Origin of the sequence: Amycolatopsis heterodermiae (assembly GCF_034929455.1) — a bacterium.
Classification (GTDB): Bacteria; Actinomycetota; Actinomycetes; order Mycobacteriales; family Pseudonocardiaceae; genus Amycolatopsis; species Amycolatopsis heterodermiae.
In genome coordinates, this window is the sequence record NZ_JAYFSI010000009.1 from 57,029 (window position 1) to 113,577 (window position 56,549).

The window sequence follows — 56,549 nt, forward strand, 5'->3', positions numbered from 1 at the left end:
GGCGCACGGCACGAACGACGCGCAGAAGACGATGGGTGTCATCACGCTGACGCTGATCGCGTCCGGCTCGCTCGCGCCGGGCTCGAACCCGCCGATCTGGGTCATCCTGACCGCGGGCACGGCGATCGCGCTCGGCACCTACCTCGGCGGCTGGCGGATCATCCAGACGATGGGCAAGAAGCTCACCGAAATCCAGACGCCGCAGGGCTTCGCGGCCGAGACGAGCGCCGCGGCGGTCATCCTGACCTCGGCGCACCTCGGCTTCGCGCTCTCCACCACGCACGTCTGCTCGGGCGGCATCATCGGCTCCGGCCTCGGCCGGCGGCTCGCCGAGGTCCGCTGGGGCGTCGCGGGCAAGATGGTGATCGCCTGGGCGCTGACGCTGCCGGCCGCCGCGATCGTCGGCGCGGTCGCCGCCGAGGTCTCGACGCTCGGCACCTGGGGCACGGTCCTGATCGGCCTCGCCGGGGTCGTCGTCGCGGTGGGCATCTACCTCGCGTCGCGGCGGAACCCGATCAGCGCCAACACCATCAACGAGCCCGAGCCGGCCACCCAGCCGGCCAACGCCTGAGGAGCGCCGTGAACATCGATTGGGGTTCCCTCGGTCTCGTCTTCGTCGTCGCGCTCGCCTCGGTGGTCGTGCTGACGAGCCTCTTCTCCTTCGGGGTGGTGGGGCTCTCCCAGCGCGAGTCGGCCCGCGAGGCGGGCGGCTCGGGCACCGGCCCGCTGGCCGGCGCGATCCTCTGCTTCGTCGTCTGTCTGGCGATCGTCGGCTACGGGATCTACTTGATCGTCGCCTGAGCCCGTTCCCGGAGGCCGTCCGGGAGTGCGCCGAGCATCGGGGCCAGCGTGCCCCGGCGCTCGGCGCTCAGGTGGTTCAGCAGGTCCAGCGCCGGGACCCAGAGGTCCTCGTCGGCGCCGGCCGCGGTGATCACGCGGCCCAGCCGGTGGGCCGGGAGCAGGCCGACGACGTGGTCGACGCGGCTCTTGTCGTCGAGCACGAACGCGATCCGCAGCAGGCCGGGATCGTCGATCTCCTCGAGGCAGCGCCGGACCGTCGGGTCCGGGAGGTGCCCGACGAACCGGCCCAGGGTGATCCAGTCCGCGCGCCCGGCCAGCTCGCCCGCGACCGCCAGCACGGTGTCCAGGGGGATGCGCGAGATGATCGCGCTGGCCCGGCGCGGGTCGAGGTCGGCGGCGACCTCGGACAGGAACCGCGGGCTCAGCCGCTTGGCGACGTCGACCCCGCGGGCCACGTCGACCACCCCGGCGATCCGCGCGCACAGCAGCGGCCCGAACACCTTCTCGGCGATCTTCGCCAGCACCCCGCCCGGCAGCAGCCGCGCGGCGAGCGCCATCCGCTGCAGCACGGCGATGTTCGCGTCGAACAGCGTGTCGGTGACGCGCTCGCGGAACGCCTTCAGGTCGTCGGCGTCGACGCGGGCGAGGTACTCGAGCCGTTCGGGTTCGACGCCGAGGACGCGGGCCAGCTTGAGGATCTCGGCTTCGGCTTCGTAGTTCGCCGTCACAGTCCGACCGCCTTCCGGACCGCGCCCCGCAGCAACGCCGGGACGTACCGGAGGCCCTCTTCGCCGGCCTCGGCCAAGGCCTTCGCCTGACGACGGCGCGCGTCGCGCAGCGCGTCGGCGAGGTCCTGCCGCTCGTGCTCTTCGAGGGCCTCGATGCCTTCGGGGAGGTAGCCGCCCAACTGATCGGCGAGGGTGCGCTCGGCCATGGTGGATCATGATGCATCACCCAGGGCGCTACCGTGCGGATATGAGCATCGAGACGTCCACCACCCGTGTCGGCGACCTCTCCGCGTACCTGGCCCGCCCGGACGGCGGCTCCGAGTTCGGCATGCTGCTGCTGCCGATGATCACCGGCATCGGCGAGCAGGTCCGGGCCTGGGCCGACGAGCTCGCCGGCCGGGGCATCACGACGTTGACCTGGGACGTCTTCCACGGCGCGAGCACCGACAACACCTCCCGCGACATCCTCGGCGAGAAGCTCGGCGAGCTGCGTGACGACGTCGCGCTCGCCGAGCAGACGGCGCTGCTCGACCACCTGCTCGGCGAGCTCGGCTGCACGTCGGCCGGGGTCATGGGCTGGTGCCTCGGCGGCCGGTTCGCGCTCCTGTTCGCCGCCCGTGACCAGCGGGTTTCCGGCGTAGTCGCGTACCACCCGACGATCCGCGTCCCGGCGCCGCCCAGCCACGACCTGGACGCTGTCGCTTTGTCGACAGAGATCACCGCGCCGGTGCTCGTCTCCTACCCGGAGGCCGACGTCGTCGTCTCGCACGAGACGTTCGACCGGCTCCAGGCCGCGCTGCAGTCCCGGCCGCGCGGGGCGACGTTCAGCCAGCACTTCCCGGGCGCCGAGCACGGCTTCACCGACTCCTCGCGGCACGGGACGGCGGTCAACGCCGAGGCGTTCGCGCTGTCCTGGCCGCAGACCCTGGCGTTCCTGGACACGCTGAAAGGTTGACTTTCGGCAGTGGTCGCCGCCGGTCACGCCTTGTAGCTTCGATCCTGTGCAGGAGGTGACGAAGCGCAGGTGGCGGGTGGTGCTCGACGTCACCCTCGCCCTGTTCCTGGCGTTCATCGTCGTCTCGGACACGGTGCAGGCCCGGGCGTACGGCGAGATGGCCGGGGGCTTCGCGGTCGTCCTGGTCTCGGTGGCCACGGCCCGGCGCCACCCCGTCGTCTCGCTCGCCGTCGCGCTGGCGGGCACGCTGGCCGTGCCGTTCCCCTACGGCAACCGCGTGCCGGTCTGGATGATCTTCGTGCTGGTCGCGATGAGCTACCAGGCCGGGCTGCGGATGCCGCGGGCCCGGCCGGGCCTGCTGGTCGGCGGTGCCGTCGCGGTGCTCGCCCTGCCGGTCTCGCTGGTCTTCGGCGACGACGCGCTCGGCGACTGGGCCGAGGTCGTCGCGGTCCTGGTCTTCGCCGGGCTGTCGCCGTGGCTGCTCGGGCGTTACGTCCGGCTGCGCGGTGAGCTCGCCCGCACCGGCTGGCGCCGCGCCGAAGAGATGGAGAGCCGCCAGCGCCTGATCGCCGACCAGGCCCGGCTGCGCGAGCGCGCGCGGATCGCCAGCGACATGCACGACTCACTGGGCCACGAGCTGAGCCTCATCGCCGTCCGCGCGGCGGCTCTCGAAGTCGCCGGTGGCCTCGACGACGACCAGCGCGGCGCGGCGGCCCAGCTGCGGACCAGCGCCGCGGCCGCCACCGAGCGGCTGCGCGAGATCATCGGCGTGCTGCGCGAGGACGCCGCGCCCGTCGAGCCGGTGCAGGGTGACCTCGGCGAGCTGATCACGCGGGCGAGGGCGTCCGGCCTGCTCATCGACTCCACAGTGGACAGTGCGCAGGCGCCGCCGATGGTCGCGCTCGCGGCCCACCGGGTAGTCCAGGAAGCCCTGACGAACGTGGCCAAGCACGCGCCGGGCGCCGCCGTGACGGTCCGGGTGACCAGCTCCGGCGCGCAGACCGAGGTGAGCGTCGTCAACGCGCCGCCACCCGCCGGGCCGCTGCCGGGGGCCGCGTCCGGGCACCGCGGGCTGATCGGGCTGCGCGAGCGCGTCCGGCTGGTCGGCGGCACGCTGCGGACCGGGCCGCACGAGGGCGGGTTCGCCGTCACCGCGACGCTGCCGCACGACGCCGCGCCGGTCGAAGAGAGCCCTGAACTGCGGGAGGCCGCCGACGACGCCGTCGGGCAGTCGACGTCCGCCCGCGCGCTGGAACTGGCGCGCCGCGACGTCCGGCGCAGCCTGGTGCAGGCGGTCGCCGTCCCGCTGGGCCTGTTCGCGGTGGTCGTCGGCGTCGCCGGAATCGTGTTCCTGTACCAGTGGACGTCGTCGGAGCTGCCGCCGCGGGTGTACGACGGGCTGCGGGTCGGGCAGCCGCGCGCCGAGGTCGCGCCGCAGCTGCCGGGCAACCAGCGCGTCGCGCGCCCGGTGCGCGGTGAGCCGCCGCTCCCGCCGGTGCCCGGGGCCGCGTGCGAGTACTACGGCACCGGAAGATCGTTGCTGGACAACGACTACGCGGCGTTCCGGCTGTGTTTCGCCGGGGGCAAGCTGGTTTCGAAGGACAGGTTCGCCGAGGGGGATGCGTGATCAGGGTGCTGCTGGCCGACGACGAAGCGCTGATGCGGGCAGGGGTGGCGGCGATCCTAAGTGCGGACGGCGGCATCGAGGTCGTCGCCGAGGCCGGGGACGGCCGTGCGGCGGTCGACCAGGCGCTGGCCACGCACCCGGACGTCGTGCTGCTCGACATCCGGATGCCCGTCCTGGACGGGCTGGGCGCGGCGGCCGAGATCCGGCGGCTGCTGCCCGCGACCGGCGTCATCATGCTGACGACGTTCGGCGAGGACGACTACATCGAACGCGCGCTCGGCCTCGGCGCGGGCGGGTTCCTGCTCAAGTCGGGCGACCCGCGCGAGCTGCTGGCGGGCATCCACGCCGTCGCCGACGGGGCCGCGTTCCTCTCGCCGAAGGTGGCGCAGCGGGTCATCGCGCGGCTGTCCGGCGGGCAGCTCGCGCGCGCGTCGGCGGCCCGCTCGCGCATCGCGTTGCTGACCAACCGCGAGCGGGAAGTGCTGACGTTGCTGGGTTCCGGACTGTCCAATGCGGACATCGCGGCGAGGATGTTCGTCGTGGAGGGCACGGTGAAAGCGCACGTCAGCACGATCCTGACCCGGCTCGGCGCGAAGAACCGGGTGCAGGCGGCGATCACGGCGTACGAGGCGGGGCTGGTCGGGGGAGATCCGGCGGACGCCAGCCACTGACCCCGGCGCCGATCCTGGCCGTCGCCTTGGCGGGGGCCATTCTCAGGAGCGTGTTCCTCACCGTCGTGGCGACGGGGTTGGTCAGCTGCGGGCCGATCTTCCCGGCCTGTACGGAGTCCCTTGCGACCTTTTGACTGCGCTGGCGTCTCTCCCGGTCGTACCTCTCGAGTGCCTTGGGAACGGTGTCCTCTGTGGACACGGAGTGGGCGAGCACGACGGCGTCTTCGAGAGCCTGGCAGCCGCCCTGGCCGAGGAACGGCGGCATCGCGTGGGCCGCGTCACCGAGGAGAGCGATCCGTCCGCGGACGTAGCTGGTCAGCGGTGTGCCCAAGTAGTAGAGGTCGTGGTGGAGGATGTGCTCGGCGGGCGTCGCGTCGATGAGCGCCGGGATCGGGTCGTGCCAGTCGCCGAAGTGCTGCTTCAGGTAGGCCTTGACGTCGGCCGGCCGTTCGCCGGCGCGGACGACGTAGGAGATCCACCAGTAGACGTCGTCGCCGGTCAGCGGCAGCACGCCGATCTCGGCGCCGCGGTCCCAGCTGGTGCTCAACGGCGTCCCGGGTCGGCAGGCCACGCCGCGGAAGGCAGTGCTGCCGCTGTAGACCGGCGGTGGTCCGTTTCTGATCCGGCTGTTGATGCCGTCGGCGGCCACGACGAGGTCGGCCTGGAGTTCTCCGCCGGTGTAGCGCACGAAGCCGTCTTCGCGGACTTCGGTGACTTCGGCGCCGGTCTTCCTGGTCTCTTCGGGCAGCGCTCGTGCGAGCGCGTCGACGAGGTCCCGGCGGTGGATCGCGGTGAGCGGCAGGCCGTGGTGACGTTCGAAGGCGGCCGAGTCCCAGCCGGTGATGCGGCGGCCCTTCTTGTCCCTGAGGCCGCCGTCTCGCTGCTTCTTGAGGGGAGCTTGGACGCCGAGGACGTCCAGGCAGCGCTGGGCGTTCGGCCAGAGGGAGATCCCGGCGCCGGCGCCGGTGATCTCGGGTGCCTTTTCCAGGACGGTCACGTCCCACCCGGCCCGGCGCAACCCGACCGCCGCCGCGAGCCCGCCGATCCCGCCGCCGACCACCACCGCGTCCATGTCTCCTCCTCTACAGCTGTAGAGTACTCGTTCGTGGAGCGTCTTGCGGCCATCGGCGACGCGGCGATCGAGGTGATCGCCGCGGAGGGTATGCGCGGCCTGACCCACCGCGCGGTGGACCGGGCGGCGGGGTTGCCCCCGGGCTCGACGTCGTACTACGCGCGGACCCGGGCGGCGCTGCTGGAGCTGACGATCACGCGGATGGTCGCGCTGGACAACGTCGACCTGGAGCCACCACCGGGCCGGCTGCCGGAGTTCCTGGCGGGTTTCGTCCACGCGGCTATCACTTCCGGCCGGACGCGGATGTTGGCACGGTACGAGTTCGCCTTGGAGGCGACCCGGCGCCCGGAGCTGCGCTCGGCGTACGACAAGGGCGGCTTACTGATCCGCCGCCGTTGCGCTTCGGTCCTGGCGGCCGCGGGTTCCTCCGAACCGGAACGGCACGCGTCGGTGCTGGTGGCCTGGCTGGACGGCGCGATCTTCGACGCCATCGCGGGCACGGGCTCCCTCGCCCCGCCTTCCCGGGCCGCACTGACTCTCGGGGCCCGGGAAGTGCTCACCGGCCTGGGCATCTCCCCAAGTCCGTGAAGGCCACATTGAGGGACTCAGAGTCCCTCAATGTGGCCTTCACGGACTTCAGGCGTCCCGGCGGCGTAGCACCGCGTTGCCCGCCAGCAGCGCCGCCGTCGTCCACGCCGCGCAGATCAGCAGGCCCACCCAGGGCGCGTAAGGGGCGATCTCCATCGTGATCGGGTTCGGGTGGCCCGCCTCGACCATTGCGTTCAACCCGGCGATGCCCGGGAAGTACGGCACCAGGCCCGGCAGCCCCAGCGACGACACGATCAGCGGCAGCGGCACCAGCAGCACGATCACCGTCACCAGCGTGCCCGCCGCGCTTCGCAGGGCCCAGCCCACCCCCGTGCACAGCAGTCCCAGCAGCGCGAAGTAGCCGCCCATACCCACCGACGTCGTGAAGGCGCCCGCGAAGGACGTCGGCAGGCCGTGGCCGTCCTTCAGCAATCCCGCCACGGCCATTCCCGTGCCCGACAGCGCCACGCCGTACCCGAACAGCACCGGCAGCAGCACCGCCGCCTTCGCCAGCACCACCCGCCGCCGCACCGGGGTCCACAGCAGGGTCGAACGGATGCCGCCGCCGGCGTACTCGCTCGTCACGAACAGCGTCGCCAGCGCGATCACCGCGAACTGGGTCAGGTAGAAGCCGCCGCCGAGGGCGATGGTGTTCGCGCCCAGCGGGTCGTCGCTGTCGAAGCGCTGCGAGATCGCCGAAACGACGCTGTAGAACGCCATCAGCGCGGCCCCGGCGATCCCCGTCCACCACGTCGCGCGGACCGACCAGAACTTCGTCCACTCCGAGGACACCACAGCCACCGCCGCCGTCATGCCGACACCCCGTACTCCACCGAAGAAGCGGTCAGTTCCATGTACGCCTGCTCGAGCGACGCCGTCCGCTCGGCGAGACCGTGCACGCGGATCCCGAGTTCGTGCGCCAGGTCGCCGACGCGGGTGACGTCGACGCCGTCGACCACCAGCTCGCCCGCCTCACCGGGGTGCGTGCGCCCGCCTTCGGCCCGCAGCCGCCGGTCCAGCGTGTCGCGGTCGGCGTCGTCCGGGACGCGCACCGAGACCGTGCTGCGGGAGTTGCCCGCGATGAACTCGGCGACCGGCGCGTCCGCGAGGAGCTTGCCCCGGCCGATCACCACGAGGTGGTCGGCGGTCAGCTGCATCTCGCTCATCAGGTGGCTGGAGACGAACACCGTCCGCCCCTCGGCGGCCAGCGAGCGCATCAGCTGCCGCACCCAGCGGACGCCGTCCGGGTCGAGGCCGTTGACCGGCTCGTCGAACAGCAGCACCCCGGGGTCGCCGAGCAGCGCGCCCGCGATGCCCAGCCGCTGTCCCATGCCGAGCGAGAACTGGCCGGCCCGCTTGCCCGCGACGTCCGAAAGCCCGACGGTCGCGAGCACTTCCTCGACGCGCGATGCCGCGATGCCGTTGCTGCGGGCCATCGCGAGGAGGTGTTTCCCGGCGCTGCGGCCGGGGTGCAGGGCCTTGGCGTCGAGCAGCGCTCCGACCTCGCGCAGCGGGTGCTCCAGCTCGGCGTAGCGCCGCCCGCCGACCAGCACTTCGCCTGCCTGTGGGTGGTCGAGCCCGACGGTCATCCGCATGGTCGTCGACTTCCCGGCGCCGTTGGGGCCGAGGAACCCGGTGACCCGCCCGGCGGCGACGTCGCAGGTGAGCGCGTCGACGACGGTCTTTTCGCCGTACCGTTTCGTGAGTCCTCTGAGCGTGATCATGGACCCAGTCTGGGTTTTCCGGAGCGCCGGAACATCGGCCGAGCGTCGCGGGCCGACCCCGACTTTCGTCAGGCCCGGCGGCGGGTGTGCCGGGTCGGGACGGCGGTGGCCGGGTCCTCGGGCCACGGGTGCTTCGGGTAGCGGCCGCGCAGGTCGGCGCGGACGGACGGGTAGCCGCCGGTCCAGAACGACGCCAGGTCCGCGGTGATCGCGGCCGGGCGGCCGGCGGGGGAGAGCAGGTGCAGCACGACCGGGACGCCGGACAGCGACGGCGTTTCCGTCCAGCCGAAGGTCTCCTGCAGCTTCACGGCCAGCACGGGCTGGTCACCGCCGTAGTCGACGCGGACGTGCGACCCGGAGGGTACTTCGAGCCGGTCCGGCGCGAGTTCGTCCATTTTGGACGCCGCGGGCCAGGGGAGCAGCGCCTTCAGTGCGGTGCCCGCGTTGAGGTTCGCGAGGTCCGCGCGGCGGCGGATGCCGGAGAGGTCCAGCCAGCTGTCCACATCGGACAGCAGGCTCTTGTCGTCCACGGCGGGCCAGGGCGCGCCGAGGGTGCGGTGGAGGAACGCCATCCGCTCGCGCAGCCGGGTCCCGTCGGCGGTCCATTTGAGGAGGCCGAGGCCTTCGGCTTTCAGGCCCGCCACCAGGGCGTCGTGGACGTTCGGGTTCTTGAGCGGGCGCGAGGAAAGGGTGATGGCGCCGAGCTTCTTGACGTGCCGGGCGACGACATCGCCGTCGGCCCAGGTGATCTCGTCGGTTTCGGAGGTGGGGGCGGCCCGGGTGGCGAGCTGCTCGTCGGCGGCCGCGGCGAGCCGGATGGTGCCGTGCACCCGCCCGGGATCCCGCGTCGCCTCGGCGACGGCCAGCCACTCGGAGTCGAGACCGCTGCCGGGCGGGAGTTCGGCGGCGGTACCCCCGGCCATGAGGTAGACGGGCTCCCCACCGGGACGCCGCCGCGCAAGCCGCTCGGGATGAGCGAGGGCGACGATGAGGGCGGGATCAGGCCGACCCGAACCGGTGACGAGCTTTGCGAGGCGCTGGACTTCGCGGTTCCACCGTCGGGCCGCGTCATCGTTTGCCCCGCGTAGGCGGCGCAGCTCCGCGTCCACGTCCGTCAGCTTGCCGCCCGTGTCCAGTAGCGCTACCACCTCCGCCGCGTTGCGCGCGCCCACCGCCTCCGCGCCGTCCAGCAGCGCGCGGGCCAAGCGCGGGTGCAAGCCCAGGTCGGCCATGCGGCGGCCGCGTGCGGTCACTGTTCCGTCCGAAGACGTCGCGCCCAGCGTCGCCAGCAATGCCCGGCCCGCGGCCAACGCTCCTTCACCCGGTGGGTCCCACCACGCCAGGCCGGTGCCGTCCGGGGTCGACCAGCACGCCAGCTCCAAAGCCAGCCGAGCCAGTTCCGCCGTCCTGATCTCCGGCTCGGGGTACGCCGGCAGCGTGCCCTGCTCGTGCTCCGCCCAGCAGCGGTACACCCGGCCCGGCGCCTCGCGCCCGGCGCGGCCCGCCCGTTGCGCCGCCACTGCCGCCGAGACCCGGACCGTGGCCAGGCCCGGCAGGCCGCGCCGGTGGTCCACGCGGGGCACTCGCGCCAGTCCCGAGTCGACTACCGCGCGCACGCCCGGGACCGTCAGGCTCGACTCGGCCACCGCTGTCGCCAGCACCACCCGGCGCCGGTCGCGCGGCCGTAGCGCGTCGTCCTGCTGTGTCGCCGTAAGCCGGCCGTGCAGGGGTAGGACGTCCACATTGGACAAATGCAGAAAGCCGGAGGTGCGGGCGATCTCGCCTGCCCCGGGCAGGAACGCAAGGACGTCACCGTCCCCTTCGGACAGTGCCGTCCGGACCGCGCGGGCCACCGCGGCCTCGGCGCGCTCGCCGCGGGCGGGTGGCAGGTACGCCGTCGAAACCGGGTACGTCCTCGCGGACGCCTCGATCACCGGCGCGTCGCCCAGCAAGGACGCGAGCCGGCCGGAGGCCACCGTTGCCGACGTCGCCAGGAGCCGGAGGTCCTCGCGCAGCCCGGCGCGGACGTCCAGGAGCAGTGCCAGCAGCAGGTCCGCGTCCAGGTGCCGCTCGTGGCACTCGTCCAGCAGGATCGTCGACACCCCTGGCAGCTCGGGGTCGCCCTGGACCCGCCGCACCAGCAGGCCCGACGTCACGACCTCGACGCGTGTGCGCGACGACACCTTCCGGTCGCCGCGCACGGCGTACCCGACGGTCTCGCCCACCGGCTCGCCCAGGATCGCCGCCATCCGGCCCGCCGCGGCGCGCGCGGCCAGCCGGCGCGGCTCGGCGACGACGACCCGGCCGTCGCCGGACATCAGCGCGAGCGGGACCAGCGTCGTCTTGCCGGTGCCGGGCGGCGCGACGAGCACCGCGGTGCCGTGCGCGTCCAACGCCGAAAGCACGTCGGGCAGCACGGACCGGACCGGCAGGTCGGGCAGTTTCACTTCTCGGTGACCTCAGGAGGCGGGGGCAGCTGGTAACCGGACGGGCCGATGTTCGTGTTGAGCGAGCGCAGCCACTCGCCCGTGGAGATCATCTTGCGGATCGCGTCGTCGACCGCGGTCACCCCCTGGGTGTCGCCCCGGCGCAGGCCGACGCCGTAGTTCTCCTTCGAGAACGGCTTCCCGACGACCTTCAGCAGCTCCGGGTCGCGCGCGACGTACCCGGCCAGGATGACGCCGTCGGTCGTCACGGCGTCGATCTGCCCGGCGAGCAGCGCCGTCACGCAGTCCGGGTACCGCGGGTACTCGACCAGCTCGACGGCCTGCGCGAACTTGTCCTTGACCTGCTGGGCGGGGGTCGAGCCGGTGACCGAGCACAGCTTGCGCGTGTTGAGCGCCTCCGGGCCGGTGATGTCGGCCGACGTGCGCCGGACCAGCAGGTCCTGGCCGGTGGTGAAGTACGGCCCGGCGAACGACACCACCTGCTTGCGCTTGTCGGTGATCGAATAGGTCGCGACGACCAGGTCGACCGCGCCCGAGGTGAGGTCCGTCTCGCGGGTCGACGGCGTCGTCTCGCGCCACGTGATGTCCTTCGGGGCGACGCCGAGCTCACCGGCGACAAACGTCGCCACGTCGACGTCGAAACCGACGAACCTCCCGTCCACGGTGTGCTCGGAAAGGCCGGGGGCGTCGAACCGGATGCCGATGGTCAGGTGATCCGCCGCACTGGCCCTGGCCACCACCGAGTCGGTCGGCGAGACCTTGCCCGGCCCGCACGCGGTGGCCGTGACCAGCAGCAACGCGGCAGCGAAGAGCGTGCGCCAGCGCATCCGGCCGCTCCCTCCACCGCCGTCGAGCCCTCACGAAGTTCTCAGGTCCTCCCGTTAGCCTAAGTGCGTGGTGCGACTGTCCCAACCCGTGCTGGACGCCGTCGGCACGCTCGCCCGGCTCGGGCTGGCTGCCGTCTGGCTCGTTTCGGGTGCCGTGAAGCTGGCGGATCCGGGGCAGACGTTGATCGCCGTCCAGGCGTACGACGTGCTGCCCGCCGGACTCGTGAACGTGGTGGCCGTCGCGCTGCCGCTCGTCGAACTGGTGCTCGGGCTGTTCCTGCTCGCGGGCCTGCTGACCCGCTGGGTCGCCGGCGCCGCGCTGGTGCTGCTGCTCGTGCTCATCGCCGGCATCGCCCAGTCGTGGGCGCGCGGGCTGAGCATCGACTGCGGGTGCTTCGGCGGCGGCGGCCAGGTGGCGGCGGGGCAGACCGCGTACCCGCAGGAAATCCTCCGCGACTCCGGTTTCGCGCTGCTGGCCGTCTGGCTGCTGGCGCGGCCGCGCACCTGGCTGTCGGTCGACGGCTGGCTGGCGCGAGGTCGCGGGAACAGTGGCGGGAACTCTGTCGAGCCCGAGCCCGACTACTCGGGTATCGCGGAAGGGAACTGATACACAGTGGGTGGAGCTGAGCGGACGGCTCGGAAGCGTCGTCAGGCCGCGCAGAGCGGGGGAGCGCGGGTGGTGGCCCAGGCCAGGGGCGCGTCCGGTGACCGGCGGAAGTGGATCATCGGGATCGCCGCCGTGGTCGTCGTGGCCGCGCTCGTGATCGGCGGCGTGATCTGGACGATCTCCGACAAGAACAAGACCGAGGGCCAGGTCATCAACCCGGGCCAGACCACCAGCTCGCTGGCCGCGGACGTCACGCAGAAGCGCGACGGCGTCGTCGTCACCGTCGGCAAGGCCGGCGCGAAATCCACGATCGACGTCTACGCCGACTTCCTCTGCCCGATCTGCGGTGAGTTCGAGAAGACGTACAAGACGCAGATCGAGCAGGCGGTCAACGACGGCAAGCTGGCGGTGCGCTACCACATGGTGCCGCTGCTCAACGACCGTTCGAGCCCGCCCGGGTACTCGCTCGACTCGGCGAACGCGTCGCTCGCCGCGGCCGACGCCGGCAAGTTCCTCCAGTTCCACGACGCGCTGTACGCGAACCAGCCCGAAGAGGGCAAGCGGGGGTACGACAAGGCGCAGCTGATCGACCTGGGCAAGAACGTCGGCATCACCGATCCGACGTTCGCCCAGACGGTCAACGCGGGCACCTACAACGACCAGATCAACGCCGCGTTCCAGCAGATCGAGAACGACCCGAAGCTGGCGCAGGACTTCGGCGGCGGCCAGCGCGGATTCGGCACGCCGACGGTCGTGTCGAACGGCGCGATCGTCAACTGGCAGAACCAGGGCTGGCTCACCGGGGTGCTCGGCTGAGTCCGGGCAATTCGCCCACCCGGGTACGGAACGTGGTTTAGGCTGGTCCCGCAGGGTGGGGAACCGGGGGTGGCGTGAGCACGTCGCATCCCTGGTGACAGGGAGGGCCAGTGGACGGTTCGCATTCGGGGTTTCACGTCGACGACGGCGCGTACTCGCGGTACGCGCGTGAGGTCGACCCGCTCGGGGAAGACGTCAAGGGCGCCGCGGACAAGCACGTCGGCCCGCACGTCGGTGTCGGTTTTTCCGACATGGGCGCGGAGTCCGGCCTGACCGGCGCCTACACCGGCCGGATGCGGGCGCTGCAGGAGAAGCTGCACCGCGTCGGCGGCGGCTGGAGCGCGATGGGTGACGCCGCCCGCCAGACCGACCGCAACTACGCCGGCGTCGAGGCCGAGCACGGCGACGTCGTCCGTCGGCTCGGGACGGACCTCACGTGACCGAGCACGCCGACCTGCTCGTCCGGCACCACCTGGACACCACGAACCAGTTCGCCGACAAGCTGCGCCACGACCCGGCCGCGATCAGCGGCGCGCGCGACGGTCACGTCGCGCTGCAGGCGTCGATGGGCAAGACCCACGACACGGCCTCCGCGCAGCGCGTCAACCTGACCTCGGACACCTCCGGCTCGACGACCGACCGCGCGACGGCGACGTCGAAGAGCCTGGAGCAGGAGGTCCAGGACCTGCTCGACGAGAGCGCCGAGATCGAGAAGGCCGTCGCCGAGGCCGCCGAGACGCTGAACCTGGGCCAGATCAGGAACGACCAGGTCCGCGACCAGATCATCAAGGAGATCTCGGCGTCGATGAAGGCGCTGGCGGCGGTCAAGAGCATCCAGCCGCCGGAGAGCCGCGGGGCCGCGTCCCGCGACATCCTGATGAAGCTGCAGACCAGGATCAGCCAGCTGACCGGCCAGGCCGCGACGTTCAGCGAGCAGACGATCAACCAGCTCACCGACATCGGCACGCGGCTGGGCGGCCCGGAACAGACGACGTCGGCGAGCAGCGCTTCGCCGACGAAGGTGGCGTCGTCCTTCAACAGCAACAGCGGCTACTCCGGGGGCGGGGACTCCGGCGGGGGCGGCGGTGGCGGTGGGGGAGGCGGCGGTGGTGGCGGCGCCGTGCACAAGCCGCGGCTGCCGGTCGCGGTGCCGCCGCAGCCCGGCACCGGCGTCGGCATCAACCTGCCCGGCGGCAAGCAGGTCATGGCGCCGAACGAGACCGCGGCGAAGGCCGTGCGCGCGGCGTTGTCGCAGCTCGGCGTGCCGTATGTCTGGGGCGGCACCGCGCGCGGGCAGGGCCTCGACTGCAGCGGGCTGACCATGACGTCGTACCAGGACGCCGGCCTGCAGCTGCCGCGCACGGCGAAGATGCAGACGGTGGGGGCCGAGGTGCCCTCGATCGACCAGCTGCTGCCGGGCGACCTGGTCGTCTGGTCCGGGCACGTCGCCATGGTGATCGGTGACGGCCAGATGATCGAGGCCGGCGACCCGGTCCAGATCAGCAAGATCCGCACCACGAACGCGGGGCAGTCGTTCATCGGGTTCTACCGGCCGACGGGGTAACTTCGCATCGTGGCTGAATTCGACATGGACCTGGCCGCCACCCGGATCGCCGAGCAGGCGGACCGGGCGGGCGCCGAGGCGTCCGCGCGTCTCGAGCGTTCGGGTCCGGTGGTGGGCAAGGCATCCTCGGGCGACGGCGCCATCGAGGTCCAGGTCGCGCCGGGCGGGCTGCTCACCGGCCTGACGATCCACCGGTCCGCGCTGCGGCACGGGTCGTCGGTCGTCGCCGACCAGATCCTCGAGCTGGCCCAGCGCGCGACCCGCCGCGCGGGCGACAAGATGTACCACGCGCTGGCCCCGGTCGTGGACGCGTCGCAGCTGGAAGTCCTGGGCTACGAGCCGATCCCGGACGACGACCCGGACGCCGAGTCCGTCTCCTACGGAAGGTGAACGGCGATGCCCACGACGCGTGAGCTGATTTCCCAGGCCCGGGCCCGCGAAGAGGCGATGGCTCGCGTGGACGAGCTGCTGGCGTCCGCGTCCGGCACGGCCCACGACCTCGACGGCCAGGTGGAGGCCACGGTCGACGCCCGCGGCAAGCTGCTGCGGCTGTGGCTCGCGCCGTCGGCGGTCAACCTGGGTGAGCGCCTGGGCCCGCTCGTGGTGGAGATCGCCCAGGCGGCCATGCGCGAGGCGACGCAGGACGGCTACAACAAGGTCGCGCTGCTGCTCGGCGAGGACATGACGTCCATGATCGAGCAGATGACGGGGATGCCCGCCCCGGCCCGCGCGGAGGACGACGACCCGGGCATGACGGTCGAGGAGTTCCAGCGGCTGCGGGAAGAACGGCTCGGTTCCGCGCCTGTGCCTGCGCCTGCGTCTGCTCCTGGTTCGAGTGCCGAGGACGAAGACGAGTACTGGGACACGTTCGACCCGGCTTCCCTGCGGTCGGACCGCTGACCGGAACTGAGCAGCCCCCGTTTTCCAGGCTACCGGCGGCCACCGACAGTTCCGGAGTGCTCGGCGTTGGGTTCAGGGAGCCAGCTGGGCCGTCGAGTTCGCGCCGTCCAGGGATTCGCGGATGATGTCCGCGATCCGGCGTGCGGACCAGAACTGCGGCTCCGGCGGGGACCACGGTGTCATCGGCAGCTGCACCTCGACGTCCAATGAGGGCAACGCGGAGACGTACGCGTCCGTCTACGCCGCGGCGGCCGAGTAGGCCGAAAGCCAGCCGGAAAGCGTTCCACTCATCGCGTACTGTGCTGTGTCCAGCATGCCCTCGGGCAGCGAACCGTCGGCGGATCGCAGGACCTGCAGCCACATCCGTTCGCCCGTCGCGAGGTGGCGGATCAAGCCGCCGAGGGTCAGCTCGCTGGACGTCGTGCGCTTCGCCGCGTCCTCGTCAGTGAGGCCGTTGACCGGGATCAGCAGTCGGCGGCGGACTTCCGCCAGGAGGCCGAGGAGGTCGTGACCGGAAAGCGCAATCCCGCTCAGTGGCAACCGAGTTCGCTCAGAGGTCTGGACCAACGTCGAAAGCCTGTGCCTTAATTCAAGGCGTGAATTTCGGTCTCTCGACGAGGAGGACCCGGATGGGTCTCGGACGCAGACTGGGTATCGGCGCACTGGCCCTCGGGCTCCTGGTGACGTCGGAAACCCCGGCCCTCGCCGGGAACGGCCCGGCCTACAAGGACTCCTGGCGGCCCGTCAAGGTCCGGGTGGCCGATCTGCTCGGCCGGATGTCGCTCGACGACAAGCTCGGCCAGATGATGCAGGCCGAACGCCTCGGCGTGAAGTCGCCGGCCGACGTCACCACCGGGCGCCTCGGCTCGCTGCTCTCCGGCGGCAGCTCGCAGCCGACGCCGAACACGCCCGTCACCTGGGCCGACATGTACGACGGCTTCCAGAAGGCCGCCCTCGCCACGCCGCTCGGCATCCCGCTGATCTACGGCGTCGACGCCGTCCACGGCCACAACGGCGTCTACGGCGCCACCGTCTTCCCGCACAACATCGGCCTCGGCGCGTCGCGCGACCCGAAGCTGGTGCAGAAGATCGGCCGCGCCACCGCGGAGGAGGTCTCCGGCACCGGCATCGACTGGGACTTCGCGCCCTGCCTGTGCGTCGCCCGCAACGACCGCTGGGGCCGCACCTACGAGTCCTTCGGCGAGGTCCCGCAGCTGGCCACGCAGATGTCGTCGATCATCACCGGCCTGCAGGGAAAGAGTCTCGGCCAGCCCGGTTCGATCATGGCCACGGCCAAGCACTACGTCGGTGACGGCGGCACGACCGGCGGCGTCAACGAGGGCAACACCGAGATCAGCGAGCAGGAGTTGCGCGCGATCCACCTGCCGCCGTTCAAGGCCGCCGTCGACCGCGGGGTCGGCTCGGTGATGATCTCCTACAGCAGCTGGAACGGCGTCAAGATGCACGCCGGCTCGTACCTGATCAACGACGTCCTCAAGAAGGAGCTGGGCTTCAAGGGGATCGTCGTCTCGGACTACAACGGCGTCGACAAGATCGACGGGAAGACCGGCTTCACGCCGGAAGAGGTCGAGGCCTCGATCAACGCCGGCATCGACATGGTGATGGTGCCGTATGACTGGCAGAAGTTCATCGACACGCTCCGCACGCTCGTGCAGCAGGGGCGCGTGCCGCTGTCGCGCATCGACGACGCGAACCGCCGCATCCTCACCAAGAAGTTCGAGCTCGGCCTGTTCGAACACCCGCTGACCGACCGGCGGTACCTGAAGACCATCGGCAGCAAGGAGCACCGCGACCTGGCGCGCCAGGCCGTCCGGGAATCCCAGGTGCTGCTGAAGAACGACCACCACGTGCTGCCGCTTTCGAAGCACGAGAAGATCTTCGTGGCGGGCAAGAACGCGGACGACATGGGCAACCAGTCCGGCGGCTGGACGGTCGGCTGGCAGGGCACCAGCGGCCCGGTCATCCCCGGCACCACGATCCTGCAGGGCATCAAGAGCAGCTCGTCGAAGGTGACCTACGCCAAGGACGGCACGGGGATCGACAAGAGCTACGACGTCGCCGTCGCCGTCGTGGGGGAAACGCCTTACGCCGAAACGAAGGGCGACCGTCCACAAGGGATGGGCCTGGACGCGGCGGACCTCGCGACGCTGCAGAAGCTGAAGGACTCCGGCGTGCCGACGGTCGTCGTCCTGGTGTCCGGGCGGCCGCTCGACATCGCGGCGCAGGTGGGGGACTGGGCCGGGCTCGTCGAGTCGTGGCTGCCGGGCAGTGAGGGCAAGGGTGTCTCCGACGTCCTCTTCGGCGACTACGACCCGACCGGGAAGCTGCCGGTGACCTGGATGCGCAGCGCCGACCAGCAGCCGATCAACGTCGGCGACGGCCAGCCCGCGCTGTTCCCCTTCGGCTACGGCCTCCACTACCCACGTCATCGGTGACCCGCCCCCACCCGGAAGGAACACGTATGCCGTCCAGAACCCGCCGCCCGTTGATCCGGATATTGGCGTTCTTCGCCGCGCTGCTGGGGCTCAGCCTCGGCAGCCCGGCGGCCCCCATCGCGCACGCCGCGACGCCGTTCAAGGTGCTCGCCTTCTACAGCGGCACGTACGACGCCGCGCACATCAGCTTCGAAAAGGAGGCCAACGTCTGGTTCCCGCAGCAGGCGGCGGCCAACGGCTTCACCTACACCTCGACGACCAACTGGAACCAGCTGACGACCATCACGCCCGACCAGTACCAGGTCGTGATGTTCCTCGACGACCAGCCGCAGTCGCAGGCGCAGTTCCAGGGCTTCCAGCGGTACATGCAGGCCGGCGGCGGGTTCTACGGCTTCCACGTCACGGCCTACAACGACAGCAGCACGCCGTCGTACGCCAACTGGTTCCACAACGACTTCCTCGGCACCGGCCGGTTCACCTCGAACTCGTGGGGCCCGACGCCGGAGACGCTGAAGATCGAGAACCGCACCCACCCGTCGACGGTGAACCTGCCGGCGACGATCAAGTCCTCGACGTCCGAGTGGTACGCCTGGCAGAACGACCTGCGCCAGAACAGCAACATCACCATCCTGGCGTCGATGGACCAGTCCACGTTCCCGATCGGCACCGACCCGAACCAAACCTGGTACAGCGGGTACTACCCGATCTCGTGGACCAACAAGAACTACAAGATGATCTACTCGAACTTCGGCCACAACGCGATGAACTACGACACGAACACCGCGCTGTCGTCGACGTTCGAGAGCGCCGACCAGAACCGCTTCCTGCTCGACGGGCTCAAGTGGCTCGGTGGCGGCGGCACGACCACCCCGCCGCCGGACGGCTCGATCGACCCGTCGGCCTGGTACGCCGTGTCGAACAAGGCGAACGGCAAGTGCGTCGACGCGCGGGCCGCGGCCAGCGCGAACGGCACCGTGATCCAGCAGTACGCCTGCAACGGCACCACGGCGCAGCAGTTCCAGTTCGCCCCGACCAGCGGCGGGTACGACCGGATCAACAACCGGAACAACCCGGCGCAGGTCATCGACGTCGCGAACGTGGCGACGACCGACAACGCCGGCCTGCAGCTGTGGGCCTACAGCGGCGGCAACAACCAGCAGTGGCAGCCGGTGTCGGAAGGCAGCGGGTACTACCACCTGGTCGTCCGTCACACGGGCAAGTGCCTGACCGTGCCGGGATCGTCCACAGCGGACAGTGTCCAGCTGGTCCAGTCGACGTGCAACGGCAGCGCCGCCCAGTCGTTCAAGGTCGGCTAGCGCGCCGTCGTCCTGATCCGCACGACCAGGACGGCGAGCGTCAGGAGCAGCAGCGCGAAGAGGGCGCCCGCGGAACGCGTGTTTTCGCGGGCGCCCCACGCCGTCCCGGCCGGTAGCACGACCAGCGACGTCGCCAGGTACGCCAGGTGTGTTCCGGGTTCCGCCGGGTGGTCGCCGACCGCGCTCACGATCGCCTGCGCCAGCAGCGCGCATTCGATCAGGACGGCCAGCGGGCGCCAGCGCGGCCAGCGGTAGCGGCCGAGCGCCGCGGTGACCAGAGCGGTGAGGCCGGACAGCAGGCAGACGACCGTCGTCGCGAAGGCCAGTGGCTCGATCACGTCCGGCGCGCTTTGCGGCGACGGCGTTTCGTGCCCAGGCGGAAGAGCCACGTCGAGATGCCGGTGAGCATCAGCGCGAGCGGGGCCAGGCCGAGGACGACCCAGACGAGCCGCCACCAGCCGTCGACGAGCCAGCCGAAGTGCGCGGCCTCGAAGACCTTGCTGTAGAAGCGGTTCGCCGCCGGCTCCGACGCCGCGTCCACAGAGGACACATGGGTGACGTCGTGGCTGTCGACGTACACCGTGCGGTCGCCGCCGAAGAACGCGCGGGCGCCGTACGGCTGGTAGCCGTCGTCGGCGATCGACACCGAGTAGTAGTCCGTGCCTTCGGCGGGCGGGACGAGGTAGCGGACCGTGCCGGGGGACGCGGCCAGCGCGGCCGACGACGCCTGGTCGATGCCGATCACCGGCGTGCCGGGCGCGGCCGGGTTCGCCGTGAAGCTGTACTTCGCCTCGTCCGGAGTGGAACCGCCGGTGATCGCCAGCCACGCGCTTTCCACCGGTGGCAGGTAGAACGCGGCGCCGGTGACGCCCCACATCAGCACGAACGGCACCGACACGAGGCCGATCACGTTGTGCAGGTCGTAGTCGCGGGCGAACCGGCCTTTGCCGAGCCGGACGCGGAAGCCGTGCGAGAACTTCTTGAACCCGGGCCACCAGACGACGATCCCGGTGATCGCCAGCAGGATCATCAGCAGCCCCAGGACGACCAGGATCAGCTCACCCCAGTTCATCTCCGGGACCGGTGTCGGCGCGGCCAGCCACGACACGTACCCCGGGTCGTCCTGGCAGGTGAACGCGCAGTCGTGCAGGTTCGTCAGCCAGCCCATGACGCCGTCGGTGAGCTTCTGCGGCCCGGTGACGTGCCCGCTGCCGGGGTCGACGGCGTAGGCGGTGGTGTAGCCGGAGTCGCCGACGGCGATGATCCCGCCGTCGTTGCTCACCCAGGCCGCGGAGAACTCCGGGTGCGCCTGCTCGACGAGGTCGCGCGCCTGCTGCAGGCCGAGCGGGTGCGCGCTCTCGGTGTGCGCGTAGAAGTCGGCGTGCGTGGCCCGGAAGTACTCGGCGCGGTAGAGCAGGATGACGCCGGCCGTGGTCTCGAGGACCAGGAGCAGGCCGAGCACCAGCGACGTCCACCGGTGCGTGACGACCAGCGCGCGCCGCACGGGCTTGCGCCGGTACCAGCGCCGCACCGCGCGCTTGGGCGGATCGCTCCTGGTCAGGGCAGGTGCTTCGGCAGTCATGACGTCCCCCGGGCTTCGTGAAGATCGAAGTGAGGTTAGCCTTGCTTAACCTTGATTGTCTTCCGTCCTTCGGTGGATGTGCGGCGAGTCACCGCGGCACTAACATGAAGTTCCTTCATGAATGGGGGAGCGATGCGGCGCAGCTCAGTCCTCGTGGTCCTGACGGTGCTCGCGGGGCTCCTCGCGGGGGTGTCCCCGGCGGTGGCCGTCACCCAGCCGTTCTTCTGGGGTGTCGCGACCTCGGGTTACCAAGCGGAGGGTTCCGCGCCCGACAGCAATTGGCGCCGCTACGAGCAGGCGAAGACGTCGTCGATCAAGGAGCCCTACCGCGAGTCCGTCGACTTTCGGCACAACTACGTCGCCGACATCGACCGCGCGAAGCAGCTCGGCGTGAACGTGTTCCGCTTCAGCGTCGAGTGGGCCCGGATCGAACCGCGGCCCGGCCAGGTCGACGAGACCGAGCTGGCGTACTACGACGACGTCGTCCGGCACGTCCTCGACGCCGGCATGCGGCCGATGATCACCCTCGACCACTGGGTCTACCCCGGCTGGGTCGCCGACCAGGGCGGCTGGGACAGCGATCGCACGGTCGACGCCTGGCTGGCCAACGCCCGCCGCGTCGTCGACCGCTACAAGGGCCTCGGCGCGCTGTGGATCACGATCAACGAACCGACCGTCTACCTGCAGAACGAGACGGCCAACGGCGGGCTCGCCGGGTGGAAGCTGCCGTGGGCGCAGGCCCGGCTGGTGCGCGTCCACCGTGCCGCGTACGACCTCATCCACCAGCTGGACCCGGGCGCGCTCGTCTCCAGCAACACCGCCTACGTCCCGGCGGTGCAGGGGGTGCTGGACGCGTCGTTCCTCGACCAGGTGCGCGACAAACTCGACTTCGCCGGCCTCGACTACTACTACGGCGCGAGCCTCGACAACCTCAGTGCGATCCACGCGGCGAGCGGCGAGTTCTGGAAGGTGACACCGCAGCCGGACGGGATCTACTACGCCCTGCGGTACTACGCGCGGAAGTTCCCGGGGCTGCCGCTGTACGTCGTCGAGAACGGCATGCCGACCGACAACGGCAACGCGCGCCCGGACGGCTACACGCGCTCGGACCACCTGCGCGACCACGTCTACTGGGTGCAGCGCGCGAAGGCCGACGGCATGAACGTGATCGGCTACAACTACTGGAGCCTCACCGACAACTACGAGTGGGGCAGCTACCAGCCCCGCTTCGGTCTGTACACAGTGGACGCTGCGACCGATCCGTCGCTGACCCGGCGGCCGACGGACGCGGTCACGGCGTACCGGCAGCTGATCGACGGGCACGGGGTCCCGGCGGGCTACACGCCGGTGCGGCCGCCGGGCTTCTGCTCGGTCGTCGACGGCCTCGGCAGCTGCCTCGACCCGGCACGCTACCCGGGTCCGCTGGCCCCACTGGGCTGAATTTCCTGCCGCCGACCTGCGGGTTCGCGTCTCGCTCTTGATAAATACATGCCGGTCTGTATGTTTGTTGCATGGCGAACAAGGTGTACGTCGTCGGCGTCGGGATGACGAAGTTCGAGAAGCCGGGCCGGCGTGAGAACTGGGACTACCCGCAGATGGCGAAGGAGTCCGGGACCAACGCGCTGGCGGACGCCGGGCTCGGGTACGACGCCGTCGAGCAGGCGTACGTCGGGTACGTCTACGGCGAGTCGACGTCCGGGCAGCGGGCCGTCTACGAGCTGGGCATGACCGGGATCCCGGTCGTGAACGTCAACAACAACTGCTCCACCGGCTCGACCGCGCTGTACCTGGCCGCGGAGGCGATCCGCGGCGCCCGCGCGGACTGCGTGCTGGCGCTGGGCTTCGAGAAGATGAAACCCGGCTCGCTCGGGTCGACGTTCGACGACCGCGAGCAGCCCATGGGCAACCACATGCAGGCGCTCGCCGAGATCTCCGAGGTGCTGTTCCCGCCCGCGCCGTGGATGTTCGGCGCCGCCGGCCGCGAGCACATGAAGGCGTACGGCACGACCGCCGAGCACTTCGCCAAGATCGGCGAGAAGAACCACCGGCACTCGGTGAACAACCCGTACGCGCAGTTCCAGGACGTCTACTCCCTCGACGACATCCTCGCGTCCCGGATGATCTACGACCCGCTGACCAAGCTGCAGTGCTCGCCGACGTCGGACGGTTCGGGCGCGGCCATCCTGGCCAGCGAGGCCTTCGTCGAGACGAACGGGCTGGCCGAGCGGGCGATCGAGATCGTCGGGCAGGCCATGACCACCGACTTCCGCAGCACCTTCGACGGCAGCGCCAAGAACATCGTCGGCTACGACATGACTCGCCAGGCCGCGGTCAAGGTGTACGACCAGGCCGGGCTCGGGCCGGACGACTTCCAGGTGATCGAGCTGCACGACTGCTTCTCCGCCAACGAACTCCTGACGTACGAAGCGCTCGGACTCTGCGACGAGGGTGAAGGTGGAACGCTCGTTGACAACAACGACACCACCTACGGCGGCCGGTGGGTCGTCAACCCGTCCGGCGGGCTGATCTCCAAGGGTCACCCGCTCGGCGCGACCGGGCTCGCCCAGTGCGCCGAACTGACCTGGCAGCTGCGCGGCGACGCGGACCAGCGGCAGGTCCCGGACGTACGGGCCGCGCTGCAGCACAACATCGGACTCGGTGGCGCCGCCGTCGTCACCGCCTACCAGCGAGCTTAGGAGAACCATGGGCCAGATCAGCGCGTCCGTCGAGCTGCCGGCCACGCCGGACAAGGTGTGGGCGGAGTTCTCGAACCCGAACAACTTCGAGAAGTGGCTGACCATCCACACCAAGTGGAAGGGTGACGTCCCGGCCGAGTTCGCGCAGGGCGCCCAGGTCTCCGAGGTCGTCACGATGCTCGGCATGGCGAACACGATCACCTGGACCGTCGACTCCTTCGAGGCGCCGCACCGGCTGGTCATCTCCGGCACCGGGATGGCCGGGGTGAAGATCAAGTTCTCGCTGTCGGTCGCGGCGGCCGGTTCGGGCTCGGCGGCTTCGATCGAGGCCGAGTTCACCGGGCAGATGATCGTCGGGGCGCTCGGCAAGGCCGTCGAGAAGGACGGCAAGAAGAACCTCGACGAGTCCCTCGACAAGTTCAAGGCCCTGGTCGCATGAAGTTCGACGCCACCGGGCTGGACAAGTGGACCGAGCCGGTGTCCTTCGACGTCACGCGCGAGCGGCTCGCCGAGTACGCGGCGGCGACCAACGATCCGATCCCCGCCCACCGCGCGGGTGACGTCGCGAGTCCCGTGTTCGCGATCGTGCCGGTGTTCCAGTCACTGCTGGAACCGGCGCTCGAAGTCGTGCCGACGTCGTTGTTCGGCAAGGTGCTGCACGGCGAGCAGGACTTCCGGTTCCACCGCCCGATCCGGCCCGGCGACGCGCTCGTGTCGCGCGCCAAGATGACCGGGTTCGAGGGCCTGCCGAAGGGCACGCGCGCGACCGTCTACCTGGAATGCACTTCGGGTGGCGAACTGGTCAACGAGCAGTACGTGACGTTCTTCGTCCGCGGCTTCGACACCGGTTCGAAGGAGGGTTCGCTCGGGCCTTCGCACCGGTTCGACGAGTCCTTGCGTTCCTCGGCCCCGGTGGCGAAGGTCAGCCAGCACGTCGACGACGACCAGACGTTCCGCTACGGCCCGGCCGCCGGCGACCCGATGCCGATCCACCTCGACGACGAGGTCGCCCGGGCCGCGGGGTTGCCGGGGATCATCGCGCACGGGCTGTGCACGATGGCGTTCACGTCGTGGGCTCTGCTGACCGAGGTCGCCGGGTCCGATGTGGACCGGCTGCGGCGGCTGGCTGTGCGGTTCGCGTCGCCGGTGCTGCCGGGCCAGGACGTCTCGACGTCGATCTGGGACGCGGGCTCCGGCGTTTTCGCCTTCGAAACCACTGTGGGAGACAAGGTCGTCGTCAAGGACGGCCTCGCCGAGATCGGAGACAGCTGATGGGTGCACTCGACGGGCGCGTCGCGCTCATCACCGGCGCCGGGCGCGGGATCGGGCGGGAGCACGCGCTGCTGTTCGCCCGCGAGGGCGCGCGGGTGGTCGTCAACGACCTCGGCGGTGACAACGACGGCAGCGGCTCGTCCTCCGGGCCGGCGTCCGACGTCGTCGCGGAGATCCGCGCGCTGGGTGGGGAGGCGGTGGCCAACACGTCGAGCGTGACGTCGTGGGCGGGCGCGTCGGAGCTGGTCGACCAGGCGGTCGCGGAGTTCGGGCGGCTGGACGTCGTGGTCAACAACGCGGGCATCCTGCGCGACGCGTTCGTCGCCGGGATCACCGAGCAGCAGTGGGACGACGTCATCGCGGTGCACCTGAAGGGGCACGCGGCGGTGCTGCACCACGCGGCGGCTTATTGGAAATCGGCTTCGAAGGCGGGTTCTGAGGTCGCGGCGTCGGTGGTCAACACGGCGTCGGCGTCCGGCGTGACGCTGCCGAACGCGGGCCAGGTCAACTACGGCGCGGCGAAGGCGGGCATCGCGGCGATGACGCTGGTCGCGGCGGCCGAACTGGAGCGCTACGGCGTGCGCGTCAACGCCATCGCGCCGATCGCCCGGACGCGGCTGACGCTGGCGACCCCGGGCATGGGCGCGATCTTCGCGGCACCGGTGGCCGACGGGGAGTTCGACGCGTTCTCACCGGCCAACATCTCGCCGTTGGTGGCTTATCTGGCGTCCGAGAAGTGCACTCTGACGGGCAAGGTGTTCGCGGTCCAGGGTGGTGCGATCTCGGAGCTGGCCGGCTGGCACGACGTCAAGGTCATCGAAACCGAAGGCCCGTGGGCGATCGACGACATCGCGGCGAGGCTGCCGTGATCGAGTGGTCCGAGACGGACCTGCTGGTCCGCGACTCGCACGACCTTCGGTGCTGATCCCGGCCCGTTGGCCAACGGCGGCTGGTCCGGACGGCCCCCACCCTCCCAGGGGGGCGTCCCACGTCCAGTCTATCGGTCGCACCCGACGAATCCGGCGGTCCGAGGCTCTGGTCGCGACGTTGTCCACATTCGAGAAAGGCTGTGGACAACTCTGCCCGGAGCGCCGGAAGAGCTGGCTGGGGTGAGCCTGGGCATCGTGGCTTCTCTCGGCGTTTCGCTGGGCCTGACCGCGGCGACGATCCTGTCGAAGGGTTCTCAGGAGCAGAAGGAACGCTGGCTGCCGGGCTTGGCGACGTTCGAGAAGGTCGGTGCCTGGGCGATCACGGAACCGGATTCGGGGTCGGACGCGTTCGGCGGCATGCAGACCACGGTCCGTCGTTCCGGTGACGAATATGTGCTGAACGGCCAGAAGACGTTCATCACGAACGGGCCTTTCGCGGATGTCGCGGTGGTCTACGCGAAGCTGGATGACGGGTCGCCGCCGCGGGACCGTCCGGTGCTCGCCTTTGTGCTGGATCGCGGGATGCCGGGGTTCGTGCAGGGCAAGGCGTTCAAGAAGATGGGCATGATGTCGTCCCCGACGGGCGAGCTGTTCTTCTCCGACGTCCGGCTGGGTGCGGACCGCCTGTTGTCCTCGTCGGGTTCGTCGGACGCGCGGGAGAGTTTCGCGGCGGAGCGGGTGGGCGTGGCGGCGTTGTCGCTGGGGATCATCAACGAATGCCAGCGGCTGTGCATCTCGTACGCCAAGTCGCGGACGCTGTGGGGCCAGGAGATCGGGCGGTTCCAGCTGATCCAGCTGAAGCTGGCGAAGATGGAGGTGGCCCGGATCAACGTCCAGAACATGGTGTTCCAGACGGTGGCCAAGCTACGGGCGGGGATGCGTCCTTCGCTGGCCGAGGCGTCGGCGATGAAGCTGTACTCGTCGGAGGCCGCGACCGAGGTGGCGATGGAAGCGGTGCAGCTGTTCGGCGGCAACGGGTACATGGCGGAGTACCGGGTGGAACAGCTGGCCCGGGACGCCAAGTCGCTGATGATCTACGCCGGAAGCAACGAGATCCAGGTGACCCACATCGCCAAAGCCCTGCTGGCCTGACCGGGTCGTGAGTGAGAAACAGTGTTAGAACACTGTTTCTCACTCACGACCGTCAGTCGCGCTCGATGAGGTGGCCCACCACGTCCGGGCCGGGGTGGGCGTGACCCGAGCCGTCGCGGCGGACGTCCACCTCCGGCAGTTCCACCGGGTCTCCGTTGCGGGCCGAACCCGCCGGACGCGGGCCGATCCAGGCGACCCTGAGCGCTGTTTCGCCCTTCAGGAAACGCTGTGCTCGCACCCCGCCCGTCGCCCGGCCCTTGGCCGGGTACTCGCTGAACGGGGTCACCTTCACGCTCACGCCCGTTGCCGTGATCACCATCGGCTCGCCGTGCTCGTCGTCGTCCGTGCGGACCGCTCCGAAGAAGACCGCCGAGCCCGCGCCCACGTTGATGCCCGCCATGCCGCCGCCCTTCAGGCCCTGGGGGCGGACCAGCGAGGCCGCGTACTTCAGCAGCGACGCCTCCGACGTCACGAACGCCAGCGTCTCCGAGCCATCGCGAAGCCAGGTTGCGCCGACGACCTCGTCGCCGTCCTTCAAGGAAATGACCTCAAACTCGTCCGAGCGGACCGGCCACTCCGGCGAACAGACCTTCACAACGCCGGCCCGGGTGCCCAGCGCCAGGCCGGGGGAGCCCGCCGCCTGCTCGCCCAGCGGGGCGATGCCGACGACCGTCTCGCCCTTTTCCAGCGGGATCAGCTCGCGTGCCGCCATACCGCCGCGCAGGGACACTGTGCCCGCTTGCTCCGGCAGCACGGGCAACGGCAGGACGTCCGTCTTAAACGCCCGGCCGCGGCTCGTCACCAGCAGGATCTGGCCGCGGGCCGTGGTGTGGACCACCGCCGACACCGCGTCGTGCTTCACGCGGCCGTTGCGCCGGCGCGTCTCCGTCGACTCCTCGGACTCCGCCGCCGTGCGCGCGACCAGCCCGGTCGCCGACAGGATCACCTGGCACGGGTCGTCCTCGACCTCCAGCGGCCCGGACGGCTTCGACGCGGCCAGGACCTCCTTCAGGTCGCCGTCGATCAGCGCGGTGCGGCGCTCGGTCGGGAAGTCCTTCGCGATCTTCGCCAGCTCCGACGAGACGAGCTTCTTCAGCACCGACTCGTCGTCGAGGATCTTGCTCAGCTCCGCGATCTCCTCGCGCAGGCGCTCCTGCTCCGACTCCAGCTCGAGCCGGTCGTACTTGGTCAGCCGGCGCAGCGGGGTGTCGAGGATGTAGGTCGCCTGGATCTCCGACAGCTTGAACCGCGTCATCAAGCCGTCCTTCGCGGCCTGCGCGTTGTCGCTTTCGCGGATGAGCTTGATGACCTTGTCGATGTTCAGCAGGGCGATCAGCAGGCCGTCGACCAGGTGCAGCCGCTCTTCACGCTTGCGGCGCCGGTACTTCGTGCGCCGCGTGACGACCTCGTAGCGGTGCCGGAGGAAGACCTCCAGCAGCTCCTTGAGTCCCAGCGTCTGCGGCTGGCCGTCGACGAGGACGAGGTTGTTGATACCGAACGACTGCTCCAGCGGCGTCAGCCGGTAGAGGTCGGCCAGCAGCGCCTGCGGGTTGACGCCGACCTTGCACTCGATGACCAGCCGCGTGCCGTTCTCGCGGTCGGTGAGGTCCTTGACGTCGGCGATGCCGGTGAGCCGCTTGGACTTGTTGACCTCGTCGGTGATCTTCTCGATCACCTTCTCCGGCCCGACGCCGTAGGGCAGCTCGGTGACGGTGATCGCCTGCCGCCCGCGGCTGCCTTCGAGCGGCCCGGTCTCGACGTTCGCGCGCATCCGGACCACACCGCGGCCGGTCTCGTACGCGCGGCGCACCTCGTCGAGGCCCAGCAGCTTGCCACCGGTGGGCAGGTCGGGTCCGGGGACGAACTCCATCAGCTTGTCGAGCGTCGCGGTCGGGTGCGTGATCAGCCACCGCGCCGCGGCGACGACCTCGCCGAGGTTGTGCGGGATCATGTTGGTCGCCATCCCGACCGCGATCCCGGACGTACCGTTGACCAGCAGGTTCGGGAACGCCGCGGGCAGCACGGTCGGCTCTTCGAGCGACCCGTCGTAGTTGGGCCGGAAGTCGACGGTGTCCTCGCCGAGCTCCCCGACGAGCTGCATGGCCTCGGGGGACATGCGGGCCTCGGTGTATCGCGAGGCGGCCGGGCCGTCGTCCGGTGAGCCGAAGTTTCCGTGCCCGTCGATGAGAGGCGCGTTCAGCGAGAAGTCCTGCGCGAGGCGGACCATCGCGTCGTAGATCGCGGTGTCACCGTGCGGGTGGTACTTGCCCATGCAGTTGTGGACGACGAAACCCTCGGCCGTGAACTCGTGATCGTCGCTACCGACCTGGATGTCGTAGGTGACGTCCGGCTCGACCGGCTCGACCGAGACGACTTCGAGGAACGAGAACCCCTTCAGCGCGTCGAGGTTGTCGGCGAGAGGAGAGCCGATCCGGCGCAGCTTGTCGATCCAGCCGTCTTGGCAGGCCCGGGAGAGCGGGAACGAGCGGTCGGCCAGTGCGGTGCCGTGCCTGTCCTTGCCGTAGCGGACTTTGGTCCCGCTGACCGCAGACAGGGAAGCGCGGAAGGCGTTGCCGTAGGCGATTTCCGTGAGGTTTTCCAGCGCGCTCTTCTTGTAGCCGATCTTGATCCACGGCGTCAGGATGCGGGCCAGCGCCGCGGCGTCGGACCCGGTGACGGACAGGCCCAGCAGGGTCTTGTGGCCGTCAGGCTTCGGGGTGCTCCAGTGGTGGCCGTGGACGCCCAGATCCGCGAGCATCGCGTAGACCTGCCGGACGAGCGTTTCGCTCGTACTGACGTAGACGATCTCGCGGTGGTTCTTGCGGATGTAGCCGTCGCCGTCGAAGATCCCGGCGAGGAAGGGCGCCCAGGAAGACCGGTCGGCGAGGACCTCCGCCGGAACGGCCTTCGCGTCGCTGAGCGGACTCCCGGCCGCGAGCAGGCCTTCGTGGCGCGAAAAGGTGAGGATGTGCTGGTCGCGCCATTCCGGTTTCGCCGCGGCGCGGGTTCCCCGAGACACGCCGAGGCCGTTGGCCGTCGCCCAGTCGTGCACCGCGTCGAGCGGTTCGACGTCGCACATGTGGATCCGGACCCGGCCGTCCGCGTCACGGTTCCGGTCGACCGCGAAGCCCTCGGCGGTGATCAAGCCGAGGAGGTAGGCGTAGCGATCGCCACCGGCCGGCGTGGTTTCCCGGCGGGCGTTGCCGTACGCGACGGTCAGCCGTCCGGTGAGATCCCGGGCGTCCGTCCAGGTCAGCGTCGAGTCCTCGGCCACGGTCCGGAACCGCTGGCCCGGCGTCACGAGCATCGTGTGCCCGTTCGACCACGTGACCCGCACGAGTTCGGACACCGGGTTCTCGTAGACCTCGGTGACGGGTACCGCCCGGCCCCGGCTGTCGAGGACCTGCTCGCCGATCTCGATCTCTTCGATCGGCCGTAATCCGTCCGGGGTCGACACCAACGCGCCGCGGACGAAGCAGTCACCGACGACACGGGACGACTTCACATACGCGTGCGTGGGCCGGTAACCCTGCTCGTGCATGGAAAAGAGGATCCGGCGGTGCACCGGCTTCAGGCCGTCACGGGCGTCCGGGAGGGCGCGTGAGTGGATGACCGAATACGCGTACTCCAGGTACGAGTCCTCGATCTCGGTCTTCAGCGAGTTGTCGAAGACGTTCGCACCGGCGGAGTCGAACGCGCTGGGATCGACCTTGGTGGTGGTGCCCTTGCGGCGTGCCACGGCAGAACTCCTTGGTAGCTACGAAAATATCAAGCGTCGATGGCGTCGCGGTCGATGCGGTCCGAGGAGGCGACCAGCCAGTTGCGCCGGGGTTCGACCTTCTCGCCCATCAGCAGCTCCAGCGCGCTCTCGGCGGCCTCGGCGTCGTCCATGGTGATCCGGCGGACCGAGCGGCTGGCCGGGTTCATCGTGGTGTCCCACAGCTCGTCGGCGTCCATCTCGCCGAGGCCCTTGAACCGCGGCACCGGCGTGACGATGCTCTTGCCCGCTCGCTCCAGCTCCGCGTACTTGGACTCCATCTCCTGCTGCGTGTACGTGAAGTGCGTCTCCGGGTTGCGGCCCTTCGTGACGAGCTTGTGCAGCGGTGGCATCGCCGCGTACAGCCGGCCATCCTCGATCACCGGGCGCATGTACTTGGCGAACAGCGTGATCAGCAGGGTCCGGATGTGCGAGCCGTCGACGTCCGCGTCGGCCATCAGGATCACCCGGCCGTAGCGCATGGTCGTCAGGTCGAACGTGCGGCCGGTGCCCGCGCCCAGCACCTGCACGATCGACGCGATCTCGGCGTTCTTCAGCGTGTCGCCCAGCGACGCCTTCTGCACGTTCAGGATCTTGCCCCGCAGCGGCAGCAGCGCCTGGTACTCCGACACGCGCGCCATCCGGGCCGACCCGAGCGCGCTGTCACCCTCCACCAGGAACAGCTCGCTGCGCGAGACGCCGGTGGTGCGGCAGTCGACCAGCTTCGGCGGCATCGCCGCGCCCTCCAGCGCGGTCTTGCGCCTCGCGGCGTCCTTCTGCTGCTTCTGGGTGAGCCGGACGCGGGAGGCGTCGACCACCTTCTGCAGCACGACCTTCGCCTCGGACTTGGTCCGGCGGTCCTCGGTCCAGGCCTTGACCTGCTTGTCGACGATGCCCTGGATGACGCGGGTGATGCCGGCGGTGGACAGCTCGTCCTTGGTCTGCGACGTGAACTGCGGCTCCGGCAGCCGGACGTGGATCACGGCGGTCATGCCCTCGAGGACGTCCTCGATGGTCGGCATGTCCTCCTTGGGCTTGAGCAGCCCGCGGGTCTTGGAGATGGCGTCCTGCAACGCCTTCGCCATCGCGCGGTCGAAGCCGCGGCGGTGCGTGCCGCCGTGGACGTTGCGGATCGTGTTGGTGAAGTACTCGACCGTGCGCTCGTAGCCGGTGCCCCAGCGCAGCGCCACCTCGATCTCGGCGCGGCGCTCCACATTGGACTGCATGACGCCCGCCGCGTCGGCCGCGTTCTCCTTGTACGTGCCCTCGCCGGTGATCATCAGCGTGCCGCAGACCGGCTTCTCGCCCGAGGGCGTGAGGAAGTCGACCATGTCCACCAGCCCGTTCGGGAAGTGGAAGGTCTCCTCGTTGATCGTGTCCTCGATGGCCGTGCGCAGCACGTACGTGACGCCCGGGACGAGGAACGCGGTGTTGCGCAGCTTCGCCCGCACGCCCTCGACGTCCAGCGCCGAGCCGGACTCGAAGTAGCGGGAGTCGTACCAGTAGCGGATCGACGTGCCGCCGCGCTCGCCGCGCTTCATCTTGCCGACGACGTTCAGGCCGGAGTGGCGGGTGAACTTCGCCTTCGGGCCGGGCGCGTCGAAGATGCCGGGGACGCCGTGCTTGAACGACATCTGGTGGACCTTGCCGTCCTGCTTCACCGTGACGTCGAAGCGGTGCGACAGCGCGTTGACCGCCGACGCGCCGACGCCGTGCAGGCCGCCGGAGGTCTTGTAGCCGGAGCCGCCGAACTTGCCGCCGGCGTGCAGCCGGGTCAGCACCAGTTCGACGCCGGACAAACCGGACTTGGCGTGGGTTCCGGTGGGGATGCCGCGGCCGTCGTCGTCGACCTGGACGCTGCTGTCGGCGTGCAGCGTGACGACGACGCGCGTGGCGTGGCCGGCCACACCTTCGTCCGTGGAGTTGTCCACCACCTCGGAGAAGAGGTGGTTGATGCCACGGCTGTCGGTGGAGCCGATGTACATCCCGGGGCGTTTGCGGACGGCCTCGAGCCCCTCGAGGTGCGTCAGGTCGTCGGCCCCGTACAAGGTCTCGGCAGTCACAGGGTCGTTCTCCCGGATCGTGGCTCGCGAAGGTTCGGTGAGGTGCGGACTCGGCCTGCACCGTACTGCAGGATATCCGCCTGCCCCGACAACTTCCGCGCGTCCGTCCCCCGGTGTGGCGTGAACCGCCCCCTAGCGAGGGTCGAAACCGAGGTCGGGCCACAGGGCGAGCAGGGCTTCGATCTTCCGCGGGACCTGGAAGCTGTTCCGGAAGTTCGGCTTTTCGCCGATCGTGGCGAGGCCCTTGCGCAGGTCCCCGAACGCCGGTTGCGCCGCGGTCTCGCGGGTCAGGAGGTAGCAGTACGTGCGGCGCGGGTAGGCGAACTCGTCGGTGTAGGCCTGCAGCACGAGACCGGGGGCCTCGGTCCGCGACCCGACCAGCGCCCGGCCCTGCTTCTGGCTGTAGACGCGGATCACGTGCACGCCGCCGCGCAGGGTGCGCGGCGGGTCCTGGCCCTGGCCGTCGTCGGCCCAGAACAGTTCGACACGGAAGGGTGCTTCGCCGTTTTCGCCGGGGTGGGAGTACTCGCGGGACAGCTCTTCCAGCCGGTACTCGGCCTCGGCCGACGGCTCGCCGCCCTCGACGAGGCTGACCAGGTACAGCTCGGCCGGGCGCGGCCACGACGGCCGGGGGACGTCGGTTTCTTCGGCCGGTTCCGTTCCGGCCGGTGCCGCAACCGGTTCCGGGGTCTCGGAACCGGTTGTGGCAGCGACCTCGGCGGGCGCGGTCGTCTCCGGCTCGGCCGGGGTGTCGGGCGTCTCGGTCACCGCGGGACGGACCGGTGACGGGGCGGGCGGGGCCGGACGCACCGGCGAAGGCGCGGGCGGGGCCGGACGCACCGGTGACGGCGGCGGGGTCGCGGCCGCGGGCCGGACCGGGGTGGCCGGGCGGGTGGTCACCACGGGCCGCGCGGTTGCGCGAGGCGTCGAGGTGGCCGGACGCGCGGGGGTGACCAGCTTGCCGGCGCCATACTGCTCCAGGAGCGGCTCCAGGTCACCGGCGGTCAGGGAGGGCCCGGCGAGGTCGGCCCACTCGAGCCAGGCCTCCTGGGCCTCCTCGACGGTGTGCTTCTCGGTCGAGACGGTGACCGCCTCGAACAGCTGCCGCGGGCCGGCGGCCGTGACGTCGGCCGAGCCGACCACGACGAACGCCGGGTCGTCCTCCGCGATCACCAGCTTCGCGTTCAGCCCGCGCAGCGAGTGCACGGCCACGCCGGCCTTCACCCAGTGCAGTAGGGCGTGCGGGCTCGTCGTGCCGGCCAGTACCGAGTCGAGACCCGCGTCGGTGATCAGCGTGTCGCCCGGCTGCAACGGCAGCAGGGCGGCCGCGCCGGGACCGACGTGACCGAAGGCGGCCACCAGGTTCCGGCGCGGGCTGAGCAGTGGGGTGATCGAGGCCCAGATGTCGCGGCCGGTGAGAAGTCGTACCGAACGTTCTGCCAAACCCAGCCGAGCGAACTCCGCGTCCATGCCTTTGACCTTAGCTGGTGGCCCCTCACGGGTTGACGGCCGGAATATCTCTTGCTTGGAAGTAGTTGAACGCGCATGTAAGATGGGCGGTGCGCCTTCGGAAAGGGAGCAGGTCATGCAGTTCGGAATCTTCACGGTGGGCGACGTCACGACGGACCCCGCGACCGGCACCACGCCGAGCGAGCACGAGCGGATCAAGGCGATGGTCCGCATCGCGCTCAAGGCCGAAGAGGTCGGTCTCGACGTCTTCGCGACCGGCGAGCACCACAACCCGCCGTTCGTGCCCTCGTCGCCCACGACGATGCTCGGTCACATCGCCGCGCAGACGTCCAAGCTGATCCTCTCGACGTCGACGACGCTGATCACCACGAACGACCCGGTGAAGATCGCCGAGGACTTCGCGATGCTGCAGCACCTCGCCGACGGCCGCGTCGACCTCATGATGGGCCGCGGCAACACCGGCCCGGTCTACCCGTGGTTCGGCGAGGACATCCGCCAGGGCATCCCGCTGGCCATCGAGAAGTACGCGCTGCTGCGCCGGCTCTGGCGCGAGGACGTGGTGGACTGGGAAGGCAAGTTCCGCACGCCGCTGCAGGGCTTCACGTCCACGCCGCGCCCGCTCGACGACGTCCCGCCGTTCGTCTGGCACGGTTCCATCCGCAGCCCGGAGATCGCCGAGCAGGCCGCCTTCTACGGTGACGGCTTCTTCGCCAACCACATCTTCTGGCCGAAGGAGCACTTCCAGCAGCTCATCGCCTTCTACCGCCAGCGCTTCGAGCACTACGGCCACGGCGCCGCGGACCAGGCCATCGTCGGCCTCGGTGGGCAGGCGTTCATCCGGCCGAAGTCGCAGGACGCGTGGACCGAGTTCCGGCCGTACTTCGACAACGCGCCGGTGTACGGGCACGGCCCGTCGCTGGAGGAGTTCACCGACCAGACGCCGCTGACCGTCGGCAGCCCGCAGGAGGTCATCGACAAGACGCTGACCTTCCGCGAGCACTTCGGCGACTACCAGCGCCAGCTGTTCCTGATGGACCACGCCGGCCTGCCGCTGAAGACCGTCCTGGAGCAGCTCGACCTGCTCGGTGAGCACGTGGTTCCGGTGCTGCGCAAGGAACTCGACGCGATGCGCCCGTCGCACGTGCCGGACGCGCCGACGCACGAATCGCTGAAGGCGTCGAAGGACGCTGCTCTCGTGGGGAGTCAGGCATGAAGCTCGCGGTGGTGACGGCCGGGCTGTCCGTGCCGTCCTCGACCCGGTTGCTGGCCGACCGGCTGGCCGCGGCGACCATCAACGGGGTCGCGGCCGGGTCCCCGGTCGAGGTCGACGTCGTCGAGCTGCGCGACATCGCGCTCGACGTCACGAAGAACCTGCTGACCGGCTTCCCGAGCCCGGACCTGCGCACGGCCATCGAAACGGTGACCGGGGCGGACGCGCTGATCGCCGTCACGCCGGTGTTCACCGCCGGCTACAGCGGCCTGTTCAAGTCGTTCTTCGACGTTCTGGACGCGGAGTCGCTGGTCGGCAAGCCGGTGCTGCTCGGCGCGACCGGCGGCACCGAGCGGCACTCGCTGGTGCTCGACTACCAGCTGCGGCCGCTGTTCGGGTACCTGAAGGCGGACCCGGTCGCGACGGGCGTGTACGCGGCTTCGTCGGACTGGGGTAGCGGAGAAGGGGCGCTGCAACGGCGGATCGAGCGCGCGGGCGCCGAGCTGGCGTCGCTGGCCGCGGGCCGTCCCGCGGTGGCCGCGGCGCCGTCCTTCGTCCCGTTCGACCAGCTGCTGGCGGAAGTGTCCGTTCAGGACCGGTAGTGCACCCGGTAGCTCAGGTGCGTGACGCCCTCGCCCGCGACGACCTCGGTCCGCTCCAGCTCGGCCTGGCCGGTGCTCAGGTTTTCGAAGTAGCGGACGCCTTCGCCGAGGAAGACGGGCACCAGGTCGATCTTCAGCTCGTCGAGCAGGCCGAGGTCCAGGCACTGCCGGGCGATGCTGGGCCCGGAGACGCCGACGTTGCCGTCCCCGGCCGCCTTCGCCCGCTCGATCGCGGTCGCGACGTCCGGGCAGAAGGTGAACGGCGCCAGGTGCGCTTCCGGCCAGTCCGCGGGCGGCGGGCGATGCGTCACGACGAACGCCTTGCCGCCGCCGGGCGGGTTGCCGCCCCAGCCGCGGGTGTACTCGAACACCGTGCGGCCGCAGACGAACGCGCTGTGCTCGGCCTGCGCCAGGTGCCGCCGGAGGTAGTCCGCGCTCGCTTCGGCGACGTGGAACGTGATCGGGTAGCCGACCATCGGCACCGCGACGTGACCGCCCTCGTACCAGTCGAAGAGCGGCCCGACGCTGTTGTCGGGGCGGGCCACGAAGCCGTCGAGGGACATGCAGAAGCTCGCCGTCACCGCCATGTCAGCTCTCCTTCTCGAGCAGGGTGTCGAGCCGGTCGTACGACTCGGTGATGCCGCCCTCCATGCCGTTCGCGATGGCCGCGTCGCGCGCCTCGACCGACGGGAACACCGAGTGGGTGCGCATCCGCGTCCGGCCGTCGCCGAGGCCGGTGAAGGTCGTGGTGTCCAGGCTGACCTCGCCCGGCGCGCCTTCGAACTCGAAGGTCTGCACGATCCGGCCGCCGTCCTCGTCGCTGTGGAAGACGCTGTGGAACACGCCGCGGAAGAAGAACTCGCCGCGCTCGGCCCGGTGCGCGTACCGGTAGCTCCCGCCGGACCGGACGTCGTACTCGAAGATCTCCATCTCCAGGTCGGCCGGGCCGAGCCACTGCTGGACCAGGCCGGGCTCGCGGTGCGCGCGGAACACGGCGGCCGGCGGCGCGGCGAACTCGCGGACGACCTCGATGAACGGGGTGCCGGGCTGGGCGGTGATGGTGGTGCTCATTCGGTTTCCTCCAGGGTTTCCAGGACGGCGTCGAGCCGCCGGTGGGTGCGTTCGGTGGCCAGCCGGTAGGTGTCGATCCAGCCGGTGAGGGCTTCGAGGGCGGACGGCACGAGGTGGCACGGACGGCGCTGCCCGTCCCGGCTCCGCGTGATCAGCCCGGCCTGCTCGAGCACCTGGATGTGCCGGGAGACCGCCTGCTTCGTGATCGCGAAGGGCTCGGCCAGCTCGTTGACCGTCGCCTCGCCGCGGGAGAGCCGGGCGATCAGCGCGCGGCGCACCGGGTCGCCGAGGGCGGTGAACGCCCGGTCCAGCGCCTCCTCGTCAACCGTCATCTTTATCAACCAATCTGTTTATCAACCGATGCGTTGACAATAAGCCTGGCTCGGAGTGACGTCAAGAGGTGCCGAAAGTAGGGGGTGGCTCGCGTCGTCCGGCAGCCGACGGCGGGCGGGCCCGCTGCCTACTTTTGCGCCATGACCAGGCTGTTCGCGCTGCTCGGGGCGCTGCTGATGCTCACGATCACCCCGGCTTCCGCCGCTTCCGCCGCTTCCGGGAGTGACGGGATCGACGACTACGTCCGCGCCTACCTCGACCACACCGGCCTGCCCGGGGCCGCGATCGCCGTGACGCACGGCGCCGACGTCGTGCGCGTCGCCGGGTACGGCCACGACGCCGCGGGCGCGCCGATCACCGCGTCCACCCGGCTGCCGATCGCGTCGCTGAGCAAGTCGATGACGGCGTTCGCGGTGCTGCAGCTCGTCGACGCCGGCCGTGTCGGGCTCGACGAGCCGGTGACGCGGTACCTGCCGGAGTTCCGGCTCGCCGACCCGCGCGGCGCGCGGATCACCGTGCGGATGCTGCTGGACCAGACGTCCGGGATGGCCGACTCGGCGTTCCCCGACCTGACGCTGCCGCAGCCGCACACCCTCGCCGAAGCCGTCTCGCGGCTGCGGGACGCGGGCCTGGCGGACGAGCCGGGCACGACGTTCCACTACCACAACCCGAACTACGAGGTGGCCGCCCGGATCGTCGAGGTCGTCGCCGGGCAGCCGTACCCCGAATACCTGCGGACCCGGCTGTTTCTCCCACTGGGCATGACGGCCAGTTCCACTGTGGACAGTCCGTCGGCGGACCTCTCGCCGGGGTACGTGCGGGCGTTCGGCTTCGCCGTCCCGGTGTCCGAGCCGGACTGGTTCACCGGCGGCAGCCACGGCGTGCTGAGCACCGCGGCCGACCTGACCCGGTGGCTGATCGCGCAGCGGGACGGCGGTGGCGTGCTGTCGCCGTCCTCGGCCGCGCTGGCGCACACCCCGGCGCCCGGCCGCGACTACGCGTTCGGCTGGGGTGCCTACCGGCCGGGGCAGCTGTCCCACAACGGCGAGTGGTTCAGCCACACCGCGGCGCAGATCCTGCTGCCCGGCGGCTACGGCGTCACGGTGCTCGCCACGACCGGGCTGGCCCTGGACAACGACGCCGAGTCGCTGGCGCAGGGCCTCGCGACGCTCGTCCAGGGCGGGACGCCGGAGCTCGCGCTGCCCGCCGGGGTGGTCGCGGACCGGGTGCTGGCCGGGCTGATCCTGCTCTCGGTGGTGCTCGCCGTGCTCGGCGTCGTCCACGCGCGACGGTGGGCGGCGCGCCGGACGTCGTGGTGGCGGGCCGGGCTGCGGTCGGTGCCGTGCCTGCTGCCGGCGCTGGTCCTGGTGCTGCTGCCGGAGCTGATGAGCGCGGTGTTCGCCGGGCGGCGGGGCACGTTCGGGCAGATCTTGTACGTCTGGCCGGGCGTCGTGGTCTGGCTGGGTGTGGCCACGCTCTGCGGGCTGGTGGTGTCCGCGGCGCGGATCCGGGTACTCGCGAGTGGCACGCGGGGGCACAACCGGGAAGAATCGGACGGAACGAGGGGAGTGGCCGAGTGGGGATCGGTAAACAGGCCAAGCGCATCCTGATCACGGTGGCGGGGGCGATCCTGCTGGTGGTCGGCGTGCTGCTGCTGGTCCTGCCCGGACCGGGCCTGCTGCTGGTGCTCGCCGGGCTGCTGCTGCTCGCGTCGGAGTTCCCGAAGCTGGAGCGGTACGTCGACCCGGTCCGCGACCGCGCGATGAAGGCGGCCGAAGAGAGCGTCTCGTCACCCCTGCGGATCGCCGGCTCGGTGCTGGCCGGGCTCGCGCTGCTGGCCGCGGGCATCGTCTGGGGCACGGTGAAGTCGCTGCCGTTCAGCGGCTGGAGCACCGGATCGAGCCTGATCCTGTCGTCGGTGATCCTGTTCGCGCTGCTGATCTGGAGCTACCGCCGGGTGAAGTCCCGGCGGGAGGAGAAGGCGGTCAGCTGATCAGCTTGCGGACCGCTTCGGTGACCGTCGCGCGGCGGTAGGCCTGGTCGTCGGGGGCCACCGCGATCATCTCCACCGTCTGGGCCGACCACATCGACGCCAGGCTGACCACCATCATCAGCAGCTGTTCCGGCTCGAAGCGGTCCGAGACCGTGCCGGCCTCCTGAGCTGCGCGGATGGCGTCGACCTTGCCCTTGGCCGAGTCCGTGATCGCCTGGATCGTGCGGCCGGTGCCGGCGCGCTCGAGGCGGTACCAGGCGGAGATCCGGGGCACCTCGGGGTAGGCGGCGTAGCCGTCGAACAGCCGGCCGGCGTACCCGGGCAGGTCGTCGGCGGTGATCGGCGTCTCGGTGAGGGTGCGCTCGACGATCGTGTCGAAGACCGCGTCGAACAGGTCGTCCTTGCTGCCGAAGTACGTGTAGACGAGGCCCGCGCTGCACTGCGCGCGCGTCGCGATCCGGTCCATCCGGGCCCCGGCGATGCCGTGCGCGGCGAACTCCGCCAGCGCGGCTTCGAGCAGCTGGCGGCGCTTCGCGGCGGGATTCCGGGTGGCCATGACGTCGATTCTAGTTGAATGAACGTTCAGCCCGGTCCGGCCGAGCGGTAACCTCGGCCTCATGAGCGGCGGATTCCAGCGCGCCCGGCGGCCGGAGCAGATCGAGGCACGCCGTGCCACGATCCTCGCCGCCGCGCGCGAGCTGCTCGCCGAGCGGCCGGTCGCCGAGATCAGCCTGCGGGAGCTCAGCTGCCGGGTCGGGCTCGCGAAGTCGAACGTGCTCCGCTACTTCGACAGCCGCGAGGCGATCTTCCTCGAGGTCCTGGACGACACCTGGACGGACTGGCTCTCCTCGCTGGAGGAGACCCTCCCCGACCCCGGCGCCGCCGAACCCGGCTTCGCGCGCGAAGAACGTCTCGCCCGGACGTTGGCGACGTCGCTGGCCGGGCGTCCGCTGCTGTGCGACCTGGTCAGCTCGATGGGCTCGGTGCTGGAGCGCAACATCTCGCTCGAGTTCGCCCGCGGCTTCAAGCGCCGCGCGGCCGCGAACACCGAACGGCTCGCCACGCTGGTCCGTAACCAGATCCCCGAGCTGTCGGCCGAGGGCGCCGCGCACTTCGCGAGTGCGCTGGTCGTGGTGGTGTCGGGCCTGTGGCCGTACGCCAACCCGACCGAGGCCGTCGCCGTCGCGTCCGCCGAACTGGGCGGCCCGCCGGTGGCCGAACTGTTCACGACGGCCCTGGCCGAGGGCCTGACGAACCTGCTGGCGGGGCTGGTCGCGCGCGGCCGGTGACGGCTCAGCGCCGCGCCGCCGCCGTGATGTCGGTGTTCTCCAGGATCTGGTGTTCGTAGCCGTTCGCTGCGACCTCCAGCATCGCGCGGCCGATCTCCTCGGTGGTCGTCACCACCCGCGGCGCCAGCCGGCTCAGCACCGGGTACAGCGGCGCGGCCACGCGGTAGATCGTGCGGTACAGCGGGGTCTTCGACGTGATCCCGTGCAGCGGCTGGATGTAGCCGGGGCGGAAGAAGAACGTCCGCAGCGGCAGCTTCGCCAGCGCGTTCTCCGTCGCGCCCTTGACGCGCGCCCAGCGCACCCGGCCGCGTTCGGTGCTGTCGGTGCTCGCGCCCGAGACGTACACGAACGTGGTGTTCTCCGGCAGCTTCGCGGCGACCGAAAGCGTGAGCTGGTAAGTGATCCGCTCGTACTCGTCGGCCGCCACCCCGACCGACGACAGGCCGAGGCAGAAGAAACACGTGTCGTACCCGGTGATCGGCTCGAGCGCGAACAGGTCCTCGCGCACCAGCTCCGTCAGCTTCGGGTGGGTGGTGCCGGCCGGCGCCCGGCCCACCGCCAGCACCGCCTCGACCCGCTCGTCCAGCAGGCACTCCCGCAGCACGCCTTGCCCGACCATCCCGGTCGCGCCGAACAGGACCACCCGCACGAGCCCACCCCTATTCCGCGGTCACCGGCAGCAACCCGCGCTCGCCGAAGACCTTCTTGGCCGTGAAGGTCGCGTTCAGCGCCTTCGGGAATCCACAGTAGACGGCCGAGTGCAGGAGCGCTTCGACGATCTCCGCTGGGGTCAGGCCGACGTTGAGCGCCGCGTTGACGTGCACGTCCAGCTGCGGCTCGCAGCCGCCGAGGGCGGTCAGCATGCCGAGGGTGACGAGCTGCCGGTCGCGCGGCGCCAGCCCCGGCCGCGAGTAGATCTCCCCGAACCCCCACGAGACGACGGCCTCGCCCAGCGCGGGGGAGACGTCGGCGAGCGCGTCGAGCACCCGGTGCCCGGCCTCGCCGTCGATCTCGGTCAGGGTCTTCAGGCCACGCTCGAAGCGCTCGCCGGTCATGTCGGTTCCTTTCCCCAGCAGTCGTTGTCCCGATCGACGCTAGGGGCTGGAGCGCACTCCAGGGCAACCGTGACGGCCACCACGGCGGGTGGCCGTCACGGTGTTCAGCTCGCCCGCACGGCCCGGGGCAGGCTCGCCGGATCCGGGGTGACGTAGAAGCTGGTGTACGAGGTGTCGGAGCGCTGTCCCGCCGCGTTGGCGCTCCAGGCCGTTACCGACAGCAGTTCGCGCTCTGGGAGCGCCGGCACGGTGAACTCGAACGCCGCCGTGCCGTCGCCGGCGGGCTGGACGGCCACCTCCGGCCCGGTGGTGCTCCACGTCCGCACGGAGTAGCCGTACACCGCGAGGCCCGGCTGCACCGGCGTGAGCGTGCAGTGGACCACCTGGCCCGGCTGCGCGCCGCCATCCGCGTCGCAGGTGAGCGGCGGCGCGGCGGAGCGGGGGTGGAACGAGTAGTACGCCGGCTCCGACACCGTGCCGTCGGCGAAGGTACTGGTCACTTCGAGGTACTGCGTGTCGGTGCTGAGCGGGGTCAAGGCGGCGCTCGCGGTGCCGTCCGGGCCCGCGGGCACGGTGACCGCCGACCCCCGGTAGGTGTAGGTGTAGCCGACGACGCCCGGCACCGACGACGAGAAGCGGAACGTGCCCGGTGTGGTGACGTACCCGCCTTGCCGGCCCTCCGGATATTCGGTGCTGGTCACGGTCGGCTCGTTCGAAGCGACCTGGACGCTCACCTCGTTCGTGGCCGACACCAGCCCGGCGCCGGTCGTCGTGTGGACGTCCAGGTAGTGGCCGTACGCCGAGTCGGGCACGATCGTCACTCGCGCCGTGCCGTCCGGTCCGACCGGGACGGTCACCGGGTCGCCGTAGTCCCAGTCGTAGGTGAAGGTCACCGAGCCGGGCAGGGGCGCGTGCAGGGTGAAGACCACCGGCTTGCCGACCATGGCGTCCGCCGGCACGTCGACCACGGGCAGCCCACGGTCGATCGGGAGCTGCCCGCCGCCCGGACCGGACAGGTTGCCGTTCCCCATCCGGGCCCGCACGGTGACGTAGTAGGGCTTGGTCGCCTCGGACGGCGTGACGTCGATGGTCGCGGTGTGGTCCGGTCCGGCCGGCGCGGTGATCTCCGGTTCACCGTCGATCGAGTAGACGTACCCGGAAGCGCCGTCGGTGCCGTGCGGGGCGAAGGTGCAGTGCTGGGTCTCGCCCAGGTACGCGTGGGCCGGGGCGCACGTCATCGACGGGCCGTTGGCGGCGACCCAGAAGCGGTAGTCGGTCCGGTCCGACCACGTGCCGGCCGCATCGACACTCCACACCGACAGGTACTGCGGACCACTCGAGTCCGGCACGACGGTGACGGTGGCCGGACCGCCCTTGTGCGTGGCCGCGACGTGGTCGCGCGGGGAGCCGAAGAGCCCGTAGTAGTAGCCGACGACGTCCGGGACGCCGTTGGCCGCGAACGTGAACGAGCCGGGCACACCGGTACCGCCGGTGCCGAGGCCGACTTCGTAGTAGTCCTTCGAGGACACGACCGGCGGCTTGTCCGGTGGCACGAAGTCGGTGGTCAGCTTGCAGACCGCGCTCCACGGCCCGGCGTCCGGGCCGTCGAGTCCGCGCACCTGCCACGCGTACGTGGTCGCGTCGGCGAGCCGGTCCCGGACGTCCACCGAAACGGCGCCGTTGCCACTGAAGTAGTTCTGGAGCGTGGTCTTCTGATCGGGATGGTCGACCGGCCACAACGCCCACTCGGCCTGGCCGAAGTCGCCGTCGGGATCGGTGATCACTGCACCGAGACTCGTCGAACCGGGGCCCACCACGACCGGCTTCGCTGCGCAGGCGTGGGTGGTGTCGACCGTGAGCTGCACGGGCTTCAGCGGCGCGCGGTTGTAGCTGATGCTGAGCGTCGCGTGCGGGTCGTAGGCGCGCCCGGACTTCGGGTCGCTCTGCTGGGCGTCGGGCAGCCGCAGGGCGAACGTCGCGGTCTTGCGGCCGGCGTCGAGCGCGTTCTGCACGGCCGTGGTGGCGTTCCAGAACACCCCGCGGGCGGGGCAGGACGTGTCGACGATCGGACCGCCCGCCTCGACCAGTTCGGCCGGCTGGTTGTTCCACGTCGGCTTCTTCGCCGGATCGGTCAGCCACAGCTCGGTGGTCCGGGGTGCCGAGCAGTCGGCGACCGTGGTCTCGTCGACGGAGACACCCGCTCGTTCCAGGCGCGTCCCGCGCAGGGCCGAGAGGTCGAACGTCACGTAGGACTTCGAGACGTGGGTGACGCCGTTGGCGTACGTGTGCGCGCCGACGGGTACGTCGCCCGCCGGGTCGGTGAAGCTGGTGCGCGGCGCCGCCGAGTCGACGTACGCCCACGAGCCGGCCGCGATCCCGGTGATCGTCGACGCGGCCGCGGGTGCCGCGGTGACGACGGCCGCGCCCGCGGCCAGTAGTGCGGAAGTGACAGCGAAAACGGCCGCCGCCCGGACCTTCGAGCCCATCGGGCCTCCCCCTGGAGTGTCGGTTCAGTCCCGTATCGAGGGGGGTCCGGACCGTGTTACCGGGAACGCGGAAAGGCCGCACCGGGACGATCCCGATGCGGCCTTTCCGGACGAAACCGGCTACTTACCGCTGGTGTACAACGCGCTCACGTCCGCGTCGGACAGCGCCCGGTCGTAGACGTGCACCTGGTCGACCGCGCCGTCCAGGTAGTCCACCGGGCCACCGCCGTACTTGCCACGGCCGATCACCGTGTGGCCCGTCGACGGGTCGCCGAGGCAGACGCTCTTCGTGGCCGCCAGCTGGCCGTCCACGTACAGCTTGAGCGTGCCCGAAGCCGCGTCGCGGACGCCGACCACGTGGTACCAGCGGTTCGCCTCCGGAGCCGTGGGCGCCAGCGCCCGCGTGCCCACGAAGCTCATCGCCAGCCGGTGGTCCTGGCCCGAGTACTGCAGGAAGAACGCGCTGGTGCTGTCGCCGTCCTGGCTGACCACCGTCTGGAAGCCGTCGCCGACCTGGTTGAACTTGACCCACGCGGCCGCGCTGTAGCTGCCCTCGGTGTTGACGAGCGCCGCGCCCGTGTCGGCGAACTGGCCGGAACCGTTGGTGGCCAAGGCCGAACCGCTCTTGCCCGCGGTCCAGGAGGCGCCGCCGACGAGCGTCGCGTCGTGGCTGCCGACGACGTCCTTCGCCACCGTGCCGGTGTTCTCGTCGAACGGGTAGGCGGCGATGCCGTCGATCCCCGGCGTGCCCGCGGGCACCGATGGCCCGGAAACCGGCTTGCCCGTGGCGCCCTTGATGACCGCCTCGTTGGCCGCGCGGACCGCCGCGAAGTCCATCTTCTTCACCTGCCGGTCGTAGGTGAAGAAGCCGTTGACCTCCTTCTCGACGTCGGTGGTCTGCGTGTAGACCCCGGCCGAGACACCGCACCGCTGGGCGACCAGCAGCAGGCGCTGCTGGAGCTCGCCGTAGCGCCGGGTCAGCGTCGCGCTGTCGGGCTCCATCTCGTAGGCGAAGCTGCCGGCCGGGTCGAACTGGTGACCGTCGACCTTGAGGCCGAGCCCGCCGTACTCACCGTCGACCGCGGCGCGGGTGCCGGTCTGCACCGGCGTTCCCGGCCCGGTGTAGGTGTGGTCGTCGTAGATGTCGCCCTTGCCACTGTCCGGTTCGGACCGGCAGCAGTTGACGCCGGATTCGGCGTTGACCAGCCGCGAGGGATCCCACGCCTTGACCTCGTCGGCGATCCGGCCGACCTCGTAGTCGCCCCAGCCCTCGTTGAACGGCACCCACGTGACGATCGACGGGAAGCTGCGGTGCTGGTCGATCATCCGGTGCATCTCGGACTCGTAGTTGACGCGCGACGCGGGCGACGGCTCGATGTCGTCCTTCATCGCCGGCATGTCCTGCCACACCAGCAAACCGAGCTTGTCGGCGTAGTAGTACCAGCGGTCCGGCTCGACCTTGATGTGCTTGCGCACCATGTTGAAGCCGAGCGCCTTCTCCTGCTGCAGGTCGAACTTCAGGGCCGCGTCGGTCGGCGCGGTGTAGATGCCGTCCGGCCAGAAACCCTGGTCCAGCGGGCCGACCTGCATGACGAACTTGCCGTTGAGCAGCATCCGCTGCTTGCCGTCGGCGGTCTTGCCGACGCTGATCGACCGGATGCCGAAGTAGGAGCCGACCTCGTCCCCTGTGGACAGTTTGACGCGCAGGTCGTAGAGGAACGGGTCGTCCGGCGTCCACAGGTGCGGCCGGTCCACCTTGAGCTTCAACGGCTTGTTCGCGTCGCCGGTGACGTGCCCGACCAGGCGCCCGTGGTCGTAGGCGGTCGCGTCGACCCGCTGCTTGACCGGCCCGCCGACCACGGCGTTGATCGTGACCGTCCCGGTCGCGGCGTCCGGGGTGGTGTCGAGGCGGTCGATGTGCGCCGAGGCGACCGGCTCCATCCAGACGGTCTGCCAGATGCCGGAGGACGGCGTGTAGAAGATGCCGTCGCCGGGCTGGCGCTGCTTGCCGATCGGCTGCCCGCCCTGGTCGTTCGGGTCGGCGACGCCGACGACGATCTCCTGGGTCCTGGCGGTGGTCAGCGCGTCGGTGACGTCGACGGACCACGCGTCGTACCCGCCGGTGTGGCGGCCGACGGTCTTGCCGTTGACGATGACCGTGGCGTCGTAGTCGACGGCCTGGAAGTGCAGCTGCAGCCGCTGTCCCTTGCCGATCTGCCAGTTCTTGGGCACCTCGAACGTGCGGCGGTACCACATGTTCGTCTCGTGGCGCATGATCCCGGACAGCGCGGACTCGACCGGGTACGGCACGAGGATCCGCTCGCCGAGCGTCTTCCCGACCGGCGCGGCCTCACCCGGGGTCGCCTTGGCGAACTCCCAGACACCGTTGAGGTTCTGCCACTTGTCGCGGGTCAGCTGCGGGCGGGGGTAGTCGGGCAGGGCGTTGGTGGGCGAGACGTCCTTCGTCCACGGGGTGGACAGCGGCGGGGTCAGGCGTTGCCACTGCGGGGCGTCCGCGGCGCTCGCCGCGGGTACGGTGCCGAGGCCGGCGACCGCGACGGCGAACGCGGCGGTGGCGGTGAGCCACCGGCGGGTTCTGCGGGCAGGACGAAACATCGTTGAGACCTCCTGATCGGGGGAAAGGAGCTCAGCGGGTTCGGGACCGCGCCAGCAGACGCTGGATCACCACGACGATGAGCAGGAAGGCCCCGCTCACCACCGTCTGGTAGTTGGAGTCGAGCGTGCCGACCTGGTTGATGACGTTCTGGATCAGCACCCGCAGCAGCACGCCGACGAGCGTGCCGACGATCGTCCCGGCCCCGCCGGTGAGCAGCGTGCCGCCGATGACGACGACCGAGATCGCGTCCAGTTCGGTGCCGACGCCGATCACCGTGACGCCGGACTGCAGGTACGCGGCGGTGAGGACGCCCGCGAAACCGGCGAGCGCGCCGCTCAGCGTGTAGAGCGTGATCTTCGTGCGGACCACCGGCAGGCCCATAAGCAGCGCCGACTGCTCGGCCCCGCCGATGGCGAACACCGACTGGCCGAACCCGGTGCGCCGCAACAGGACCCCGCCGAGCGCGAACAGCACGAGCGTCAGGTACACCGGCACGCCGACGCCGAAGATCGTGCCCTGCCCGAGCCAGAGGATCGCCGAGCCGGGCGCGATCTTGAACGTCGTCGCGCCTTCGGAGGTGATGGCGAGCAGCAGGCCGCGGGCGAACAGCAGCGTCGCCAGCGTCACGATGAACGGCGCCATCCCGGTGCGGGCGATGAGCACGCCGTTGATCAGCCCGATCGCCGAGCACACGACCAGCGGCAGCAGGATCGCCACGAAGAAGCCGTACTGCGAGCCGTACGCGGCGAGCACGCCGCCGAGCGCGTAGTTCGAGCCGACCGAGAGGTCGATGCCGCCGGAGATGATCACGAACGTCATGCCGAGCGCGATCACCGCGAGGAACGAGCCCTGCAGCGCGAGGTCGCGCAGGTTGTCCGCGGACCCGAAGCGCGGGAACGCGAACCACGCGACGATCAGGCCGAGGACGAGCACGACGGCCGCACCCTGGCGCTGCAGGACCCCGGCGAACGCCGCGTTGCGCGCGGTGGTCTGGGTCGCGGTCATTTGCGGCTCCGCTCACGAGCGACGTACACGGCCACGACGATGATGGCCGCCTGGACCATCTGCGCGGTCGAGTCCGGCAGGTTGTGCTTGATCAGGGTGGCGTGCACCAGCTGCATCAGCAGCGCGCCGAACACGGTGCCGAGCACGCGGACCCGGCCGCCGGTCAGCGGCGTGCCGCCGACGACGACCGCGGTGATGGCGGACAGCTCCATCAGCAGGCCCAGGTCGTTGGGGTCGCTGGCGCCCAGCCGCGACGTCGCGAGCACGCCGGCCACCGCGGCCAGCGCCCCGGAGATGACGTAGACGCCCACGAGCACGCGTTTCACCGGGAGCCCGGCCAGCGAGCTGGCGGCCCGGTTGCCGCCGACGGCGACCAGCTGCCGCCCGAACGTCGTGCGCTGCACCACCAGCCCGGCCAGCACCGCGAGCACCCCCGCGACGATGACCATGATCGGCACGCCGAGGACGTCACCCGTGCCCAGCTCCAGGAAGTCCTGGTTGTGCAGCTGGACGAGCTGGCCGTGGGCGATGACGAGCGCGAGCCCGCGGCCGCCGACCAGCAACGCCAGTGTCGCGATGATCGGCTGGATTCCCAGGTAGGCCACCAGGTAGCCGCTGAACAGGCCGGACAGGATGCCCGCGATCACCGCGACGATGACGGCCGTCATCGGCCCGGCGCCGAGGTAGAGCGGGATGAGCGCGGCGGCGATCGACATCACCGAGCCGACCGACAGGTCGATGCCCTCGGTGCCGATCACCAGCGCCATGCCCAGCGCGACGATGCAGACCGGCGCCGCCTGCACCAGCTGGGTGCGGAAGTTGGCCGCGGACAGGAAGTTCTCGGTGAAGAAGACGTTGAACAGCAGCAGAACCACGACGGCCAGGTAGACGCCGTAGTTCTGCAGCCACGCGGTGACCGTGGCCCGGTCGGGCGTTCGGGTCAGGGTGGCGCTAGACATCGTTGTCACCTTCCGCTGCGATCGCGGCCAGGACGTTTTCCTCGGTGATGCCGTCACCGGTCAGCTCGCCGACGGCCGAGCCGTCGCGGAGCACGATGACGCGGTCCGAGCCGTCGATCAGCTCCTCCAGCTCGGACGAGATGAGCAGCACGCCGAGGCCTTCCTTCGCGAGTTCGTCGATCAGCGCCTGGACTTCGGCCTTGGCACCGACGTCGATTCCTCGGGTCGGCTCGTCGAGCAGCAGGATCTTCGGGCCGGTGGCCAGCCAGCGGGCGAGCAGCACCTTCTGCTGGTTGCCGCCGGACAGCTCGGACACCTTCTGCTCGGGGCTCGAGGCCTTGATCCGCAGGCGCTCCATGAAGATCTTCACGACCCTGTCCTGCTTGGCCTTGCTGACCAGGCCGAACGGCGAGAGCGTCGGCAGCGCGGCGAGCACGATGTTCTCGCGCACCGACAGGTTCGGGATGATCCCGTCGGTCTTGCGGTCCTCGGCCAGCAGCGCGATCCCCGCGCGCATGGCGGCGGCGATCTTGCCCTTCTTCAACGGTTTCCCCGCGAGCAGGACGCTTCCGCCGTCGAGCGGGAACGCGCCGACGATGGCCCGCGCGGTCTCGCTGCGCCCGGAGCCGAGCAGCCCGGCCAGGCCGACGACCTCGCCGGGCCGGATGCTCACCGAGACGTCGTGCAGCCGCCGCATGCCGGCCAGGTGCTCGGCCTTGAGCAGCGGTTCGCGGTCGACGTCGTGTTCCTCGCCGAACGCCGTGACGCCCTCTTCGCGGATCTGGCGGATTTCGCGGCCGAGCATCAGGGACACCAGCTCGATGCGCGGGAGCTTGGCCAGCGGTCCACTGTGGACGACCCGGCCGTCGCGCAGCACGGTGACGCTGTCGCAGACCCGGTACAGCTCGTCCATCCGGTGGCTGACGTAGACGATCGCGATGCCCTCGGCGTGCAACCGGTTCAGCACCTCGAAGAGCGTCTCGACCTCACGCGGTTCGAGCGACGACGTCGGCTCGTCCATGATGACGACCTTCGCGTCGGTCGACACCGCGCGGGCGAGGGCGACCATCTGCTGCGCGCCGACACCCAGGGTGTGCAGCGGGCGCTTGACGTCGTCGTGGATGCCGTAACCCTTGAGCAGCTCGCGGGCGTCGGCGTACATCTTGGACCAGTCCACGAGCCCGGCGCGGGTGCGCGGTTCGCGGCCGAGGAAGACGTTGCTGGCGATGCTCATCAGCGGGACGAGGTTGACCTCCTGGTAGATCGTGGAGATCCCGGCCCGCTGCGCCTCGATCGGCTGCTTGAACGTCACCGGCTCGCCGAGGTGGCGCACCTCGCCCTCGTCGGGCTGGTAGACGCCGGTGATGACCTTGATCAGCGTCGACTTGCCGGCGCCGTTCTCCCCGACGAGGGCGTGCACCTCGCCGGGGGCGAGCCGGAAGCTGACGTCGTCGAGCGCGAGGGTGCCGGGGAACCGTTTGGTCACCCCGGCCACCTCGAGCACCGGTGCGGTCGTCATGGCGACGTCCTCTTCGGTGGCTGCGGTCATCAGTACGCGTTCCCGACCTTCTGCGCCGCGTTGGTCTCGTCGTACTGGTCGTCGGTGATCACGATGCTGGCCGGGATCGGCTGACCGTCGGCGAACTTCTGCAGCGTGTCGAAGGCGAGCTGGCCGAAGCGCGGGTTGGACTCGATGACGGCGTTGTAGCTGCCGTCGGCGATCAGCTGGACGGCGTTGCGCGTGCCGTCGATCGAGACGACCTTGACGTCCTTGCCCGGCGACTTGCCCGCGGTCTTCAGCGCGTTCACCGCGCCGATGCCCATCTCGTCGTTCTCGGCGTAGACGGCGGTGAGGTCGGGGTGGCTCTGGATCAGCTGCTCCATCACGGCCTGGCCCTTGGACCGGTCGAACTCGCCGGTCTGCTCGGCGACCACGGACAGGCCCGGCGTCTTGGCCAGCTCGTCCTTGAAGCCCGAGGTGCGGTCGGTCGTCACGTTGTTGCCCGACGCGCCGAGCAGAATCGCAACCTTGCCGTTACCGCCGGTCGCCTTCACCATCGCGTCGGCCGCGCGCTTGCCCTGCTCGACGAAGTTGGAGCCGATGAAGGTCAGGTAGTCGGTGCACGGCGCCGACGTCACCTTGCGGTCGATGGTGACGACCGGGACCTTCTTGGCCTTCGCGGCGTCGAGCGCCGGCTGGAGGCCGTCGGAGTTCAGCGGCGCGACGACGAGCAGCTGCGCACCCCGGTCGAGCAGCGACTTGATGTCGCTGATCTGCCGGTTGAGGTCGCTCTGGGCGTTGGTGACGAGCAGCTTGTCCGTCGGGATGCCGAGCTTCGCGGCCTGGTCGCGAATGGACTGCGTCTCGGCGATCCGGAAGGGGTTGGCCTCCTTTTCGGACTGCGAGAAGCCGATCACCGCGGTCTTCGGGTCGATCTTGGGGTAGCCGGTCTTCGCCAGCGTGCAGCCGTCGGCGGAAGGCGCGGCGGAGGACGCGGAAGCGGCCGGTCCGCCGCCGTTCGACGGCGCGGCCGGCGTCTCCTCACGGGCGGTGCAGGAGGTGAGGGTGAGCGCGGCGGCGGCCGCGGTGACCAGGACCAGGCGGGGACGGGTGGACAGCGGCACAGCGACTCCTCGGGCAGCGACGGTGGTGGCCCGCTCACCGGGGTGATCGGAGTCACCGCGGGAGCCTTGAGGTACTTTTTACATCGTTGGAACAACGTTGTAAACCGGCAAATTGTCGCTACACTTCGACCTCACGCTGAGGTGAAGGGATCGCCCGTGACCGTGACGCTCAAGGACGTCGCCACGCTCGCCGGAGTATCGGTGAAGACGGTGTCGAACGTCGTGAACGGCTATGCCTTCGTCAAGCCGGAAAACCGCCGCCGCGTCGAAGAAGCGCTGGCCGCGACCGGTTACCGCCCGAACGTCGGCGCCCGCAACCTCCGCCGCGGCCGCACCGGTTTCCTGGCGCTGATGGTGCCGGAGCTGTCCATCCCGTACTTCGGCGAACTGGCCGGCCTGGTCATCACGGCGGCCCAGAAGCGGGGCTGGAGTGTCTTGATCGAACAGACACAGGGGACACGCGAGCGCGAGCGCAAGACGTTGTCGTCCCTCGGCCCCCACCTGGTCGACGGCGCGCTGGTCCACCCGGAAGCGCTGGAGGCCGCGGATTTTCCGGACGAACCGGGCGGAATCCCCCTGGTGATGCTGGGCGAGCACGCGGTCGACGTCCCCATCGATCATGTGGCGATCGACAACGTCCTGGCCGCGCACGTGGCGGTGTCCCACCTGGCGTCCCTGGGCCGCACCCGCATCGCGGCGATCGGCCGCAACCCCGCGCGTGGGACGTCGTCCCAGCGCCTGGCCGGCTACCGCTCGGCCCTGGTGGAGGCGGGTCTGTCCTATTCGGACACCCTGGTCGCCCCGGCCGAGAAGTGGCACCGCGGTTATGGTGCGGCGGCGATGAAGTCGTTGCTGACGCTGCCATCCCCGCCCGACGCGGTCTTCTGTTTCAACGACCTCCTGGCGATCGGCGCGTTGCGAGCCGTCGCCGAGCTGGGCCTGCGGGTGCCGGAGGACGTCGCGATCGTGGGGTTCGACAACAACGAAGAGAGCGCCTTCTCGCTACCGGCGTTGACGACGATCGCCCCGGACAAGACGGCTTTGGCGGAGGCGGCGATCGACCTGGTGAGCCGCCGCATCACGGGGGAGAAGTCGGCGCCGCCGCAGGACGTCCAGACGCCGTTCGCGCTGGAGATCCGGGAAAGCACCAAGGGCCGCTGAGGTTACCGTGTCGTCCATCTGAGTACGCGTGTCGTCCAGCCGGGTACGCGTGTCGTCCAGCCGGGTTCACCGCGGGCTGCCGGGCGGATCTCGTAAGCGGACCGCGATGGACGACACGCGTACCTGAATGGACGACACGACCTTGGTCAGCGGGCGGGCCAGTGCCACGAGGGCCGGTCCAACCTCCCTTGCCCCACCAGCTTGGTCTCCCCGTACTCCTTCTCCAGCTCCACCTCGCCCACCTCCGCGATCTCCGACAGCGCCCTGATCAGCGGCTGGGCGTGCGAGACCACGACCACCTGGGTCTCCTTCGCCGCGACCGCGATCAGGGATGCCAACGCCGGCAGCAGATCCGGGTGCAGGCTGGTCTCCGGTTCGTTCAGCACCAGCAGTTCCGGGGGACGCGGCGAAAGCAGCGCCGCCACCCACAGCAGGAACCGCAAGGTCCCGTCCGACAGCTCCGCCGCTTCCAGGGGGCGCAGCAGGCCGTGCTGGTGGAAGCGGACCGTGAAACGGCTTTCCGGGGCCACCACCTCCAAGCGTGACCCGGGGAAGGCCTGGTCGACGATCGACTCCAGCTCCGCGGCGCGGCCGATTTCGATGATCGTGCGCAACGCCGCCGCCAGGTCGGCGCCGTCGTGCGACAGGACCGGGGTGCGCGTGCCGATCCGGGACTGGCGGGCCGGCGCGTGGACGTCCGTGCGGAAGTGGTCGTAGAACCGCCAGCCGCGGATGCGCTCGCGGACCAGCAGTAGTTCCGGGCACGCCCTGGGGTCGGCGAACTCGCTCAGCATGCTGTCCGTCAGCCGGATCTCGAACCGGTCGGCACCCCACCCGCCCGACTCGACGCGCGTGCGGACCACCGGGCCCGCGCGGTCGGCCAGCAGCGCCGACGGGCGCAGGACCGGGCCCGACCACACCGCCTCGCGCTTGAACTCCGGGTCCAGGTTGAACATCGTCTCCGTGGGCACGGGCAGGCCCAGGTCCAGCGCGTAGCCGTACTCGTCACCCGCGAACCCCAGCTTCAGCCCGAGCGCCTTCGTCCGGACCGTGCCCTGCACCGGTGTGCGCCCCTCGCGCACCGACCGCCCGATCGTCTCCGGGCCGGCCCACAGCGTCGACGGCAGCCCGCCCTCGCGGGCCAGCGCCGCCACCGCGCCGTTGCGGGACGCGTCCGCCAGCAGCCGCAACGCCCGGTACAGGCTCGACTTGCCGCTGCCGTTCGGCCCGGTGACGACGGTCAGCCCGGACAGCGGCAGCACCAGGTCGCGCAGCGAGCGGTAGTTCTCGACGGCGAGCGTGGTCAACATGCCCCGAACCTAGCCGTCACCCCCGACAGTCCGAGATTCGTCTGATCTCTGTCCGACGCGGCCGTTGACATTTGTGAACCCCAGCAGCCAGAATCTCCAGTCGTAGATCCTATAGGATCCACGGTTCAGCTGAAACGAGCCGTGGTCCTCCGATGTCTGCAGACCTCAAAGGAGTGGTCATGGCCGCACGCGGCAGACGGGCCCTGGGTGCCCTCGCCGGACTGATGGTGACCGCGGGCCTGCTCACGGCTCCCACCGCGGACGCCCAGCCGGAAGCGCCGGTAGCTCAGAAGCCCTACATGGGCTGGAGCAGCTGGAGCCTCGAGTCGACGAACTACCCGGGCGTCAACCCGGCGGGCTCGGCCAGCTGGCTCACCGAGAAGCACGTCCTGCAGCAGGCGGACGTCCTCGCCGCGAAGTTCAAGCAGCACGGCTACACCTACGTCAACATCGACGCCGGCTGGTCGAACTCCTTCGACCAGTACGCCCGTCCCGTCGTCAACCCGGCGACCTTCCCGGACGGCATGAAGTACGTCGCCGACTACGTCCACAAGAAGGGCCTCAAGCTGGGCTCGTACCTGGCGGTCGGCCTGGACCTCAGGGCGTACAACGACGGCAACTCGCCGATCGCGGGCACCACCAACTGCCACACGAAAGACCTCGTCTACCCCGACCTGCGCAAGACCAACGGCTGGGACTCGGCCTACAAGATCGACTTCACGAACCCGTGCGCCCAGTCCTACGTGGACTCCGTGGCGCGGCTGCTGGCCGGCTGGGGCGTCGACTTCCTCAAGCTCGACGGTGTCGGCCCCGGCTCCTTCAAGGGCGGCCCGAACTACACCAACACCTCCGACGTCGAAGCGTGGCACAAAGCCATCGCCAAGACCGGCCGCCCGATGGAGTTCGTCGTCTCCTGGGCGCTGAGCCACCGCCAAGCCGGCGTCTGGAAGGCGAACACCAACGGCTGGCGCGTCGACACGGACGTCGAGTGCTACTGCGACACCCTCGTGACCTGGAACAACTCGGTCAAGCAGCGCTGGAACGACGTCGTGCAGTGGATCCCCGACGCCGGCCCCGGCCACTGGAACAACCTCGACTCGCTCGACGTCGGCAGCGGCAAGATGGACGGTCTCACCGAGGCCGAGCGCCAGAGCTACATGACACTCTGGGCGATCGAAGCCGCGCCGCTCTACATCGGCGACGACCTGACCCAGCTCGATGACTACGGCGTCAAGCTCCTGACCAACGACGAGGTCATCGCCGTCAACCAGGCCGGGATCCCGGCCAAGCCGGTGAGCCAGACGAGCGACCAGCAGGTCTGGTCGAACCGCAACGCCGACGGCAGCTACACGGTCGCGCTGTTCAACCTCGCCGCGACGCCCGCCCGCGTCACCGCGGACCTCGCGCAGCTCGGCATCACCGGTCCCGTCCAGATCCGGGACCTGTGGTCCCACCGGGAAAGCACCGCTTCCGCCGTCCTCCCGGTGCACGGTTCGCGGCTGCTGAAGGTCACCCCGCGCGACCGCGACGCGCTGCAGGCGCCCGGCGTCGTGCACGCCACCGGCGTCACCGGCACGAGCGTCTCGCTGGCCTGGGACGCGTCGAGGGGCGCGCAGAACTACGACGTCTTCGCGAACGGGCGCAGGATGACGTCCACCGGCGGCGCCAGTGCCACGGTCACCGGTCTCAAGCCGTCGACGTCGTACGACTTCACGGTCGTCGCGAATCGGAGCCAGGGGAAACCGTCCGCGCCGAGCAAGAAGTACAGCCTCATCACGACCGAAGCCGGTGGCCCGAAGACGTACGAGGCGGAGAACGGCACCCCACAAGGCGGCGCGACCGTCTACGACTGCGCGTGCAGTAACGGCAAGAAGGTCGGCTACCTCGGCGGCAGCGGCTACGTCGTGCTGCCGACGGTGACCGTGCCCAAGGCGGGGACCTACCTGCTGCAACTGTCCTACGTGGACGGTGACTCCAGCCGCACCGGCATCGTCACGATCAACGGGACCTCGTTCCCGCTCCCGGTCGCCGGCAGCAACGACGACGACTGGAACACCCCGCAGAGCACGACCGTCCCGGTGTACCTGCAGGCCGGAGCCAACACCATCCAGATCGGCAACCAGGCCGGTTATGTCTATGACGTCGACAAGATCACCGTCTAGGGGCCGGGACGCGCCGATCGCGTGGCTGCTCGTCAGTCCCGCGCTCGCCGGGTTCGCCGTGTTCTTCGCCTACCCGACCCTGCGCGGCCTGTACCTGAGCTTCACCGAGTTCCACGTGCTCACCGAGCCGCGCTGGATCGGCCTGGGCAACTTCCAGGAGCTGTTCGGGGACGCGACGTTCTGGCACTCGCTGCTCGTCACGCTCTACTTCGTGGCGCTCTCGGTGGTGCTCGGCATCCTGGTTTCCCTGGTGACGGCGGTGATCCTGCACCGGCTCGCGGTGTCGGCCACCGTCCGCGGGCTGATGATCCTGCCGTTCCTCATCTCCGGCGTGGTCACCGCGCTGGTCTGGTCGTGGATGCTCGACCCGCAGCTCGGCATCGTCAACGTCCTGATCACGAAGCTCACCGGCGAGCCGGTGCTGTTCTTCGGCTCGGGCGGCTGGGCGGTGCCGACGCTGGCCGGGCTCAACGTCTGGAAGACCATGGGCTACAACGCGGTCCTGATCTTCGCCGGGCTGCAGACGATCCCGGCCACCGTCTACGAGGCCGGCCGGATCGACGGCGCGAGCGAGCTGCAGATGTTCCGGCGGCTCACCGTGCCGCTGCTGCGGCCGATCCTGGTGATGGTCGTGGTGCTGACGGTGATCGGCTCGTTCCAGATCTTCGACATCGTGCAGGTGACGACCAAGGGCGGTCCGGCGGACGCGTC

General features: G+C 70.3%; 55 protein-coding genes (2 of these 55 running past the window's edge). 29 read left to right on the plus strand and 26 right to left on the minus strand.

The window, feature by feature from the left end:
• Positions 1–571, plus strand: partial view of an inorganic phosphate transporter gene (locus VA596_RS32475; protein WP_323332032.1) — the 3' portion only. 554 nt of this gene lie to the left of the window's left edge; 571 of the gene's 1,125 nt are visible here — the last part of the coding sequence; its start codon lies beyond the left edge, outside the window; the stop codon is at positions 569–571.
• A gap of 8 nt (positions 572–579) precedes the next feature.
• Positions 580–801, plus strand: coding sequence for a hypothetical protein (locus VA596_RS32480; protein WP_323332033.1), 222 nt, complete (start codon positions 580–582; stop codon positions 799–801).
• On the opposite strand, the gene VA596_RS32485 is transcribed toward VA596_RS32480, so the two are convergent.
• Entirely contained in the window at positions 783–1,529 is a 747-nt protein-coding gene (locus VA596_RS32485) for a hypothetical protein (RefSeq protein WP_323332034.1), read from the minus strand. The genes VA596_RS32480 and VA596_RS32485 overlap by 19 nt on opposite strands.
• Positions 1,526–1,735: a hypothetical protein gene (locus tag VA596_RS32490; protein ID WP_003082038.1), complete on the minus strand. Its 210-nt coding sequence runs from the start codon at positions 1,733–1,735 to the stop codon at positions 1,526–1,528. The genes VA596_RS32485 and VA596_RS32490 overlap by 4 nt, the downstream gene beginning before the upstream one ends.
• Positions 1,736–1,776: 41 nt before the next feature.
• Between VA596_RS32490 and VA596_RS32495 the strand changes: the two genes are divergently transcribed.
• The 3 genes from VA596_RS32495 to VA596_RS32505 are packed head-to-tail and all read left to right on the plus strand — an operon-like array spanning position 1,777 to position 4,782.
• Positions 1,777–2,484, plus strand: a complete 708-nt coding sequence (locus tag VA596_RS32495) for a dienelactone hydrolase family protein (protein WP_323332035.1) — start codon at positions 1,777–1,779, stop codon at positions 2,482–2,484.
• A 46-nt stretch (positions 2,485–2,530) separates the two neighbouring features.
• Positions 2,531–4,111, plus strand: a complete 1,581-nt coding sequence (locus VA596_RS32500; RefSeq protein ID WP_323332036.1) for a sensor histidine kinase — start codon at positions 2,531–2,533, stop codon at positions 4,109–4,111.
• Positions 4,108–4,782 (plus strand): response regulator transcription factor, encoded by a 675-nt coding sequence (locus VA596_RS32505; RefSeq protein ID WP_323332037.1) that lies wholly within the window; start codon positions 4,108–4,110, stop codon positions 4,780–4,782. Before VA596_RS32500 ends, VA596_RS32505 begins: the two co-directional genes overlap by 4 nt.
• Here the strand turns inward: VA596_RS32505 and VA596_RS32510 are convergent.
• A complete protein-coding gene (locus VA596_RS32510) occupies positions 4,727–5,854 on the minus strand; it encodes an FAD-dependent monooxygenase (protein ID WP_323332038.1) in 1,128 nt (375 codons plus the stop codon). The two genes, VA596_RS32505 and VA596_RS32510, sit on opposite strands and share 56 nt — an antisense overlap.
• A gap of 90 nt (positions 5,855–5,944) precedes the next feature.
• On the opposite strand from VA596_RS32510, the gene VA596_RS32515 reads away from it, so the two are divergent.
• On the plus strand, positions 5,945–6,442 hold the full coding sequence (locus VA596_RS32515) for a TetR/AcrR family transcriptional regulator (protein WP_323332486.1): 498 nt from the start codon (positions 5,945–5,947) through the stop codon (positions 6,440–6,442).
• A gap of 48 nt (positions 6,443–6,490) precedes the next feature.
• Here the strand turns inward: VA596_RS32515 and VA596_RS32520 are convergent, their stop codons facing one another.
• From VA596_RS32520 to VA596_RS32535, 4 genes are all read right to left on the minus strand, one after another.
• A complete protein-coding gene (locus VA596_RS32520; RefSeq protein ID WP_323332039.1) occupies positions 6,491–7,255 on the minus strand; it encodes an ABC transporter permease in 765 nt (254 codons plus the stop codon).
• Positions 7,252–8,166, minus strand: coding sequence for an ATP-binding cassette domain-containing protein (locus VA596_RS32525; protein WP_323332040.1), 915 nt, complete (start codon positions 8,164–8,166; stop codon positions 7,252–7,254). Before VA596_RS32525 ends, VA596_RS32520 begins: the two co-directional genes overlap by 4 nt.
• A 68-nt stretch (positions 8,167–8,234) precedes the next feature.
• Positions 8,235–10,613: an ATP-dependent helicase HrpB gene (gene hrpB, locus VA596_RS32530; RefSeq protein ID WP_323332041.1), complete on the minus strand. Its 2,379-nt coding sequence runs from the start codon at positions 10,611–10,613 to the stop codon at positions 8,235–8,237.
• The gene (locus VA596_RS32535) at positions 10,610–11,440 is read right to left on the minus strand and encodes a glutamate ABC transporter substrate-binding protein (RefSeq protein ID WP_323332042.1); all 831 of its coding nucleotides are present in this window, start codon (positions 11,438–11,440) and stop codon (positions 10,610–10,612) included. The genes hrpB and VA596_RS32535 overlap by 4 nt, the downstream gene beginning before the upstream one ends.
• A gap of 88 nt (positions 11,441–11,528) precedes the next feature.
• Here VA596_RS32535 and VA596_RS32540 point away from each other — a divergent pair, with 88 nt between their 5' ends.
• The 7 genes from VA596_RS32540 (at position 11,529) to VA596_RS32570 (ending at position 15,586) form a co-directional block, all read left to right on the plus strand.
• Positions 11,529–12,047 (plus strand): MauE/DoxX family redox-associated membrane protein, encoded by a 519-nt coding sequence (locus VA596_RS32540; protein WP_323332488.1) that lies wholly within the window; start codon positions 11,529–11,531, stop codon positions 12,045–12,047.
• 69 nt (positions 12,048–12,116) lie between these two features.
• Positions 12,117–12,863, plus strand: coding sequence for a DsbA family protein (locus VA596_RS32545; RefSeq protein ID WP_323332043.1), 747 nt, complete (start codon positions 12,117–12,119; stop codon positions 12,861–12,863).
• 110 nt (positions 12,864–12,973) lie between these two features.
• Complete coding sequence (locus VA596_RS32550; RefSeq protein ID WP_323332044.1) at positions 12,974–13,303, plus strand: hypothetical protein; 330 nt, start codon at positions 12,974–12,976, stop codon at positions 13,301–13,303.
• On the plus strand, positions 13,300–14,427 hold the full coding sequence (locus VA596_RS32555; protein WP_323332045.1) for a C40 family peptidase: 1,128 nt from the start codon (positions 13,300–13,302) through the stop codon (positions 14,425–14,427). Before VA596_RS32550 ends, VA596_RS32555 begins: the two co-directional genes overlap by 4 nt.
• A gap of 9 nt (positions 14,428–14,436) precedes the next feature.
• Complete coding sequence (locus VA596_RS32560; protein ID WP_323332046.1) at positions 14,437–14,817, plus strand: YbaB/EbfC family nucleoid-associated protein; 381 nt, start codon at positions 14,437–14,439, stop codon at positions 14,815–14,817.
• Between the two features lie 6 nt (positions 14,818–14,823).
• On the plus strand, positions 14,824–15,327 hold the full coding sequence (locus VA596_RS32565) for a YbaB/EbfC family nucleoid-associated protein (RefSeq protein ID WP_323332047.1): 504 nt from the start codon (positions 14,824–14,826) through the stop codon (positions 15,325–15,327).
• Positions 15,328–15,448: 121 nt separating this feature from the next.
• Positions 15,449–15,586, plus strand: coding sequence for a hypothetical protein (locus VA596_RS32570; RefSeq protein WP_323332048.1), 138 nt, complete (start codon positions 15,449–15,451; stop codon positions 15,584–15,586).
• On the opposite strand, the gene VA596_RS32575 is transcribed toward VA596_RS32570, so the two are convergent.
• Entirely contained in the window at positions 15,565–15,867 is a 303-nt protein-coding gene (locus VA596_RS32575; RefSeq protein ID WP_323332049.1) for a mycothiol transferase, read from the minus strand. The genes VA596_RS32570 and VA596_RS32575 overlap by 22 nt on opposite strands.
• Before the next feature lie 89 nt (positions 15,868–15,956).
• On the opposite strand from VA596_RS32575, the gene VA596_RS32580 reads away from it, so the two are divergent.
• Positions 15,957–17,783, plus strand: a complete 1,827-nt coding sequence (locus VA596_RS32580) for a glycoside hydrolase family 3 protein (RefSeq protein ID WP_323332050.1) — start codon at positions 15,957–15,959, stop codon at positions 17,781–17,783.
• Between the two features lie 26 nt (positions 17,784–17,809).
• Positions 17,810–19,099 (plus strand): RICIN domain-containing protein, encoded by a 1,290-nt coding sequence (locus VA596_RS32585; protein WP_323332051.1) that lies wholly within the window; start codon positions 17,810–17,812, stop codon positions 19,097–19,099.
• On the opposite strand, the gene VA596_RS32590 is transcribed toward VA596_RS32585, so the two are convergent.
• Together VA596_RS32590 and VA596_RS32595 are read right to left on the minus strand one after the other, a co-directional pair.
• Positions 19,096–19,437: a hypothetical protein gene (locus VA596_RS32590; RefSeq protein WP_323332052.1), complete on the minus strand. Its 342-nt coding sequence runs from the start codon at positions 19,435–19,437 to the stop codon at positions 19,096–19,098. The two genes, VA596_RS32585 and VA596_RS32590, sit on opposite strands and share 4 nt — an antisense overlap.
• A complete protein-coding gene (locus VA596_RS32595; protein ID WP_323332053.1) occupies positions 19,434–20,681 on the minus strand; it encodes a PepSY-associated TM helix domain-containing protein in 1,248 nt (415 codons plus the stop codon). Before VA596_RS32595 ends, VA596_RS32590 begins: the two co-directional genes overlap by 4 nt.
• Positions 20,682–20,813: 132 nt before the next feature.
• Here VA596_RS32595 and VA596_RS32600 point away from each other — a divergent pair, with 132 nt between their 5' ends.
• The 6 genes from VA596_RS32600 (at position 20,814) to VA596_RS32625 (ending at position 26,670) form a co-directional block, all read left to right on the plus strand.
• Entirely contained in the window at positions 20,814–22,121 is a 1,308-nt protein-coding gene (locus VA596_RS32600; RefSeq protein WP_323332054.1) for a family 1 glycosylhydrolase, read from the plus strand.
• Positions 22,122–22,192: 71 nt separating this feature from the next.
• Positions 22,193–23,377, plus strand: a complete 1,185-nt coding sequence (locus VA596_RS32605) for a lipid-transfer protein (protein ID WP_323332055.1) — start codon at positions 22,193–22,195, stop codon at positions 23,375–23,377.
• Positions 23,378–23,384: 7 nt separating this feature from the next.
• Positions 23,385–23,816: a type II toxin-antitoxin system Rv0910 family toxin gene (locus VA596_RS32610; protein ID WP_323332056.1), complete on the plus strand. Its 432-nt coding sequence runs from the start codon at positions 23,385–23,387 to the stop codon at positions 23,814–23,816.
• Complete coding sequence (locus tag VA596_RS32615) at positions 23,813–24,649, plus strand: MaoC/PaaZ C-terminal domain-containing protein (RefSeq protein ID WP_323332057.1); 837 nt, start codon at positions 23,813–23,815, stop codon at positions 24,647–24,649. The genes VA596_RS32610 and VA596_RS32615 overlap by 4 nt, the downstream gene beginning before the upstream one ends.
• Positions 24,649–25,518, plus strand: coding sequence for an SDR family oxidoreductase (locus tag VA596_RS32620; protein ID WP_323332058.1), 870 nt, complete (start codon positions 24,649–24,651; stop codon positions 25,516–25,518). Before VA596_RS32615 ends, VA596_RS32620 begins: the two co-directional genes overlap by 1 nt.
• Positions 25,519–25,584: 66 nt before the next feature.
• On the plus strand, positions 25,585–26,670 hold the full coding sequence (locus VA596_RS32625; protein ID WP_323332059.1) for an acyl-CoA dehydrogenase family protein: 1,086 nt from the start codon (positions 25,585–25,587) through the stop codon (positions 26,668–26,670).
• Between the two features lie 52 nt (positions 26,671–26,722).
• On the opposite strand, the gene VA596_RS32630 is transcribed toward VA596_RS32625, so the two are convergent.
• The 3 genes from VA596_RS32630 to VA596_RS32640 form a co-directional block, all read right to left on the minus strand.
• On the minus strand, positions 26,723–30,409 hold the full coding sequence (locus VA596_RS32630; protein ID WP_323332060.1) for a DNA topoisomerase (ATP-hydrolyzing): 3,687 nt from the start codon (positions 30,407–30,409) through the stop codon (positions 26,723–26,725).
• 29 nt (positions 30,410–30,438) lie between these two features.
• The gene (locus tag VA596_RS32635) at positions 30,439–32,490 is read right to left on the minus strand and encodes a DNA gyrase/topoisomerase IV subunit B (RefSeq protein ID WP_323332061.1); all 2,052 of its coding nucleotides are present in this window, start codon (positions 32,488–32,490) and stop codon (positions 30,439–30,441) included.
• Positions 32,491–32,622: 132 nt separating this feature from the next.
• A complete protein-coding gene (locus tag VA596_RS32640; protein WP_323332062.1) occupies positions 32,623–33,960 on the minus strand; it encodes a hypothetical protein in 1,338 nt (445 codons plus the stop codon).
• A gap of 115 nt (positions 33,961–34,075) precedes the next feature.
• Here VA596_RS32640 and VA596_RS32645 point away from each other — a divergent pair, with 115 nt between their 5' ends.
• The gene (locus VA596_RS32645) at positions 34,076–35,173 is read left to right on the plus strand and encodes an LLM class flavin-dependent oxidoreductase (protein WP_323332063.1); all 1,098 of its coding nucleotides are present in this window, start codon (positions 34,076–34,078) and stop codon (positions 35,171–35,173) included.
• Positions 35,170–35,772: an FMN reductase gene (locus VA596_RS32650; protein WP_323332064.1), complete on the plus strand. Its 603-nt coding sequence runs from the start codon at positions 35,170–35,172 to the stop codon at positions 35,770–35,772. The genes VA596_RS32645 and VA596_RS32650 overlap by 4 nt, the downstream gene beginning before the upstream one ends.
• On the opposite strand, the gene VA596_RS32655 is transcribed toward VA596_RS32650, so the two are convergent.
• From VA596_RS32655 to VA596_RS32665, 3 genes are read right to left on the minus strand one after another with little or no spacing between them, the layout of a single operon-like run.
• Positions 35,760–36,359 (minus strand): dihydrofolate reductase family protein, encoded by a 600-nt coding sequence (locus tag VA596_RS32655; protein ID WP_323332065.1) that lies wholly within the window; start codon positions 36,357–36,359, stop codon positions 35,760–35,762. The two genes, VA596_RS32650 and VA596_RS32655, sit on opposite strands and share 13 nt — an antisense overlap.
• A 1-nt stretch (position 36,360) precedes the next feature.
• Positions 36,361–36,843 (minus strand): SRPBCC family protein, encoded by a 483-nt coding sequence (locus tag VA596_RS32660; RefSeq protein WP_323332066.1) that lies wholly within the window; start codon positions 36,841–36,843, stop codon positions 36,361–36,363.
• Positions 36,840–37,175 (minus strand): ArsR/SmtB family transcription factor, encoded by a 336-nt coding sequence (locus VA596_RS32665; RefSeq protein WP_323332067.1) that lies wholly within the window; start codon positions 37,173–37,175, stop codon positions 36,840–36,842. Before VA596_RS32665 ends, VA596_RS32660 begins: the two co-directional genes overlap by 4 nt.
• Before the next feature lie 141 nt (positions 37,176–37,316).
• On the opposite strand from VA596_RS32665, the gene VA596_RS32670 reads away from it, so the two are divergent.
• Positions 37,317–38,786 (plus strand): serine hydrolase domain-containing protein, encoded by a 1,470-nt coding sequence (locus tag VA596_RS32670; protein WP_323332068.1) that lies wholly within the window; start codon positions 37,317–37,319, stop codon positions 38,784–38,786.
• Positions 38,753–39,169, plus strand: a complete 417-nt coding sequence (locus VA596_RS32675) for a PGPGW domain-containing protein (RefSeq protein ID WP_323332069.1) — start codon at positions 38,753–38,755, stop codon at positions 39,167–39,169. Before VA596_RS32670 ends, VA596_RS32675 begins: the two co-directional genes overlap by 34 nt.
• On the opposite strand, the gene VA596_RS32680 is transcribed toward VA596_RS32675, so the two are convergent.
• A complete protein-coding gene (locus VA596_RS32680) occupies positions 39,162–39,725 on the minus strand; it encodes a TetR family transcriptional regulator (RefSeq protein WP_323332070.1) in 564 nt (187 codons plus the stop codon). The two genes, VA596_RS32675 and VA596_RS32680, sit on opposite strands and share 8 nt — an antisense overlap.
• A 61-nt stretch (positions 39,726–39,786) precedes the next feature.
• Here VA596_RS32680 and VA596_RS32685 point away from each other — a divergent pair, with 61 nt between their 5' ends.
• Positions 39,787–40,458, plus strand: a complete 672-nt coding sequence (locus VA596_RS32685; protein ID WP_323332071.1) for a TetR/AcrR family transcriptional regulator — start codon at positions 39,787–39,789, stop codon at positions 40,456–40,458.
• Positions 40,459–40,462: 4 nt separating this feature from the next.
• On the opposite strand, the gene VA596_RS32690 is transcribed toward VA596_RS32685, so the two are convergent.
• The 8 genes from VA596_RS32690 to VA596_RS32725 form a co-directional block, all read right to left on the minus strand.
• Entirely contained in the window at positions 40,463–41,107 is a 645-nt protein-coding gene (locus VA596_RS32690) for a Rossmann-fold NAD(P)-binding domain-containing protein (protein ID WP_323332072.1), read from the minus strand.
• Positions 41,108–41,117: 10 nt separating this feature from the next.
• A complete protein-coding gene (locus VA596_RS32695; protein WP_323332073.1) occupies positions 41,118–41,513 on the minus strand; it encodes a carboxymuconolactone decarboxylase family protein in 396 nt (131 codons plus the stop codon).
• 104 nt (positions 41,514–41,617) lie between these two features.
• Positions 41,618–43,999, minus strand: a complete 2,382-nt coding sequence (locus tag VA596_RS32700) for a DNRLRE domain-containing protein (protein WP_323332074.1) — start codon at positions 43,997–43,999, stop codon at positions 41,618–41,620.
• 120 nt (positions 44,000–44,119) lie between these two features.
• Positions 44,120–46,615, minus strand: a complete 2,496-nt coding sequence (locus VA596_RS32705; RefSeq protein WP_323332075.1) for a LamG-like jellyroll fold domain-containing protein — start codon at positions 46,613–46,615, stop codon at positions 44,120–44,122.
• Positions 46,616–46,646: 31 nt separating this feature from the next.
• Positions 46,647–47,621: an ABC transporter permease gene (locus VA596_RS32710; RefSeq protein WP_323332076.1), complete on the minus strand. Its 975-nt coding sequence runs from the start codon at positions 47,619–47,621 to the stop codon at positions 46,647–46,649.
• Entirely contained in the window at positions 47,618–48,580 is a 963-nt protein-coding gene (locus VA596_RS32715) for an ABC transporter permease (RefSeq protein WP_323332077.1), read from the minus strand. The genes VA596_RS32710 and VA596_RS32715 overlap by 4 nt, the downstream gene beginning before the upstream one ends.
• Positions 48,573–50,129, minus strand: coding sequence for a sugar ABC transporter ATP-binding protein (locus VA596_RS32720; protein ID WP_323332078.1), 1,557 nt, complete (start codon positions 50,127–50,129; stop codon positions 48,573–48,575). The genes VA596_RS32715 and VA596_RS32720 overlap by 8 nt, the downstream gene beginning before the upstream one ends.
• Positions 50,129–51,205 carry an ABC transporter substrate-binding protein gene (locus VA596_RS32725; protein ID WP_323332079.1) on the minus strand — a complete coding sequence of 359 codons (1,077 nt, stop codon included), beginning with the start codon at positions 51,203–51,205 and terminating at the stop codon, positions 50,129–50,131. The genes VA596_RS32720 and VA596_RS32725 overlap by 1 nt, the downstream gene beginning before the upstream one ends.
• A gap of 156 nt (positions 51,206–51,361) precedes the next feature.
• Here VA596_RS32725 and VA596_RS32730 point away from each other — a divergent pair, with 156 nt between their 5' ends.
• A complete protein-coding gene (locus tag VA596_RS32730; protein WP_323332080.1) occupies positions 51,362–52,366 on the plus strand; it encodes a LacI family DNA-binding transcriptional regulator in 1,005 nt (334 codons plus the stop codon).
• Between the two features lie 146 nt (positions 52,367–52,512).
• Here VA596_RS32730 and VA596_RS32735 read toward each other — a convergent pair whose 3' ends face one another.
• A complete protein-coding gene (locus tag VA596_RS32735) occupies positions 52,513–53,676 on the minus strand; it encodes an AAA family ATPase (RefSeq protein WP_323332081.1) in 1,164 nt (387 codons plus the stop codon).
• 179 nt (positions 53,677–53,855) lie between these two features.
• Between VA596_RS32735 and VA596_RS32740 the strand changes: the two genes are divergently transcribed.
• Together VA596_RS32740 and VA596_RS32745 are read left to right on the plus strand one after the other, a co-directional pair.
• Positions 53,856–55,838, plus strand: coding sequence for a CBM35 domain-containing protein (locus VA596_RS32740; protein ID WP_323332082.1), 1,983 nt, complete (start codon positions 53,856–53,858; stop codon positions 55,836–55,838).
• Positions 55,813–56,549: the 5' portion of a carbohydrate ABC transporter permease gene (locus VA596_RS32745; protein WP_323332083.1), read on the plus strand. Its footprint extends 154 nt past the window's final position; the window shows 737 of its 891 coding nt (coding positions 1–737); the start codon lies at positions 55,813–55,815; the stop codon falls past the right edge of the window. Before VA596_RS32740 ends, VA596_RS32745 begins: the two co-directional genes overlap by 26 nt.

Bases quoted from the DNA above. Each gene is read 5' to 3' on its own strand.
- VA596_RS32490 (WP_003082038.1), bottom strand. From the start codon at position 1,735: ATGGCCGAGCGCACCCTCGCCGATCAGTTGGGCGGCTACCTCCCCGAA.
- VA596_RS32495 (WP_323332035.1), top strand. From the start codon at position 1,777: ATGAGCATCGAGACGTCCACCACCCGTGTCGGCGACCTCTCCGCGTAC.
- VA596_RS32510 (WP_323332038.1), bottom strand. From the start codon at position 5,854: ATGGACGCGGTGGTGGTCGGCGGCGGGATCGGCGGGCTCGCGGCGGCG.
- VA596_RS32515 (WP_323332486.1), top strand. From the start codon at position 5,945: ATGCGCGGCCTGACCCACCGCGCGGTGGACCGGGCGGCGGGGTTGCCC.
- VA596_RS32520 (WP_323332039.1), bottom strand. From the start codon at position 7,255: ATGACGGCGGCGGTGGCTGTGGTGTCCTCGGAGTGGACGAAGTTCTGG.
- VA596_RS32525 (WP_323332040.1), bottom strand. From the start codon at position 8,166: ATGATCACGCTCAGAGGACTCACGAAACGGTACGGCGAAAAGACCGTC.
- VA596_RS32535 (WP_323332042.1), bottom strand. From the start codon at position 11,440: ATGCGCTGGCGCACGCTCTTCGCTGCCGCGTTGCTGCTGGTCACGGCC.
- VA596_RS32565 (WP_323332047.1), top strand. From the start codon at position 14,824: ATGCCCACGACGCGTGAGCTGATTTCCCAGGCCCGGGCCCGCGAAGAG.
- VA596_RS32570 (WP_323332048.1), top strand. From the start codon at position 15,449: ATGATGTCCGCGATCCGGCGTGCGGACCAGAACTGCGGCTCCGGCGGG.
- VA596_RS32580 (WP_323332050.1), top strand. From the start codon at position 15,957: ATGGGTCTCGGACGCAGACTGGGTATCGGCGCACTGGCCCTCGGGCTC.
- VA596_RS32585 (WP_323332051.1), top strand. From the start codon at position 17,810: ATGCCGTCCAGAACCCGCCGCCCGTTGATCCGGATATTGGCGTTCTTC.
- VA596_RS32595 (WP_323332053.1), bottom strand. From the start codon at position 20,681: ATGACTGCCGAAGCACCTGCCCTGACCAGGAGCGATCCGCCCAAGCGC.
- VA596_RS32600 (WP_323332054.1), top strand. From the start codon at position 20,814: ATGCGGCGCAGCTCAGTCCTCGTGGTCCTGACGGTGCTCGCGGGGCTC.
- VA596_RS32605 (WP_323332055.1), top strand. From the start codon at position 22,193: ATGGCGAACAAGGTGTACGTCGTCGGCGTCGGGATGACGAAGTTCGAG.
- VA596_RS32610 (WP_323332056.1), top strand. From the start codon at position 23,385: ATGGGCCAGATCAGCGCGTCCGTCGAGCTGCCGGCCACGCCGGACAAG.
- VA596_RS32615 (WP_323332057.1), top strand. From the start codon at position 23,813: ATGAAGTTCGACGCCACCGGGCTGGACAAGTGGACCGAGCCGGTGTCC.
- VA596_RS32620 (WP_323332058.1), top strand. From the start codon at position 24,649: ATGGGTGCACTCGACGGGCGCGTCGCGCTCATCACCGGCGCCGGGCGC.
- VA596_RS32640 (WP_323332062.1), bottom strand. From the start codon at position 33,960: ATGGACGCGGAGTTCGCTCGGCTGGGTTTGGCAGAACGTTCGGTACGA.
- VA596_RS32645 (WP_323332063.1), top strand. From the start codon at position 34,076: ATGCAGTTCGGAATCTTCACGGTGGGCGACGTCACGACGGACCCCGCG.
- VA596_RS32650 (WP_323332064.1), top strand. From the start codon at position 35,170: ATGAAGCTCGCGGTGGTGACGGCCGGGCTGTCCGTGCCGTCCTCGACC.
- VA596_RS32655 (WP_323332065.1), bottom strand. From the start codon at position 36,359: ATGGCGGTGACGGCGAGCTTCTGCATGTCCCTCGACGGCTTCGTGGCC.
- VA596_RS32660 (WP_323332066.1), bottom strand. From the start codon at position 36,843: ATGAGCACCACCATCACCGCCCAGCCCGGCACCCCGTTCATCGAGGTC.
- VA596_RS32665 (WP_323332067.1), bottom strand. From the start codon at position 37,175: ATGACGGTTGACGAGGAGGCGCTGGACCGGGCGTTCACCGCCCTCGGC.
- VA596_RS32670 (WP_323332068.1), top strand. From the start codon at position 37,317: ATGACCAGGCTGTTCGCGCTGCTCGGGGCGCTGCTGATGCTCACGATC.
- VA596_RS32680 (WP_323332070.1), bottom strand. From the start codon at position 39,725: ATGGCCACCCGGAATCCCGCCGCGAAGCGCCGCCAGCTGCTCGAAGCC.
- VA596_RS32685 (WP_323332071.1), top strand. From the start codon at position 39,787: ATGAGCGGCGGATTCCAGCGCGCCCGGCGGCCGGAGCAGATCGAGGCA.
- VA596_RS32695 (WP_323332073.1), bottom strand. From the start codon at position 41,513: ATGACCGGCGAGCGCTTCGAGCGTGGCCTGAAGACCCTGACCGAGATC.
- VA596_RS32700 (WP_323332074.1), bottom strand. From the start codon at position 43,999: ATGGGCTCGAAGGTCCGGGCGGCGGCCGTTTTCGCTGTCACTTCCGCA.
- VA596_RS32705 (WP_323332075.1), bottom strand. From the start codon at position 46,615: ATGTTTCGTCCTGCCCGCAGAACCCGCCGGTGGCTCACCGCCACCGCC.
- VA596_RS32710 (WP_323332076.1), bottom strand. From the start codon at position 47,621: ATGACCGCGACCCAGACCACCGCGCGCAACGCGGCGTTCGCCGGGGTC.
- VA596_RS32715 (WP_323332077.1), bottom strand. From the start codon at position 48,580: ATGTCTAGCGCCACCCTGACCCGAACGCCCGACCGGGCCACGGTCACC.
- VA596_RS32720 (WP_323332078.1), bottom strand. From the start codon at position 50,129: ATGACCGCAGCCACCGAAGAGGACGTCGCCATGACGACCGCACCGGTG.
- VA596_RS32735 (WP_323332081.1), bottom strand. From the start codon at position 53,676: ATGTTGACCACGCTCGCCGTCGAGAACTACCGCTCGCTGCGCGACCTG.
- VA596_RS32740 (WP_323332082.1), top strand. From the start codon at position 53,856: ATGGCCGCACGCGGCAGACGGGCCCTGGGTGCCCTCGCCGGACTGATG.